At 50.7% G+C, this 56,480-nt stretch carries 55 protein-coding genes (1 of these 55 running past the window's edge); 28 read left to right on the forward strand and 27 right to left on the reverse strand.

Translation table 11 applies throughout. From position 1 onward, the window contains the following. A partial coding sequence (locus ACS5NO_RS30315) for a DNA-methyltransferase (protein WP_439418601.1) occupies positions 1 to 955 on the reverse strand: 955 nt, incomplete at its 3' end. Between the two features lie 728 nt (positions 956 to 1,683). On the opposite strand from ACS5NO_RS30315, the gene ACS5NO_RS30320 reads away from it, so the two are divergent. Further along, positions 1,684 to 2,532, forward strand: coding sequence for a DUF2911 domain-containing protein (locus tag ACS5NO_RS30320; RefSeq protein WP_439418602.1), 849 nt, complete (start codon positions 1,684 to 1,686; stop codon positions 2,530 to 2,532). A 117-nt stretch (positions 2,533 to 2,649) separates the two neighbouring features. On the opposite strand, the gene ACS5NO_RS30325 is transcribed toward ACS5NO_RS30320, so the two are convergent. Together ACS5NO_RS30325 and ACS5NO_RS30330 are read right to left on the reverse strand one after the other, a co-directional pair. Beyond that, the gene (locus tag ACS5NO_RS30325) at positions 2,650 to 4,245 is read right to left on the reverse strand and encodes a M28 family peptidase (protein WP_439418603.1); all 1,596 of its coding nucleotides are present in this window, start codon (positions 4,243 to 4,245) and stop codon (positions 2,650 to 2,652) included. A gap of 130 nt (positions 4,246 to 4,375) precedes the next feature. Further along, positions 4,376 to 5,368, reverse strand: a complete 993-nt coding sequence (locus tag ACS5NO_RS30330) for a lysylphosphatidylglycerol synthase transmembrane domain-containing protein (protein WP_439418604.1) — start codon at positions 5,366 to 5,368, stop codon at positions 4,376 to 4,378. 146 nt (positions 5,369 to 5,514) lie between these two features. Between ACS5NO_RS30330 and ACS5NO_RS30335 the strand changes: the two genes are divergently transcribed. The 3 genes from ACS5NO_RS30335 (at position 5,515) to ACS5NO_RS30345 (ending at position 8,796) form a co-directional block, all read left to right on the forward strand. Next, positions 5,515 to 6,234 (forward strand): glycosyltransferase family 2 protein, encoded by a 720-nt coding sequence (locus ACS5NO_RS30335; RefSeq protein ID WP_114407535.1) that lies wholly within the window; start codon positions 5,515 to 5,517, stop codon positions 6,232 to 6,234. A 9-nt stretch (positions 6,235 to 6,243) separates the two neighbouring features. Beyond that, positions 6,244 to 6,645, forward strand: a complete 402-nt coding sequence (locus ACS5NO_RS30340; RefSeq protein ID WP_150877364.1) for a DUF2304 domain-containing protein — start codon at positions 6,244 to 6,246, stop codon at positions 6,643 to 6,645. 69 nt (positions 6,646 to 6,714) lie between these two features. Next, positions 6,715 to 8,796 (forward strand): DUF7657 domain-containing protein, encoded by a 2,082-nt coding sequence (locus ACS5NO_RS30345; RefSeq protein ID WP_439418605.1) that lies wholly within the window; start codon positions 6,715 to 6,717, stop codon positions 8,794 to 8,796. Between the two features lie 9 nt (positions 8,797 to 8,805). Here ACS5NO_RS30345 and ACS5NO_RS30350 read toward each other — a convergent pair whose 3' ends face one another. Genes ACS5NO_RS30350 through rfbF form a run of 8 tightly spaced genes read right to left on the reverse strand, consistent with a single transcriptional unit; the run spans position 8,806 to position 16,469 of the window. After that, positions 8,806 to 9,960, reverse strand: coding sequence for a glycosyltransferase family 4 protein (locus ACS5NO_RS30350; protein WP_439418606.1), 1,155 nt, complete (start codon positions 9,958 to 9,960; stop codon positions 8,806 to 8,808). 12 nt (positions 9,961 to 9,972) lie between these two features. Beyond that, positions 9,973 to 11,208 carry a glycosyltransferase gene (locus ACS5NO_RS30355; protein ID WP_439418607.1) on the reverse strand — a complete coding sequence of 412 codons (1,236 nt, stop codon included), beginning with the start codon at positions 11,206 to 11,208 and terminating at the stop codon, positions 9,973 to 9,975. Between the two features lie 20 nt (positions 11,209 to 11,228). Next, positions 11,229 to 11,960, reverse strand: coding sequence for a cephalosporin hydroxylase family protein (locus tag ACS5NO_RS30360; RefSeq protein ID WP_439418608.1), 732 nt, complete (start codon positions 11,958 to 11,960; stop codon positions 11,229 to 11,231). Next, positions 11,953 to 12,813 carry an NAD-dependent epimerase/dehydratase family protein gene (locus ACS5NO_RS30365; protein ID WP_439418609.1) on the reverse strand — a complete coding sequence of 287 codons (861 nt, stop codon included), beginning with the start codon at positions 12,811 to 12,813 and terminating at the stop codon, positions 11,953 to 11,955. Before ACS5NO_RS30365 ends, ACS5NO_RS30360 begins: the two co-directional genes overlap by 8 nt. Further along, positions 12,810 to 14,036, reverse strand: a complete 1,227-nt coding sequence (locus ACS5NO_RS30370) for a methyltransferase domain-containing protein (RefSeq protein WP_439418610.1) — start codon at positions 14,034 to 14,036, stop codon at positions 12,810 to 12,812. The genes ACS5NO_RS30365 and ACS5NO_RS30370 overlap by 4 nt, the downstream gene beginning before the upstream one ends. A 3-nt stretch (positions 14,037 to 14,039) precedes the next feature. Further along, positions 14,040 to 14,591 (reverse strand): dTDP-4-dehydrorhamnose 3,5-epimerase, encoded by a 552-nt coding sequence (rfbC, locus tag ACS5NO_RS30375; protein ID WP_439418611.1) that lies wholly within the window; start codon positions 14,589 to 14,591, stop codon positions 14,040 to 14,042. After that, on the reverse strand, positions 14,588 to 15,685 hold the full coding sequence (gene rfbG / locus ACS5NO_RS30380; protein WP_439418612.1) for a CDP-glucose 4,6-dehydratase: 1,098 nt from the start codon (positions 15,683 to 15,685) through the stop codon (positions 14,588 to 14,590). The genes rfbC and rfbG overlap by 4 nt, the downstream gene beginning before the upstream one ends. A 13-nt stretch (positions 15,686 to 15,698) precedes the next feature. Then, entirely contained in the window at positions 15,699 to 16,469 is a 771-nt protein-coding gene (rfbF, locus tag ACS5NO_RS30385; protein WP_439418613.1) for a glucose-1-phosphate cytidylyltransferase, read from the reverse strand. Positions 16,470 to 16,739: 270 nt separating this feature from the next. Between rfbF and gcvP the strand changes: the two genes are divergently transcribed. Both gcvP and drt2 read left to right on the forward strand, forming a co-directional pair. Next, positions 16,740 to 19,628, forward strand: coding sequence for an aminomethyl-transferring glycine dehydrogenase (gcvP, locus tag ACS5NO_RS30390; protein ID WP_439418614.1), 2,889 nt, complete (start codon positions 16,740 to 16,742; stop codon positions 19,626 to 19,628). Positions 19,629 to 20,106: 478 nt separating this feature from the next. Then, entirely contained in the window at positions 20,107 to 21,498 is a 1,392-nt protein-coding gene (gene drt2 / locus ACS5NO_RS30395; protein WP_439418615.1) for an antiviral reverse transcriptase Drt2, read from the forward strand. A gap of 31 nt (positions 21,499 to 21,529) precedes the next feature. Here the strand turns inward: drt2 and ACS5NO_RS30400 are convergent, their stop codons facing one another. From ACS5NO_RS30400 to ACS5NO_RS30410, 3 genes are all read right to left on the reverse strand, one after another. Continuing rightward, entirely contained in the window at positions 21,530 to 21,919 is a 390-nt protein-coding gene (locus ACS5NO_RS30400) for a DUF5618 family protein (RefSeq protein ID WP_439418616.1), read from the reverse strand. Positions 21,920 to 21,931: 12 nt separating this feature from the next. Next, entirely contained in the window at positions 21,932 to 22,591 is a 660-nt protein-coding gene (locus tag ACS5NO_RS30405) for a phosphatidylserine decarboxylase family protein (RefSeq protein WP_138992923.1), read from the reverse strand. A 182-nt stretch (positions 22,592 to 22,773) separates the two neighbouring features. After that, positions 22,774 to 24,048, reverse strand: coding sequence for a Glu/Leu/Phe/Val family dehydrogenase (locus ACS5NO_RS30410; RefSeq protein ID WP_170315702.1), 1,275 nt, complete (start codon positions 24,046 to 24,048; stop codon positions 22,774 to 22,776). A 336-nt stretch (positions 24,049 to 24,384) separates the two neighbouring features. Between ACS5NO_RS30410 and ACS5NO_RS30415 the strand changes: the two genes are divergently transcribed. The 4 genes from ACS5NO_RS30415 (at position 24,385) to ACS5NO_RS30430 (ending at position 26,701) form a co-directional block, all read left to right on the forward strand. Then, the gene (locus tag ACS5NO_RS30415; RefSeq protein WP_114407523.1) at positions 24,385 to 24,768 is read left to right on the forward strand and encodes a TraR/DksA family transcriptional regulator; all 384 of its coding nucleotides are present in this window, start codon (positions 24,385 to 24,387) and stop codon (positions 24,766 to 24,768) included. A gap of 211 nt (positions 24,769 to 24,979) precedes the next feature. Then, positions 24,980 to 25,405: a phage holin family protein gene (locus ACS5NO_RS30420; protein ID WP_138992924.1), complete on the forward strand. Its 426-nt coding sequence runs from the start codon at positions 24,980 to 24,982 to the stop codon at positions 25,403 to 25,405. Positions 25,406 to 25,494: 89 nt separating this feature from the next. Further along, complete coding sequence (locus ACS5NO_RS30425) at positions 25,495 to 25,953, forward strand: hypothetical protein (RefSeq protein WP_114407521.1); 459 nt, start codon at positions 25,495 to 25,497, stop codon at positions 25,951 to 25,953. Continuing rightward, complete coding sequence (locus ACS5NO_RS30430) at positions 25,916 to 26,701, forward strand: phosphoglycerol geranylgeranyltransferase (RefSeq protein WP_439418617.1); 786 nt, start codon at positions 25,916 to 25,918, stop codon at positions 26,699 to 26,701. Before ACS5NO_RS30425 ends, ACS5NO_RS30430 begins: the two co-directional genes overlap by 38 nt. Before the next feature lie 86 nt (positions 26,702 to 26,787). Here ACS5NO_RS30430 and ACS5NO_RS30435 read toward each other — a convergent pair whose 3' ends face one another. The 6 genes from ACS5NO_RS30435 to ACS5NO_RS30460 form a co-directional block, all read right to left on the reverse strand. Next, positions 26,788 to 27,714, reverse strand: coding sequence for an AraC family transcriptional regulator (locus tag ACS5NO_RS30435; protein WP_439418618.1), 927 nt, complete (start codon positions 27,712 to 27,714; stop codon positions 26,788 to 26,790). Between the two features lie 171 nt (positions 27,715 to 27,885). Further along, positions 27,886 to 29,025: an acyl-CoA dehydrogenase gene (locus ACS5NO_RS30440; RefSeq protein ID WP_500684152.1), complete on the reverse strand. Its 1,140-nt coding sequence runs from the start codon at positions 29,023 to 29,025 to the stop codon at positions 27,886 to 27,888. Positions 29,026 to 29,101: 76 nt separating this feature from the next. Continuing rightward, positions 29,102 to 30,076 (reverse strand): NADPH:quinone oxidoreductase family protein, encoded by a 975-nt coding sequence (locus tag ACS5NO_RS30445; protein ID WP_439418620.1) that lies wholly within the window; start codon positions 30,074 to 30,076, stop codon positions 29,102 to 29,104. A 3-nt stretch (positions 30,077 to 30,079) separates the two neighbouring features. Then, positions 30,080 to 31,150 carry a phosphotransferase family protein gene (locus ACS5NO_RS30450; RefSeq protein ID WP_439418621.1) on the reverse strand — a complete coding sequence of 357 codons (1,071 nt, stop codon included), beginning with the start codon at positions 31,148 to 31,150 and terminating at the stop codon, positions 30,080 to 30,082. Continuing rightward, positions 31,143 to 32,363: an acyl-CoA dehydrogenase family protein gene (locus ACS5NO_RS30455; RefSeq protein ID WP_439418622.1), complete on the reverse strand. Its 1,221-nt coding sequence runs from the start codon at positions 32,361 to 32,363 to the stop codon at positions 31,143 to 31,145. The genes ACS5NO_RS30450 and ACS5NO_RS30455 overlap by 8 nt, the downstream gene beginning before the upstream one ends. Positions 32,364 to 32,367: 4 nt before the next feature. Continuing rightward, positions 32,368 to 33,264, reverse strand: coding sequence for an EamA family transporter (locus ACS5NO_RS30460; RefSeq protein WP_439418623.1), 897 nt, complete (start codon positions 33,262 to 33,264; stop codon positions 32,368 to 32,370). Positions 33,265 to 33,292: 28 nt separating this feature from the next. Between ACS5NO_RS30460 and ACS5NO_RS30465 the strand changes: the two genes are divergently transcribed. Further along, positions 33,293 to 34,225, forward strand: coding sequence for a polysaccharide deacetylase family protein (locus ACS5NO_RS30465; protein ID WP_439418624.1), 933 nt, complete (start codon positions 33,293 to 33,295; stop codon positions 34,223 to 34,225). A gap of 8 nt (positions 34,226 to 34,233) precedes the next feature. Here the strand turns inward: ACS5NO_RS30465 and ACS5NO_RS30470 are convergent, their stop codons facing one another. Next, entirely contained in the window at positions 34,234 to 34,995 is a 762-nt protein-coding gene (locus tag ACS5NO_RS30470; RefSeq protein ID WP_439418625.1) for an SDR family NAD(P)-dependent oxidoreductase, read from the reverse strand. Positions 34,996 to 35,177: 182 nt separating this feature from the next. Here ACS5NO_RS30470 and ACS5NO_RS30475 point away from each other — a divergent pair, with 182 nt between their 5' ends. The 3 genes from ACS5NO_RS30475 to ACS5NO_RS30485 all read left to right on the forward strand — a co-directional run bounded on the left by ACS5NO_RS30475 (position 35,178) and on the right by ACS5NO_RS30485 (position 37,043). Further along, positions 35,178 to 36,116: a CPBP family intramembrane glutamic endopeptidase gene (locus ACS5NO_RS30475; protein WP_439418626.1), complete on the forward strand. Its 939-nt coding sequence runs from the start codon at positions 35,178 to 35,180 to the stop codon at positions 36,114 to 36,116. A gap of 45 nt (positions 36,117 to 36,161) precedes the next feature. Continuing rightward, positions 36,162 to 36,731 (forward strand): hypothetical protein, encoded by a 570-nt coding sequence (locus ACS5NO_RS30480; protein WP_439418627.1) that lies wholly within the window; start codon positions 36,162 to 36,164, stop codon positions 36,729 to 36,731. A gap of 117 nt (positions 36,732 to 36,848) precedes the next feature. Beyond that, positions 36,849 to 37,043 carry a hypothetical protein gene (locus ACS5NO_RS30485; protein WP_439418628.1) on the forward strand — a complete coding sequence of 65 codons (195 nt, stop codon included), beginning with the start codon at positions 36,849 to 36,851 and terminating at the stop codon, positions 37,041 to 37,043. Positions 37,044 to 37,318: 275 nt separating this feature from the next. On the opposite strand, the gene ACS5NO_RS30490 is transcribed toward ACS5NO_RS30485, so the two are convergent. Next, positions 37,319 to 38,893, reverse strand: coding sequence for a M81 family metallopeptidase (locus ACS5NO_RS30490; RefSeq protein ID WP_439418629.1), 1,575 nt, complete (start codon positions 38,891 to 38,893; stop codon positions 37,319 to 37,321). Positions 38,894 to 39,047: 154 nt separating this feature from the next. Here ACS5NO_RS30490 and ACS5NO_RS30495 point away from each other — a divergent pair, with 154 nt between their 5' ends. Next, the gene (locus ACS5NO_RS30495) at positions 39,048 to 39,470 is read left to right on the forward strand and encodes a DUF1801 domain-containing protein (RefSeq protein WP_439418630.1); all 423 of its coding nucleotides are present in this window, start codon (positions 39,048 to 39,050) and stop codon (positions 39,468 to 39,470) included. Positions 39,471 to 39,529: 59 nt separating this feature from the next. Here ACS5NO_RS30495 and ACS5NO_RS30500 read toward each other — a convergent pair whose 3' ends face one another. Continuing rightward, positions 39,530 to 41,266 (reverse strand): ArnT family glycosyltransferase, encoded by a 1,737-nt coding sequence (locus tag ACS5NO_RS30500; RefSeq protein WP_439418631.1) that lies wholly within the window; start codon positions 41,264 to 41,266, stop codon positions 39,530 to 39,532. Between the two features lie 92 nt (positions 41,267 to 41,358). Between ACS5NO_RS30500 and mog the strand changes: the two genes are divergently transcribed. Beyond that, the gene (gene mog / locus ACS5NO_RS30505; RefSeq protein ID WP_138992936.1) at positions 41,359 to 41,895 is read left to right on the forward strand and encodes a molybdopterin adenylyltransferase; all 537 of its coding nucleotides are present in this window, start codon (positions 41,359 to 41,361) and stop codon (positions 41,893 to 41,895) included. Here mog and ACS5NO_RS30510 read toward each other — a convergent pair whose 3' ends face one another. Both ACS5NO_RS30510 and ACS5NO_RS30515 read right to left on the reverse strand, forming a co-directional pair. Continuing rightward, positions 41,896 to 43,194 (reverse strand): anthranilate phosphoribosyltransferase, encoded by a 1,299-nt coding sequence (locus tag ACS5NO_RS30510; RefSeq protein ID WP_439418632.1) that lies wholly within the window; start codon positions 43,192 to 43,194, stop codon positions 41,896 to 41,898. It lies immediately after the preceding gene. 296 nt (positions 43,195 to 43,490) lie between these two features. Next, complete coding sequence (locus ACS5NO_RS30515; protein WP_439418633.1) at positions 43,491 to 44,138, reverse strand: phosphatase PAP2 family protein; 648 nt, start codon at positions 44,136 to 44,138, stop codon at positions 43,491 to 43,493. 91 nt (positions 44,139 to 44,229) lie between these two features. On the opposite strand from ACS5NO_RS30515, the gene ACS5NO_RS30520 reads away from it, so the two are divergent. From ACS5NO_RS30520 to ACS5NO_RS30560, 9 genes are all read left to right on the forward strand, one after another. Further along, positions 44,230 to 45,777, forward strand: a complete 1,548-nt coding sequence (locus ACS5NO_RS30520) for a hypothetical protein (protein WP_439418634.1) — start codon at positions 44,230 to 44,232, stop codon at positions 45,775 to 45,777. Between the two features lie 65 nt (positions 45,778 to 45,842). Next, entirely contained in the window at positions 45,843 to 46,388 is a 546-nt protein-coding gene (locus tag ACS5NO_RS30525) for a YceD family protein (protein ID WP_439418635.1), read from the forward strand. 79 nt (positions 46,389 to 46,467) lie between these two features. Continuing rightward, on the forward strand, positions 46,468 to 46,662 hold the full coding sequence (rpmF, locus tag ACS5NO_RS30530) for a 50S ribosomal protein L32 (protein WP_114407505.1): 195 nt from the start codon (positions 46,468 to 46,470) through the stop codon (positions 46,660 to 46,662). 185 nt (positions 46,663 to 46,847) lie between these two features. After that, complete coding sequence (gene plsX / locus ACS5NO_RS30535; protein ID WP_138992941.1) at positions 46,848 to 47,786, forward strand: phosphate acyltransferase PlsX; 939 nt, start codon at positions 46,848 to 46,850, stop codon at positions 47,784 to 47,786. A gap of 116 nt (positions 47,787 to 47,902) precedes the next feature. Beyond that, on the forward strand, positions 47,903 to 48,889 hold the full coding sequence (locus ACS5NO_RS30540; RefSeq protein ID WP_138992942.1) for a beta-ketoacyl-ACP synthase III: 987 nt from the start codon (positions 47,903 to 47,905) through the stop codon (positions 48,887 to 48,889). Positions 48,890 to 49,005: 116 nt separating this feature from the next. Continuing rightward, on the forward strand, positions 49,006 to 49,569 hold the full coding sequence (efp, locus tag ACS5NO_RS30545; RefSeq protein ID WP_114407503.1) for an elongation factor P: 564 nt from the start codon (positions 49,006 to 49,008) through the stop codon (positions 49,567 to 49,569). A gap of 91 nt (positions 49,570 to 49,660) precedes the next feature. Continuing rightward, the gene (gene accB, locus ACS5NO_RS30550; RefSeq protein WP_439418636.1) at positions 49,661 to 50,131 is read left to right on the forward strand and encodes an acetyl-CoA carboxylase biotin carboxyl carrier protein; all 471 of its coding nucleotides are present in this window, start codon (positions 49,661 to 49,663) and stop codon (positions 50,129 to 50,131) included. Positions 50,132 to 50,244: 113 nt separating this feature from the next. Further along, entirely contained in the window at positions 50,245 to 51,588 is a 1,344-nt protein-coding gene (gene accC, locus ACS5NO_RS30555) for an acetyl-CoA carboxylase biotin carboxylase subunit (RefSeq protein ID WP_439418637.1), read from the forward strand. A gap of 248 nt (positions 51,589 to 51,836) precedes the next feature. Next, on the forward strand, positions 51,837 to 52,295 hold the full coding sequence (locus ACS5NO_RS30560) for a nuclear transport factor 2 family protein (protein WP_439418638.1): 459 nt from the start codon (positions 51,837 to 51,839) through the stop codon (positions 52,293 to 52,295). Between the two features lie 101 nt (positions 52,296 to 52,396). Here the strand turns inward: ACS5NO_RS30560 and ACS5NO_RS30565 are convergent, their stop codons facing one another. Continuing rightward, positions 52,397 to 53,218 carry an enoyl-CoA hydratase-related protein gene (locus ACS5NO_RS30565; protein ID WP_439418639.1) on the reverse strand — a complete coding sequence of 274 codons (822 nt, stop codon included), beginning with the start codon at positions 53,216 to 53,218 and terminating at the stop codon, positions 52,397 to 52,399. 122 nt (positions 53,219 to 53,340) lie between these two features. Here ACS5NO_RS30565 and ACS5NO_RS30570 point away from each other — a divergent pair, with 122 nt between their 5' ends. Further along, positions 53,341 to 54,453 carry a T9SS type A sorting domain-containing protein gene (locus ACS5NO_RS30570; RefSeq protein ID WP_439418640.1) on the forward strand — a complete coding sequence of 371 codons (1,113 nt, stop codon included), beginning with the start codon at positions 53,341 to 53,343 and terminating at the stop codon, positions 54,451 to 54,453. 79 nt (positions 54,454 to 54,532) lie between these two features. On the opposite strand, the gene ACS5NO_RS30575 is transcribed toward ACS5NO_RS30570, so the two are convergent. Then, complete coding sequence (locus ACS5NO_RS30575; protein WP_439418641.1) at positions 54,533 to 54,751, reverse strand: hypothetical protein; 219 nt, start codon at positions 54,749 to 54,751, stop codon at positions 54,533 to 54,535. Positions 54,752 to 55,052: 301 nt separating this feature from the next. Here ACS5NO_RS30575 and ACS5NO_RS30580 point away from each other — a divergent pair, with 301 nt between their 5' ends. Beyond that, on the forward strand, positions 55,053 to 55,403 hold the full coding sequence (locus tag ACS5NO_RS30580) for a hypothetical protein (RefSeq protein ID WP_439418642.1): 351 nt from the start codon (positions 55,053 to 55,055) through the stop codon (positions 55,401 to 55,403). A gap of 168 nt (positions 55,404 to 55,571) precedes the next feature. Then, positions 55,572 to 56,480: the 5' portion of a histidine kinase gene (locus ACS5NO_RS30585; RefSeq protein ID WP_439418643.1), read on the forward strand. Its footprint extends 513 nt past the window's final position; the window shows 909 of its 1,422 coding nt (coding positions 1-909); its start codon is at positions 55,572 to 55,574; the stop codon falls past the right edge of the window.

Raw genomic sequence — 56,480 nt, forward strand, 5'->3', positions numbered from 1 at the left:
AATTGCCATTGGGTGTCTGTAAGCTCATTAAATTGAGTAACCATACCTTCATTGTGTTGCAACATAAAGGTAAGCAGACACCCACTTTTTTCAGCCAGTTATAAAATCCCCAACAACTTCTTAGATCTATACCTACTACATTGCGTCCCATTGACAGAGCAACCCTAGCCGTTGTTCCACTTCCGACGAATGGATCAAGAATAGTTCCACCGTTAGGACAACCAATATTAATACAACGCTCAACCAACTCATCGGGATACGGTGCGGTGCCTATCCCCTGTGCCCTAGGGCGTGCCGTAATAGTCCACATGTCCTCCTGCTCGGCCTCTTTTAACGGTATCCTGTTAAAAAAGTATTCTTTTTGTTTTGATAACATGAATACAAACTCATAACTTCTCCGTGGTCTATCTTTGACAGATTCTGGTAAGGCGTGTTTTCTGTACCAAATAATTGAGCTTCGGAGTATCCAGTCTCGAGTAATCATTTCCATTACTACTCGCCAAGGAATGCCTATAAGTGTTTTAGCTTTTAAGCCAAGCCCAAGCCCTCCACTTTTATCTACTGCTCTTAATCCAAATCGACGTTTGCTGCTTTTTTTATCAACTCCTTTTGATTCGCCCTTACCCGAGTAGTAAGTATCGCCAATATTTAAAAAAAGTAACCCAGAAGGTTTTAAGACTCGCTGGATTTCATCCATAATTTCACATAAACGGGATATGAAATCTTCTACTGAATCCTCTAAGCCAATCTGCCCTTTGTATCCGTAGTCTCGAAGCCAAAAGTAGGGGGGAGACGTAATTACACAATCAAAGTGGTTTTTAGGTAGCCTTTTTAGGGCTGCGAGGGCATCTTGATTAAATATTTGCCAAGTATTGCCGTTTTTGCTTGTGCCTTCAAAGTGGGTATTTTCGGCTTTTTCTTCTTTCGTTATTTCGGCTGCGGAGTCGAGTATCATTATTACAAAACTATACAAAAACCAATGTAAAATTAATCTTATTCATAGTTTGCCAACTTAGATAATAACCTCTAGAATGATACTTCTTCATAAATCACTGGAAATGTGAAGGATACAGAACCTTGGATACTATAGAGTATGCTTTCAAGGGGAAAATTTTAAGTGCCGATACCTATTTAGCAGGTATAACGCCACATGGCATTAGAGCTATACCCGTTCATAGGCAAAAGAATCATTTTGATCTCTAACTATGCCTTTTATCTCTCCGAATCCTCCTCGCTCGATTCAAGCTGTACATTAACCTGCCCAAGGCAGGAATCCATGAGCGCATATAACCTTGCATTGGCATTAAAATCTACGGAATTAGTAGAGGTTTCCGGGTCTTGCACCTAGGTGGTAAACCAATTAGTTAGGCAGGTACGCAGGTTATTGGCATACTGGGGTGGCTAAGGGTTTTTGGTACAAATACAAGCGAATAGCCTAGACTCGCTTGGTTAACGGTTTTGTTGAGCAGGATTGTGTTTGTTTTTCGCGTTTTCCCTTATACGGCATCGGGTAGAAAAATTAAAAGCGGTTGCCAGTTATTCATCAGCACGCAGTCAATAGAGCCTCGATAAAAAAATCGGCCAGTTGGACCAAAAACCAATGACCAGAATACCGGGCCAATATTTTGTACCTTTGCGTTTTAAGATAAAAACGTACCCATATTCATTCATCATTCCACTCGCATGAAGTCACTTAAGTTTCTCACAACCGTTCTTGCTATTTTTCTGACGGTAGGCGGAACCGCTCAGGCCCAACTGAAAATACCGGCCGCCAGCCCCGCCCAACTCACTAAACAAAGTTTTGCCCTGGGCGACATTACGCTGGAATACTCCCGACCAGCCATGAAAGGACGGACCATCTTTGGTGATCTGGTTCCCTACGACAAGGTGTGGCGGACCGGTGCCAATGCCACTTCTAAAATTACCTTTTCATCGGATGTCAAACTCGAAGGCAAAGACGTGAAAGCAGGTACGTATGGATTATTCACCATTCCCGGTAAAACCACCTGGCAAGTCATGCTTTCCAAAGACCTAAACCTGGGGGCTAACGTGGGCGACTATAAACAAGAAAACGAAGTACTGCGGGTGTCGGTAAAACCGACTGCATTGACTAACAAAGTAGAAAACTTTACCATCAATATAGCCGATATTTTGCCCAGTTCGGCGGTTTTGGAAATCATTTGGGATAAAACCCGGGTTCCGGTAGCCATTACGGCCGATGTTGACCAGATCATTGTCAAGAACATCGAGACTTCGTTGGCTTCTGATAAGCCGTCCTATTTTGAGGCCGCCAGCTATTATTATGATACCAATCGGGATTTAAAACAGGCGCTTACCTGGGTAACCAAGGCCACTGAACAAAACCCCAAGGCGTTTTGGGTGATGTTACTCAAGGCCCGCATTCAACTGAAATTAAACGAAAAAGCCAATGCCATTGCCAGCGCCGAGAAAACCGTTGCCCTGGCAAGCGAAGCTAAAAACGCGGATTATGTGAAAATGGCCAACGATCTGATTGCTTCCGCTAAGAAGTAATCAGATGCAGGCAAAGTGAATCAGAAACCTAAAAAGTTGGCTACCGGCAGAGATCATCCTGCGATAGCCAACTTTTTTTACGTTATTCCCGATTGGGAAAGTCTCAGTCCAAAACCGTTACGGTTTGTTGCTGTCTACCACCAGTTTATTCTCCCGGTTCACAATTTCCCAGGCGGTATAAAACACCAGCCGGGCGGATTTTTCGGCCAGTGTGAAGTTGATTTTCTCGACGTCGTCGCCGGGGCGGTGGTAGTCGGCGTGGAGGCCGTTGAAGTAAAAAATAATGGGGATTTTGTGCTTGGCAAAATTGTAATGGTCGGAGCGGTAGTAAATTCGTTGCGGATCGCTGGGCTCGTTGTACTTGTAATCCAGCTCCATCATGGTGTACTTCCGGTTGGCATCTTCGCTGATCTGGTGCAATTCAGACGATAATTTGTCGGAACCGATGACATAGATGTAGTTGTCGGATTTGCCTTCGTGCAGATCGTCGACGCGGCCCACCATGTCGATGTTCAGATCGCAGACGGTTTTTTCCAGCGGCAAAACCGGACTCATGTCGGTGTAATATTCTGATCCCAGCAAGCCTTTTTCTTCGCCCGAAACCGTCAGAAACAGCATGCTCCGGCGGGGGCCATGCCCTTCGGCTTTGGCTTTGGCGAAGGCCTGCGCAATTTCAATCACCGAAACTGTTCCCGAACCGTCGTCGTTGGCACCGTTGTTCACTTGCCCGTCCGGATTGACGCCGATGTGGTCGTAATGCGACGAAATCACCACAATTTCGTCTTTTTTGTCGGATCCTTCCAGAAACCCAAGCACGTTGCTGCTTTCCAACTGCACGTCTTTCCGCTCGGCTTTCAGGCTTATTTTTCCTTTCAACGCGCCGGAATTGGTCTTGCCGGTTTTGTTGATTTTGGCCACCGCGCTCTGCAATTTGGCCGTCGTCGTGTTGAGAACAGCCGCGGCCATGTCCTGCGTGATCAGGAACGTTCCAACGGCTCCGATTTTTTCCATAGCCGGGCGGAGGCTCAGGCGATTGAATCGGCCCATGAGCGCACTCCGTTCGGCCACCAACCGGCGGTAGGCTTCCGGCGATTCGGCCGAAACGATGAAGATTTGCTCGGCACCCTTGTCCTTGGCAATCGTGACTTTTTTCCGCAGACTCTCGTCGTTGCTCCAGTCCGAGGCTTTGTCCGAATTGGAAATCACGTAATTTCCGTTGGCCTTTTTGGGTTCACCTTCCAGAATGACGACGGCTTTTCCCTGAATATTGATTTTCGCGTAGTCGTTGTATTTGTCGGTCAGAATGCCGTAGCCCGCAAACACGGTTTCTACCGACGCTTCCTGCATCACGCCAAACAAGCCGTTGACAATGAAATCTTTGGGGTAGGTGTACGTTTTTCCGTCGGCCTTGACGTAGAAATCGCCCCAGGTTTTCTGGTACAGCTTGAACGGTTGAAAATAGCCGGTTTTCCCGTCGTCGGTTTTGACGATCGCTTGCAGCTTTTCAGCCGCAAACTGTTTGGCAATGTAATCGGCGGCTTTCCGCTGTCCTTCGGTACCGGTTTCCCGGCCCTGCATATCGTCGGCAGCCAGTACGCGCAGGTGTTTTTCGAGATCAGCCGCCGAAATGGTGTTGGCATAATCGGTGGCGGTTTGGGCCGTCGCTAAGTGCGTAATCAGCAGCAAACCGGCACTATACTTCAAATATTTCATCGGGTTGTTGTGAAGAAAATGACAAATCAAAAAAGCAGGAATAGACAATCGTCCTCCCTGCTTGTGCAAAGATAAAACGAAATTGTGGGTTAATTATGTTAACGTCGGTTCACCGTTCATATCCGATTCGTCAGGCTCCTTTCAGCCGGTTTTTGGCTAGAATAAACGGAACGATCAGGAAACTCAGGCTGCTCAAAACGAGATTGATTCCAAAGCCCACGGCGTGCAGGAACGTGGCGACAACGGCTCCCTCGGCGGGCGTAAAACCGTAGAGCACCAACACCCGGCTGACCAGAAAATGATAGGTTCCGATGCCGCCCTGCGTGGGCACTGCCAGTCCGCCGAGTGAGCTAACGGCCAGAATCGTTAGGGCTGCGGTGGGCGGTAGAGACCGGGTGCTGTCCAGTGCCATCAGGAGCCAATAGGTACTCAGCCAGGAAAAAAACTGACTTAACACTGTTAGAAGTACAAACAAGTAATGGCTGGGGAGCTGCCGAATGGCATTAAAGCCTTTCCAGAGGCCCTTAACACTGTTAGCTATTTTCAGAACGACCGGATGTTGTTTTATATTGAAAATCAGTAACATACGCCAAATGCCAACGCCTGCCAAAACCAGAAAGACCAAAAGTCCGCCCGCCAGAAACCAGGCGGTTTTGTCTGGTACCCGGAAAGACAGGCCGGACACATAGTTACTAACGCGGTTTATTTCGAGCAGGAAGGTCAACAAAAGCACCAGACCCAGCATGATCAAGTCGATGATTCGCTCGGCCACGACCGAGCCAACGCCCTGTGAAAACGGCACATGGTCGGTCCGTTGTAGCGTGGCGCAGCGGGTTAGTTCGCCGGAGCCCGGCACAATCATACTGGCAATGACACCCGCCAGTGTGGCAACCGTGGCCCGGAAAGCCGTCGGAAAAAACCCGAGGGCGAGTAAAGGCTGCTGCCAGCGTTTTCCCCGCACCAGATAGATCAAAACCGTCAGCAGTGCCACCAGCGCAATCCAGCCATAGTGAGCCTGCTGAAACTGCCGCCCGATGTCGGCGAACGAAATGTCCTTCAGCGCATACGCCAGCAAGGAAATGGCCAGGACAAAGGGAAGGGCGGTTTTGAGAAGTTGCTTCATTCAGTTTGACTAATCGGCTGTAAGATAGGGAAACATCGGATAATTTATGGCACATAATTTGACCCAAATCGTGCGTCCTGCTACCTTTGAAAATCGCGAAGCGGATTCCGGCTTTAACTCGTCCAACGTTCTACCTAAGAAAGAAAATGAAGTCACTTCGGGTGCTGGTGGTGGTTCCGTGCTACAACGAGCAGCGTTCGGTTGCTGCGGTTGTGAATGATATTCACTGGGTAAAAACCCGGTTTGGCCTGTCGCTGGATACGCTGGTGGTCAACGATTGTTCAACCGATAACACGATGGCCGTTGTCCGCACGCTGGACTGCCTGCACCTCGACCTACCCGTGAACCTCGGTATTGGTGGCTGCATGCAGGCTGGTTACAAGTATGCGTACCGCAAGGGGTATGACATTGCGGTTCAGATCGATGGCGACGGGCAGCATCCCGCCGAAGGGCTGATAAAGCTGCTGCGACCGCTGTTCGACGATCAGGCTGACGTCGTCATCGGCTCCCGGTTTCTGGAGCGCCAGGGGTTTCAGTCGTCGTTTGTCCGGCGCATCGGGATTCGGTATTTTCGCTGGCTCAACCAGTTGCTGATCCGTAAAACCGTCCACGACAGTACGTCGGGTTTCCGGGCCTTCAACCGCAAAACGATCGAGATTGTCAACCGCTATTATCCCGACGAATACCCGGAACCGGAAGCCATCGTGCAGTTTGGATTGCATAAACTGCGGCTGCTGGAAGTGCCTGTTTTGATGGAAGAACGGCAGGGGGGAACCTCGTCCATTGGATGGGTTCAATCGGTCTATTATCTGTTCAAAGTGACGTTGGGTACCCTGTTTGTTTACATTCGTTTACGGAAAATATAGTTTTCAATTATGGAATCCTTACCCATCACTATTCAGGTTTTCAGTCTGATTGGCACCTTAATCTTCCTGGCCTTCATCGCCCGGCTTATCGTTAGAGGAAAATTGCGCGAAGAATATTCCTTCATCTGGATTGTTTGCGCAATCATCTTGCTTGTCTTTGCAGCCTGGCGGGATGGGTTGACCCAGATTTCCCGGTTGTTAGGGGTTTTTTATCCACCCTCTCTTATTTTTTTAACGGCTATTTTTGCCATCATCTGTTTCCTGGTACACTTGTCGGTGGTTAACTCCAAACTGCAAAATTCCATCAAAGAATTAACGCAGGAAGTGGCCATTTTAAAAAAAGAAGTAACGGATTTACAAGTCCCGGATAAATTGGTGATGGCGAACGAAAGCCAAACAAATTTGCCGTAATTGTCGAATCGATCCCGAGTTTTTAGATCCATTTGTATTTGCAGCGCTTAAAAAAATAGAACGGCAGTTATGTCAAAAAAGAAAAAAATACCGGCATCAGTACAACCTACCCCACCCAAAAGTATCTCCCAACCGGCAAAGCCCGATTCACCGGTCAGCCGATCGGCGGTTTCGGCCGAAAAACCGTCTCCGGTACGCCCTGAAAAAACCGGTCAGCTCATCGATTTTAACAAGCGGTTAAAATGGTTTATCGGTGTTTGTATCGGTCTCTTTCTGCTGCTGACGCTGGCTAAAATTCATTACTCCTCCTTGCCGTATTGGAATCAGGTTATTCCGGATGGGTCTGATCCCAAACGGGGTTTGATTTCCGGCAAGCCCCGCCCCATTCGCATGGACGAATGGGCGGCCATGGTGCCGTTTACACTCTCGCAGGCTAATCAGAACTATCCGGTTGAGAACATGGCAATCGGGGGCGAAAAACCGGCCCTGGTTTTGTATCTGCCGGTTAAGCATTTTATCATGCTCTTTCGGCCCGACTACTGGGGCTTTTTCATCAGCACGGATTTTGGCCTGTCCTGGCGCTGGAATTTTATGTTGCTGGGGAGCCTGATCGTAACAACTTTGCTTTTCCTGATTCTTACCCGCAATAATTTCTGGGTTTCGGTCTGTGGCGCCATCTGGCTTTTGCTTTCACCGGGCTTTGCCTGGTGGTCGTTCTCTCTGCTAACCAGCATGATATCCGGCGGATTGCTGTTAATTTCGTCGCTTTATCTGTTTTATGCTCAAAAACGAAGTACGCTGCTTTGGGCCGGTTTGCTGTTTGCCTGGTCCTTGGTTGCCTACGCGCTCAATTTGTATCCGCCCTACCAGGTATCGATTGGTTACCTGCTGGTTTTTATTCTCATCGGATTTGTCGCCAGTAATTTTCGCCGGGAGCAACTGTTCTCCCAACTGGGCAGTAAAGCCGTCACGTTTGCCATTGCATTCGCGCTGATTGGCTTCGTTTTGTACCAGTATTATGTGGAAGCGAAAGCCACCATCGACGTGATGTCGCAGACGGTTTATCCCGGGAAAAGGAGCGAAACCGGCGGAACGGGCTTCATTGCCAACTGGTTTTCCGAATATTATGCCGGCTGGCTGCTGGATGATCAGCGGTTTCCGAAGGGCTGGCTGAACATTTGTGAACTTTCCCACTTTGTAACTTTCACACCGGTTATTGCGGTTTGTATGGGTTTCTATTTTGTAACATTCCGCAAAATCGACCCGCTTTTGACGCTGGTTCTGCTCTACGTCGTGTTGCTCTGGCTCTGGATTGAGGTGGGTTATCCGGCAGGACTCGCCAAACTAACGCTGATGGACATGAGCCCGACCCGACGCACGCAAATCCCGTTTGGTATCGGAAATGTAGTGTTGGCGGTGCTGTATCTGGGGTACATTCAAGACAAAAAGATTGCTTTAAAACCGGTAATCAGCGGTTTGCTGGTGGTGGGCGTCGTTGCATTCATGGTGTATGCCGCCTGGCTTAACCTGAACGATTCCGACGGTTTCTACAAAGCACACCAGCTCTTTTTGCCAACGGCCTTCTTTCTGGCCTTAAACTTTCTGATGTTGCCCGTCAGCACCTTCCGGTATAAAGAAGTGGTGATCGGGCTGGTTCTGGTTCTGTTTTCGCTCCCTAATCTGGGCATCAATCCGATTTCCAAAGGAACCGCGCCCCTAACGCAACACGTTCTCTACCAGAAAATTCGGGCCATTCACGAGCAGGACCCTACGGCTCGCTGGGTGGTTTTGGGGAGCCAGCACATCACGTATCTGGTTACCGCAACCGGTGTCAATCAGTTGAGTGGGATTAAATACCTGCCGGATTTTAAAACCATGCGGGTGCTGGACCCGACGGCGAAGCGTGATTCCGCCTATAATCGGTATGCACACACGGTTTACAGCACCTACATCGACGGGCGTGATTCCATTGTGATCCGAAATACCTTTGAAGATGGGTATCAGGTCGCGCTCGATCCGTGTTCACCACGACTTAAGAAGCTGAACACCAAATACTTTGTTTTTGACCGGACGCCACAAGCTGTCGAAACGCGTTGCCTTAAACTCGTCGATAAATTAGGCTCGGTTGAAATTTACCGGATCAATGAGTGAGGAGACGGATTAGCGATTGGTTGGGCCGGTTTCGGTCCGGAGCAAGGCCTCATACCGGTCGATCATCGTTTCGTTTTCAAAATAGCGGGGTGGCGCGTAGTTGCTGCGGTGATGAACCATGTCGGTAATGGCTTCAGCCAGCGCGTTGCTGTCGGCCGGAGGAACCAGCCGGTAATGCCCGCTGATGACTTCCGGAATGGAACCGGCCGTGGTAGACACTACGCTGCGGCTCAGCATGCAAGCTTCCACGGCGGCATACCCAAATCCTTCGGCCAGCGACGGAACCACCACACAGTCGGCGGCCTGGATGTAATGCAGCAAATCGGTCCGTGATTGTTTGTCGAGAATCCGCACCGATTTGCCAGTCTGAAAGCTGTCGAGCCGTTGGACGAGCGAGTCGCGCAGGGAAATAAAATTAGGTGCTGACGGCCAGATGAACAAAAACCGGACGTTGGCTTGTGTCTTCAGCACCTGCGGAACCGCATTGACCAAATAATCGAACCCTTTGGAAATGCCGGGCCGACCGAATCCAACCACCAGAAAATCGTCGGAGCTATAGCCTTTTTCAGCGCGAAAAACCGCCCGTTGCTCGTCACTGAGCCGGTTTTTCTCAAAATCGTCATAATCGACGCCGGGGTAAATCCGGGATACGGGAGCCGACGGAAACAGACGAACGTAATCCCGCAGCGTACTATCCGAAATACAGACCACGCGATTAAACGGAAAGGTCAAAAGCATCCGTTCGAACAGGCGGAACAGGCTGGCTTTCCAGCGCGATTGGCCGCTCAGCGTATACCATTTGGTGTCCCACACTTCGTAAACCGTCAGAATCGCTTTTTTACCGCTTAGTTTACTGGCAATCCAGGCGGGTACAATGGCGTTATACGTTGCCGTCTGGATAATGTCGTGGTGTTTGGCCAGACGAATGGCCCGGAAAATAGCCAGGACCATAAAAAAATAACGCTGCGCGAAGGAAGGCACCTTTTGCCGGATAATCTGAACGCCATTGTGGGTTTCTTGATCCAGATAGTCCGGGTAATTTTTAGGCACCAGAACCGTCACCGTCATGCCCCGCCGGACCAGCCCTTCGGCCAGGCGCTGAAACAACAACTCTGCTCCGCCAATGTGCGGATAATAGTTGTCCAGAATGAACAGTACTTTCATAGGCAGAATCGGTCAGGCTGAGGCATAGCGGTCGGCAAGTTCGCCAAAAACCATCCGGGACATATCTTTCCAGGTGGTACTTTTCAACCAAAACCGGCTCGGATTGTCGGTGATGGTGCGATGAAGCTGGCAGGCATCGAAAATGTTTTCCACGCCGTAGGTGGCGGCATTGATCAGCAAAAACGGATACGAATAGCGTTTCAGATCGTAAGGAATGATATTGTTCAGGCGGCTGGTCGAGCCATGGATGATCTTCTCAACCCGTTCACGGTCAAGGTGATTGGTTTCGGCGATATACCGCGTGACGTTCAGAATGTTGTCGCGCTGGTTATGAAACTTCGTATTGGCTTCCTTGATGGCGGTTTCGATAAAAGGCATCCAGTTAAAAACCGCTTTTTCGTCCGGATTCAGCCCGGCGTCAAAGGATTGCAGAAAACTCTCGGCGATCAGATAGGTGTAGGACGGGCAATAGTGCAGGGCCGGATGAAACGGAATATTGGGTTCGCTGGCAAATTTGTCCATCGCCTTTTTGTTGGCGTCGTAGTTAAACTGTGACATGCCCGTGCTGTGCGACGACGCCCCGGAGATCCGCAACCGTTTTTTCGAATAAACGTACGCACCCACCTGATTGGCCAGGGCGATACCGGAATAAACGTCCGGTATTTGCGACCGGAAAAACGCACCGGTTTTTCGTTGAATCGGCTCGATTGCCGTCATGTTAACGAAGGAACTATAGACAAAAGGCAATGGCAAATAGTCTTCCCGGCATTGGAGAACTTTCCGCAAAACTGCCTTTCCCTCTTTAATTACAAAACCGCTCTGAAAGCTAACTTTCAGCATGTTAGCCTGTTTCTTGTTAAAATAAGAAGGCCAGAAATAGAAATCCGGCGCGGGATTCATGTTGACGGCCTGCAAACCGGTTTCGTTAAAGAGCGCATTGACGTCCTGCACGGCGTCGGGCAGCAGGCCGTCGTCATCCCCCAGAAAGGTGACATACCCTTCCCGAACATGCGACAAGGCAAATTCCCAATTGTGCGACATGCTGAGCCGTTTGCCCGTGTTGACATACTGAATGCGCGGGTCGTTGAACGACCGAACGACTTCTTCCGTCGTATCCTGGCTACAGTTGTCCGAAACCAGAATCGTCAGGTTATCGTAGTTTTGGGTCACGCAGGTTCGCAGCGTGTGCAGTAAGGTATCCGCGCGTTCGCGGGTAGGAACAACGACGGTGTATTTATGTTCTTTCATGAACGGATCGTTTTTAACCGCTACCGAACCCGTTTCAGATACCCTTCCGGTGCCACCGAAATCAGGAGTTTATGGTCGATTTCGTGATTGATTTCAAAATCTGAATGGTGCTTCAAAAACTCCCAAACGGCGGTTTTTGGGTTGTTGCCTTTGTCCCAGGGCCGGTCGTAGGAGTTGGCGGGCAGGTCTTCCACAATCGTATCAAAAACAACCAGATACGACCCGACCGTTACCAGCGGGGCATATAATTCCAGTTCCCGCAAGACGTGATCGTGCGTATGATTCGAATCGAGGCAAACCATCACGGTTTGTTTGTCTTCGGCTTTCCGGGCTACCTCAGCGGCCAGTGTTTCGTCGATGGCCGAGCCTTCCAGCATCGTGATCCGCTTAAACATGGGGTGGTTTTCGATTTCCCGGCGGTTGTGAGCCCGAATGTCGATGTCGATACCCAGCACTTCACCGTTGCCGATGAGTTCGAGGATCGACGCATAAAAAATCAGCGAACCACCGTGGGCGATGCCGGTTTCAATGATCAGATCTGGTTTGAGCTGCCAGATCAATTCCTGCATGGCGATCATATCCTGCGGATACTGAATAATAGGGCGGCCCATCCAGGTGAAATTGTATGAATATTTATCCCGGTTAGAGGTCAGATTAAAAGCCGCAGCGGCAGCCAGTAAGTCAGGTTGGGTGGGATAGGCAGCGATGCGCTCGGTACGTTCTTTTTTAAACTCCTCAATTGGATCAGTCATGATTGGACAGTAGATTTAATAGTTTTCGATGATCGCCCCAGAAAGCCAGCGGCTCGTAGTCGGGATACGGATAATAGCCCAGATTGAGCGTCATGGTATAGCGATTCTCCCGCATAAACCGTTCCACCAGCGCCCGTACGGAAATCGGCTGGCCGCTGCAACAATTGACGATGCCGGTAATGCGCTGCTGGAGAGACGTTTGGATAAGGATCTTGGCGACGTCCGTTACCGGTAAATAGTCACGCAACTGTTCCCCTTTCGACATGTTGAAAACCGGCTCATTCCGCAGCGCGGCTGCTTCAACCTGGGCCAGCAGCGACTTCGGGTTCTGGCCTTTTCCGAACATGTAAAATAACCGAACCCATTTGAACGAAACGGTGCGGTTTTTTATAAACAGTTCGAGGGCTTTTCGCAAATTATCCTTTGCCAAACCGTAGGCTGTCGTGGGCAGGGCTGGCAAGTCTTCCGACAAACAACCGCTTTGCAAACCGTATTCCAGACAGGTTCCGGTTACAGTCAGGTTGGTCAGGCCGTTGCTGAGCAGGTTGGTCAAAAACCGGTAATGTTGCAGCCAGTAAGTGTCGATGTGTGCCAGCGATTTGTAGTCGGGCAAACCGGGCCAGGCGAGGTGGATAACGGCATCCGGTTTTCCGAAATACGTAAAAAGGTCTGTGTCGCCCCAGTCGGCACCGATGTCGAACGGGACAAACTCAACCTTTGAAAGCCCGGCGGTTTTTCCGGCTGGCGGTTCGGTTCGGGCCGTCGCGATCACCCGGATGCTGTCTGTCGCAAGCAGGTGTTCCACAACGTGTTGGCCAACAAAACCAGTGGCGCCGGTGACTAGAATCGTCATAGCGTTGTCAGGGTTGGAATCGGTACAACACACTGCCCCCCCCATTCCCGGATGTAGGATAGTTGCTGGGTAATCTCATCACGCAGATTCCAGGGCAAGATCAGGACAAAATGCGGTTTTCGCTCGCGAAGAGCGGTTTCCTGCACCACCGGAATGTGGCTGGCGGGCAGAAACTTGTTCTGTTTTGCCGGGTTTGCATCGACCACAAACTCGATCAGGTCGTTTTTGACACCGCAATAATTCAGCAGCGTATTGCCTTTCGCGGCTGCTCCGTAGGCCACAACGGTTTTGCCCGCTCGCTTCTGTTGGGTCAGAAAATCAGTGAGTTCCAGTTTGACCCGAAGGGCTTTCTGCTGGAAGTTCTCGTAATAGCGGAGGTTGGTCAGGCCGGTGTCGGTTTCCTTTTGCAGCAGAGCCGTCACGCTGGCCGAAACCGGTTTGCTGGCATCTTCCCGGTGCCGGGCATAAACCCGCAACGAGCCGCCGTGCGTTGGCAACTCCTCCACATCGAACAACACCAGCCCCTGCGATTCGAAAATCTGTTTGACGGTTCCAAACGACAAGTACGAGAAATGCTCGTGGTAAATCGTATCGAACTGGTTGTTTTCGACCAGTTGCAGCAAATGCGGAAACTCCATCGTGATCACGCCCGTCGGTTTCAGAATGATTTTCATACCGGCTACAAAATCCACAATATCGGGAACGTGCGCCAGAACGTTATTGCCGAGCAATAAGTCGGCTTTCGTTCCTTGTGCAATCAACTCACGTGCCAGTTCAGCACCAAAAAAACGGGTGATGGTCGGTATATTTTTTTCGAGGGCAACAGCCGCCGTATTGGTTGTGGGCTCGATACCCAAAACCGGTATCTTTTTTTCGACAAAATACTGGAGCAAATAACCGTCGTTCGAGGCAATTTCGATCACCTGGGAATCGCGGCCCAGCCCGAACCGTTCGGTCATCCGGTCGACATACTGCCGGGCGTGGTTTAGCCAACTGGTTGAAAATGAGGAGAAATAAACGTAGTCGCTATCAAAAATGGCGTCGGATTTTTTGTATTCGTCAATCTGCACCAGAAAACAGGAATGGCACGTAAAAACCTTCAACGGATAAAACGTTTCCGGTTCATTGAGCTGTTCGGCGGTCAGGAACGAATTGGATGCCGGTGAATTCACCAGATCGATAAAGACGTGTTGCAGCGGAGTTTTACAGAAGCGGCACTCCATGAATTAGAAAGTTAAACCGTGAAAAGAAGTGTCTAAAAGGGGATGGGCCGCATCCCGGGCCGACAGGTCGGCGGCTGGCAGCGGCCATTCGATGCCTATCTGCGGATCGTTGTAACGAACTGCCCCTTCGCTGCCGGGCGTGTAATAGTCGCTGTGGCAATAAATCAGTTCGCAATGCTCCGTCAGCGTTTGAAAACCGTGGGCAAACCCTTTCGGAATATACACCATCTGCTGATTTTCGGCGGATAATTCCGTTCCAAACCATCGCCCAAAAGTTGAAGAGCCGGCCCGTAAATCGATGATGACGTCAAAGACCCGACCGGCAATGCAGCGCACGAGCTTGATTTCGGCGTGGGGCGGATTCTGGTAATGCATCCCGCGAATGGCCCCGGTTTGCTGCGTCATCGAGTGGTTCATCTGCACCCAGTCGGCCGCCAGACCGACGGCTTCGAAATCCCGGCGGCAATAGGTGCGGGCAAACCAGCCCCGATTATCCCGAAACGGTTTCAGAGAAATGAGATACGCACCGGTTAATGCCGTTTCTGTAAAAATCATACTGCCCAGATTGAATTTGCCTCTGTTGCCCGTTGTACATAAGCCGCGAGGTCGGAATATGTACTGATCTGTTGGCTTTTTGTATACGTTTTGTACCAGTTTATGGTGTATAGCAGGGCGGTTTCCGTATCCCAAACCGGTCGCCAGGCCAGTTGCTGCGCTGCTTTCGTGCAATCAAGGCTCAGAAAATGCGCTTCGTGCGGATTGGTTTCGGCCGGTAGTTCCTGATACGAAATCGGATCCCATTGTTCTCGCGCCTGACGAACCATCTCCCGAACGGGCAAAACGTCCGACAGCAACGGACCGAAATTCCAGCCTTCAGCCGCTGATGTATTTCCTTCAAGGAGCTGTTGACCGAGAAGCAGATAGCCGGAAAGGGGTTCCAGAACGTGCTGCCAGGGTCGAACAGCTTCCGGGTTTCGAATCACGACTGGTTGCCCGCTTTGGGTCGTTTTGATCAAATCCGGGATCAGACGGTCGTCGGCCCAGTCGCCCCCGCCGATGACGTTACCGGCCCGCGCGCTTGCCACGAGTACCTGATGCGTTTTGCCATACTGACGGACGTTGAAAAAGGAATTCCGGTAACTGGCAGTCACCAGCTCTGCGCAACCTTTCGACATGCTATACGGATCGTAGCCCCCCATGGGACCAGTTTCAACGAGCGGTTTTCCATCTTCCGGATTGTCGTAGCATTTATCGCTGGTGACGACAACGACGGCCCGCACCGAAGCCGTTTGCCGGGCGCATTCCAGCACATGGGCCGTGCCGACGATGTTTGTTTCGATGGTTTCGAGCGGATGCTGATACGAATACCGCACCAATGACTGAGCCGCCAGATGAAACACTACGTCCGGTTGATACAGGTCAAACGTGTGTCGCAGGCTGTCCAGATGCCGGATGTCGCCGGTTTGGTGCGGAACGGGTAGCTCGAGCAAGCCCCAATGATTCGGCGTGGTTGGCGCCGGTAAGGCATAGCCAACCACTTTGGCACCCAATTGGTGCAGCCAGTATGCCAGCCACGAGCCCTTAAAACCGGTGTTTCCGGTAATCAGGACGGTTTTATTCTGATAGATACCCGCAAAAAGTGTTGTCATTATTCTGCTAAAATTACCAGCTTTTCCACTCTGCCTGCCCGGTGTTCCAGGCGGTTTCCAGTTCCAGTTTGTCGCGGAGGGTGTCCATTGGTTTCCAGAAACTATCGTGTTTAAAAGCCATCATTTGTCTTTCGGCCGCCAGGGTTTCCATCGGTTTTCGTTCCCAGACCGTATCGTCGCCCTCAATGTAGTTGAAAACCGCCGGTTCGCAGACAAAAAAACCGCCGTTGATCCACGCGCCATCGCCTTTCGGTTTTTCCAGAAACGATTGGACGGTTTGGTCGTCGCCCACATCCAGCGCCCCAAACCGTGCCGATGGCTGAACCGCCGTCAGGGTGCATAGTTTGCCATGCTGGTGATGAAAGGCGACCAAAGCCGTGATGTCTACATCGCCAACGCCATCGCCGTACGTCATCAGGAAAGGCTCGTTGCCAATGTGTCGCTGGACCCGTTTGATGCGTCCGCCGGTCATACTGTCTTTCCCCGTATCCACCAGCGTGATTTTCCAGGGCTCGGCGGCTGAATCATGCACTTGCAATGAATTGGTAGCCAGATCGATGGTAATATCGGACTGATGAAGAAAATAATTGGCAAAGTATTCCTTAATCAGATACCCTTTATAGCCCAGGCAAATGATAAAGTCGTTATAACCGTGTGAGGAATAAATCTTCATGATGTGCCACAGGATGGGCATACCGCCGATTTCCACCATGGGTTTGGGTTTCACAACGGTTTCTTCACTCAGGCGCGTTCCTAAACCACCCGCCAAAATAACGACTTTCATATAGTTTGGTTTTGTTGACAAACAACTATTGGGTTTCGTTGAAAAAATTGATGGTAATATAAGATTGCTTTGTTTGTTGATCGTAATTTTTTTGTGCCGGAGAATTAAAAATTTACACATTTACCGGATAAAATCAAATCGTGGCCGGATTCGGCGGTGGGAACCAATCGGGTTCATTTATTCTTTGTATTTTTGTATTTATATCATTGCTTTCGGCAACCGCACTTTAACCCGGTTATCTCAATCGCTTTCAATCACACTTCACTGGTAATGAAGCTCGACCTACACTATCAGGAACGTTTCGAAGACCGTCACAACGGCTCGGATGTTTCACAAACGAATGCCATTTTGAAAACCATCGGAGTCGATTCGGTGGATGAACTCATCGACCAGACGGTTCCTGCCCTGATCCGGCTCGAAAAACCGCTCGATCTGCCCGAAGCCAAATCCGAGTACCAGTTTCTGGCCGATTTTAAAAAACTCGCTCAGCTTAACAAACTGAATAAATCCTACATCGGTACGGGCTACTACGATACCATTACGCCGAATGTCATTCTGCGCAATATACTGGAAAATCCGGCCTGGTATACTGCCTACACACCGTATCAGGCCGAAATTGCCCAGGGTCGGCTGGAAGCCCTGCTGAATTTCCAAACCGTCGTCATCGATTTGACCGGCATGGAAATCGCCAATGCGTCGCTGCTCGATGAAGCCACGGCTGCGGCTGAAGCCATGCACGTGCTGTATGCCCAGCGCCCGGCCGCCAAAAAGAATGCCACGACGTTTTTCGTGTCGGAAAGCTGCCATCCGCAGACCATTGACGTCATCAAAACCCGTGCCACGCCCCTGAACATCGCCGTTCAGGTGGGCGATCACCGGAAAGTAAACATCACGTCCGACGATTTATTCGGTATGTTGCTGCAATACCCGGCGTCCGACGGCGAGGTGTTCGATTATACCGATCTCATTACGGCGGCCCACGAACAGAATATCTTTGTGGCCGTTGCCGCTGATCTCCTGAGCCTTACGCTGTTGACTCCTCCAGGCGAAATGGGGGCGGATATCGTGGTGGGTTCTTCACAACGGTTTGGCGTTCCGATGGGTTACGGTGGGCCGCACGCGGCTTTTTTCGCGACCAAAGACGCTTTCAAACGGCAGATTCCGGGTCGGATTATTGGCGTTTCCATCGATGCCGAAGGAAATCCAGCTCTGCGGATGGCCTTGCAAACCCGCGAACAACACATTCGCCGGGAAAAAGCGACGTCCAATATCTGTACGGCACAAGTGCTGCTGGCGGTTATGGCGGGCAGTTACGCGGTTTACCACGGTCCGCAACGGCTTCGGGCCATTGCCGAACGCATCCACGGCATGACCAAGCTTTTTGTGACGGTTTTACGCTGGAACGGGTATAAAATTCAGACGCAGAATTACTTCGATACCGTTACGGTCGAGGTGGATGATGTGGAATCGTTGCGGAAATCGGCGCGGACGGCGGGAATCAACCTGCGGTATCTGGACGACGAACGGGTCTGCGTTTCCTTCGATGAAGTGAAAACCGTCGATGATGTGGTTCAGTTGCTGGATGTCTTCGGGATCTGCGCCGACATGGATGCCGCCATCGAAACCCTGGCCATCAACTGGCCGGAGCGACTGATCCGTCAATCGGCGTATCTGACGCATCCGGTGTTCAACACACACCACACCGAGCACCAAATGCTGCGGTATTTGAAGTCACTGGAAGAAAAAGACCTTTCGCTGGTGCATTCGATGATTTCACTCGGCAGTTGCACGATGAAATTGAACGCAACCGCTGAAATGATTCCGGTCACCTGGCCCGAATTCGGTGGTTTACACCCGTTTGCGCCGAAAGATCAGGTGATGGGCTACCAAAAACTGGTCGATGATCTGAGTAAATGGCTGAGCGAAATAACCGGTTTTGCCGGAATCTCACTGCAACCCAACTCCGGGGCGCAGGGCGAATACGCCGGTTTGATGGTGATTCGGGCGTATCACGAAAGCCGCAACGATGGTCACCGCAATGTGTCGCTGATTCCGTCGTCGGCCCACGGCACCAACCCCGCCAGCGCGGTGATGGCCGGGATGAAAGTCGTGATTGTGAAGTGTGACGAGCGCGGCAACATCGACGTGGCCGATCTGCGGGCGAAAGCCGAGCAGTACAGCAGCGACCTGTCGTGTCTGATGGTGACCTATCCATCGACGCACGGCGTTTTTGAAGAAACGATCAAAGAAATCTGTGATATTATCCACGAACACGGCGGTCAGGTGTACATGGACGGCGCGAACATGAACGCACAGGTGGGCCTGACGAGTCCGGCAACCATTGGCGCCGATGTTTGTCACCTGAACCTACACAAGACGTTCTGCATTCCGCACGGCGGTGGTGGGCCGGGCATGGGGCCAATTGGGGTCGTTGAGCATTTGATGCCATTCCTGCCGGGTCATGCCGTGGTGGAAACGGGCGGCAAGCAAGCGATTCACGCGGTTTCGGCGGCTCCGTACGGTTCGGCCAGCATCCTGACGATTTCGTACGCGTACATTGCGATGATGGGCGCGGAGGGTTTGACGAATGCGACCAAAACCGCTATTTTGAACGCCAACTACCTAAAAGCGAAGCTGGAAGAACATTATCCGATTTTGTATACTGGGAAAAATGGTCGTTGCGCCCACGAAATGATCGTCGATTGCCGGCCGTTCAAAGCTGCGGGTGTCGAGGTGGAAGACATTGCGAAGCGACTGATGGACTACGGTTTTCACGCGCCAACGGTTTCGTTTCCGGTACCGGGTACGATGATGATCGAGCCGACGGAATCCGAATCAAAAGACGAACTCGACCGGTTTTGCGAGGCCCTGATCAGCATTCGGGCCGAAATCCGGGAGGTGGAAGAAGGCAAAGCCGACAAAGCCAACAACGTTCTCAAAAACGCCCCGCATACCGTCAACGTGTTCATCGCCGATGATTGGAACCGCCCGTACAGCCGCGAAAAAGCGGCCTTCCCGTTGCCGTACGTGAAAGCCCGCAAATTCTGGCCGAGTGTCAGCCGGATCGACAACGCGTATGGCGACCGGAATCTGGTCTGTGCGTGTTTGCCGGTGGAGGAATATGCGCAGGAAGCGGTGGAAACAGAAACGGCGTCGTAAGTTTTTAAATTAAAGAAATGAGAAAGCCCTCGTCTGGTGTCAGGCGGGGGCTTTTTGTTTTTTGCTCAGATTTTTGGGTCTTGAAAACTAAGTAATAAATAGAGAGATAAATGATTGAGTATTTTTACTAGAAAAAATACTCAATCATTTTTGGTGAAGTAAATTTAAAAGATACATTTGCATTGCTTCTAGATTTAGGCTGGAAGGGAGAGTGTTTAGAATCGGGACAACCGTTCTGGTGCCGGTAACGTTACCAGCACCCAGAACTATGTTCAGAAGCTCATTCAGTTCGCCGAAACAAAGGCTGAGCCGGACAGAGAACACTAAAGCAGTTACAATTGATTCCCATTTCATTGTAGTTGTGGTTATTAAGTTAAATCTAAGGCGGTCTGAGAAATACTGTGAAGTATTTCTCTAAAATTAGTTGTGCGGGGAGGGCTAATGGTTCCGCCGACCAGGCCCAACCCTTTAACTGTGTATGTTAAATCAAGCTATAAAAATTTGGTCTGAAAAAGCTCAGCAGCTTCGCGTTGATAAGAAACGTGGTTACATCCATTTTGACCAAAAACCTAACTTAGTAAATGTATGTAAAGTAGTAAGTAATCCACAAGAGATTGCGGACCATCACTTTTATCCTTTCATTGAAAAAATAATTCTTACCCCTCGTTATAAAAAGGATAAAGATTCCGGTGAGAGAAAAAAGGATATGAAGGAACGATCAGTAATGTATGCATCACACATGGACGCTCATATTTATTCCTATTACAATATTCTCTTAGAGCTTGCTTATGAGAAAAAAATAAAAGAAGAATTCTACTCAAAATTTATTCTCGCTTATCGTAAATTCAAAGATGAATCTGGAAAAGGTAAATGTAATATCCATTTTGCTCATGAGTTATTTGAAGCAGTTAAAGAAAAAGGTGAGTGCGTAATACTGGCATTTGATATTAGTAATTTTTATACGAATTTAGATCATAAATTATTGTTAAAATCTTGGAAGAATATTTTAGGTGTAGATAATTTGCCGGAAGATCATTATAACGTTTTTAAATCTATTACCCGCTATTCTAAAGTATCAAGAAATATCTTATATGAAGAGTTTAAAATTGAAGATAAGCAAGAAAAAATAAAGAGATTTTGTACGGCTGAGCAATTTAGAGATGTAGTTAGAAAAAAAAGGTTTATAGTACCTAATAAAGAAGGTAAAGGTATACCACAAGGTGCACCAATGAGCGGTCTTCTTTCAAATTTATATATGCTAAATTTTGATAAAATGGCATATCAAGAAATTTGCGAAAAGCAAAATGGTTTGTATAGGCGCTATAGTGATGATATAATAGTTGTCTGTTCAACTCACCAGCAGAGAGAAATTGAAAATTGGATAAAGTGCGAAATTTCTAATCAACTTAAGTTAGAAATTAATACTGATAAAACAGAAGTTACTTATATCAAGCTGTCGGATGATGGCTCTTTAAGGGCATTTAAAGATTTTGAAGGGAATATACGTAGAAACGCTCAATATTTAGGTTTTGAATTCAATGGTAAGAATTGCTTCATTCGATCATCTTCTCTAGCTCGCTATTATCGTAGAATGAAGATGAGGGTTAGAATGGCAAAGAAGAGAGCTGAGAGAACTACAGCGTTAAATAAAATTGTATTTAAAAAGAAGCTTTTAATAAGGAATAGCGATTATATATTTAAAATTCAACAGGGTAGTAATAAGGCTTCAAAGATCAACTATTTAACTGCGAACTTTGTCACATATGCTCAAAAGGCTGCAAAATCTATGAAAGAAGATAAAATAAACAAACAGATTTCCCCTCATTTAAAGAAGCTTCATCAAGAGGTATTAAAAAAAATTATAAAGTGAAAATGTTTTTTTCAAGCTTTAAAAAAGACTATCAAGAGATCTTTAACTCTCCAGCCATCCAGCTTTCAACCCAGTTGATAACGTTTTCAGCCTCTGCTAAACCAGCTTCTGCTATACTAACGCTAGGATTGCCATCATAAGACATAGACAAATTCAACGTATAATAAGCTCCGACGAACGCATTCCGCAGCTTCTTATCGAAAGGAGCGAGTTGCTGGTTGTACCAATCCACATCCTTTCGTCCTTTGCTTTTATTCCCTAGAAAACCGTCCAAAGCGATTAGCACTCCCATGTAAGCGGTATTCCCAGCCATTTTAACGTATTTTGTATCCCAATAATAGCCATCATCTTTGTTGGCTTTCTCCCGCAAGATTTCTCTGGCGTTATCGAGGTATCGTTTGGCTTCCAGTACGGTATTCATTCCAGTTAATTTCTACAAATCCGCCACCACCGTTACCCCGCCTTTCGTCTTCTCGCCAATCTTCACTTTTACCTCCGCATCCAGCGGCAGGAACAAATCGACGCGGGAACCGAACTTGATGAAACCGAGTTCGTGGCCCTGTTCAACCTGCTGCCCTTCTTTGGCATACCAGACAATCCGCCGGGCCAAGGCCCCGGCAATCTGGCGAAGGAGAATTTCGGCCCCGTTTTTCGCCTTGATGACGACGGAAGTCCGCTCGTTTTCGGTGCTCGATTTCGGATGCCAGGCAACTAAATATTTCCCGGGGTAATATTTGACGTATTTGACGGTGCCGGTGACGGGGTGGAAGTTAATATGCACATTCAACGGCGACATGAAGATGGAGACCTGCCGACGCTGTCCTTTAAAGTATTCCGGTTCGTTCACCTCCTCGATCACCACCACCGTGCCGTCGCAGGGTGAAATGACGTGCTTGTCGTTCAGGGGCGTGGTTCGGCGTGGTTTCCGGAAAAATTGCAACACCAGAAAGAACAACACCAGACTCACAATCAGAATCAGTGTGCTGGCGGTTTGGTTGCCGGTAAACAAGTAGAAGATGGATAAAATGTTGACTCCTAACAGAATCAGGGCTGTCCAGAACAAAATTTGATATCCTTCCTTGTGGATGGTCATACGATTGGAAAATCAGTTGCGTCTAAAAAGATGGGCTAGAGCGGTGAAGGTACGAAACAAACCGCATTGGCTCCAATTTGTTGGCGACATTCAATCCATATACCAATACGGTTTTCAGACTACATTTGAGGGGATTGGAGGCCGCCACCAAACGTAATCCGAAAACCGTATCTGCCTGCCAATCAATAGCCGCCCCGGAATTTGTAGGTGCTGGCTACCTTGTCGATGGCGACGATGTAAGCCGCCAGCCGCATCGACACTTTGTACTTCTGCGACGTTTCAAACACGCGGTCGAAGGCGTCTTTCATGTTGCGGTCGGCCCGGCGGTTGATCCGGTCGAGCGTCCATTTGTAGCCGATGCGGTTTTGCACCCACTCAAAATACGAAACCGTAACCCCCCCGGCATTGGCCAGAATATCGGGCACCACCATGATGCCTTTTTCGTTGATGATGTCGTCGGCACTCGCTGAGGTCGGTCCGTTGGCGCCTTCCACGATCATTTTTGCCTGAATCGAATCCGCGTTTTCGGCCGTAATGACGTCTTCCTTGGCCGCCGGCACCAGCACATCGACCGGCAACGCCAGCAGTTCTTCGTTCGTGATGCGTTCGGCGCCGTTGAACCCTTCGAGGGTGCCTTTGTTGGCGTTGCGGTAGGCGAGGGCCGCGCTGATGTCGATGCCCCGGTTGTTGTAATACCCGCCCGTCACATCGCTGATTGCCATCACCGTTACGCCCCGTTCGTGCAGCAACTCAGCCGCAAACGATCCGACGTTGCCAAAACCCTGAATGGCCGCCGAAGACCGGTAGGGGTTCATCCGGAGTTTGTCCATCGCCGACAGCGCGGCTACGGTCACCCCGCGTCCGGTGGCTTCCGTCCGGCCCAGCGAACCGCCCAGGACGAGCGGTTTTCCGGTGACGACAGCATTGACGGTCATACCACGGGATTTCGAATATTCGTCCATGAGCCACGCCATTTCGCGCGGACCGGTTCCCATGTCGGGGGCCGGAATGTCGCGGTCGGGGCCAAAAACGTCGAGCATGGCGACGGTATAGGCGCGAATCAAACGTTCAATTTCACCCGCCGACATTTCGCGCGGGTTGCAGGCAATACCGCCTTTGGCGCCACCGTAGGGAATATCGACCACGGCGCATTTCCAGGTCATCCAGGCGGCCAGGGCGCGCACTTCGTCGAGCGTGACACCCGGATCGAGCCGAATACCGCCTTTCGACGGGCCGAGGATGGTGGAGTGAATGACGCGGTGACCTTCAAATACCTTGATCGATCCGTTGTCCATCGTAATGGGCAAACCCACCATGACCTGACGCGCCGGAACCTTCAGGATGTAGTACATTTCTTCCGTAATACCCAGCATTTGCGCTGCGGCATCGAATCGCGACATCATGGATTCGAGCGGGTTTTCTTTATCTTTTATGGGGGCTGGTTCTATGTAAGCCATATTCCTATTTTTTTAGTTGGCAATTCTGATGTGGTGCCACAGCAAACTTACCAAAAAACATAACGATGCATCTTAAGAACTATTTTTTCGTGATTTAATCTAATTTCTCCTTTCGAAATCATGTATTACGCCACCTGTTTTATACCAAACATCGGCATAAACAAGCCGTTCGATAACCAAATATTACTTGGTGTTTTCGGGTATTTACCGATGACTATTTTTTGAACTTTTTTTTAAACGGTAGGCTCTATTGATTGAAAAAGAATCAATAGAGTTGTAATTTTGTTATTTCATCGACGGAAAAATTTTCACCCACTTAACTAGCTGATCAGTACTATGGTTCAGGAAGACAAGAAAAGGTACTCGGAGGAGGAGCTAAAAGAGTTTGAGGTGCTGATTAGCCAGAAGTTAGAAGCATCCCGAAACGAGCTGAATTACATCAAGGAAACGCTTAGTAAACGCAACGACAGTGGAACGGATAATACATCAGGTACATCCAAATTACTGGAAGATGGTGCCGACACCAGTGAGCGCGAAAACCTGAGCCAACTGGCGGCCCGTCAGCAGAAATTTATTCAGCAACTGGAATCAGCTTTGGTGCGGATCAAAAACGGAACCTATGGCATTTGCATCGATACCGGCCGGCTGATTCCGAAAGAACGGTTGCGCGCCGTTCCACATACCCAACAGACGATCGAAGCAAAACTGAAACGGACGTAGTTCTGCTCAACCTACGTCAGGACAGAATTCCTCATACATCACCCGCTTCACGAATGAAGCGGGATTTTTTTTGTACACTCATGATGACTATTTCGTATTTTTTCGTCCAACAAACAGACACTGCCTAAAAAACCGGTTCTGCTAAAAAAAATTCCAAACAAAATAGGCTATAATTGGTAACTACTAGAGCAGTCATTACTACCAAACCGCCATGTTAGAGAAATTAGAAGAAATCAGGGAAGGCATCTTTAAATACCTAGAAGCGCGGATTGAGTTATTCAAACTGGAAACGCGCAATCAGGTTGAAAACATTGCCCTGAAAGCGGTACACGGAATTGTACTGGGGTTTTTAGCGACTATCACGACCATCTTTCTATTCTCCCTCTTAGCGGCTTATCTCAATGAAGTACTGGATAGTCGCTATCAGGGATTTCTAATTGTGGCCGGTTTTTTTCTGCTGCTGACGCTGATCTGGGCCTTTGCCAAGGGACCGGTAGAGGGGATGCTGCGGAAGATGACCTACAATATGCTTAAAAATGCCCAGGAGAAAAAAGCCGAGGAACGGGCCGAAACCATCCAGGATTTGATGGATCAAACGCGGGAATCGCTCAACGAGAGCGGCCCGATAAAGGAATAAAACGTTTATTTGCCCTCGAATACTAACTAAGTAGTGAGCTTTATCATAAGTCAATCCATTTTTTTACTAATTTTAGAACGCTCTTTTTTATGGATACGAATGTGCCCTTTTCAGATACCTCGGCCCGTCGGGCTGAGTTGATGGAAGCCACCGAGCAGTATAAAAGTTCGATTGAGTCCAACGTCAAGGCACTAAAAGAGGATGCCGCAGAAGTCGGCAAAACCGTGGCGTTGGTGGCTGGAGTTTGTCTGGCCGTCTATGTGGTTGCCAGCATTGTGTTGCCAAAGTCTGATAAACCGGATCTGGAATACGATGACGACGACTACGAGGAGGCCGATGACTATGCCGGTGGCAGCACCCGGGCGCATGTGCGACGGGCCGCTAAAGCCGCAGAGGAAGCTCCTGCCCGATCGGCAATCGGTGGTGCTATTACCGGGATCGTAACGTCTATTCTGACGAATCTCGCCCGGCAGCAGGTTACTGATTTTATTTCGCGTTTACGTCAGAATAATGCAACCACACAACCAGAACCAGGCCAGTACCCGTAACGTATTAAACACCCTGTACAGCCGCAAGGAAACAGGGCAAAAGTCATTTGCTGTCTTGCTCGACCCGGATAAGATCGAGCAAGATTCGTTTAAGGACCTGCTGATTCGGAGTGTTGAAAACCGGGTTGACTTCTTTTTTGTGGGTGGTAGTCTGATTACCAACTTCATTCTGCGCGAAGTCATTGAAACCATTCGTACGTATACCCCTATTCCGGCGATTCTCTTCCCCGGCAATAGCCTTCATATTGAACCCAGCGCCGATGCCATTTTGCTGCTTTCGCTGATCTCGGGCCGAAATCCGGAGTTTTTGATCGGCCAGCACGTCATTGCGGCTCCTCTTTTAAAAAGAAGCGGTTTGGAAATCCTGCCCACGGGCTACATGCTGGTCGATAGCGGGGTGCAAACCACGGTGTCATACATCAGCAACACCACGCCTTTGCCCTACGACAAACCCGGCGTTGCGGCCTGTACGGCGATGGCGGGCGAAATGCTCGGCCTGAAGTTGATTTACATGGACGCGGGCAGTGGCGCCCGTCGCCCGGTTTCGCCAGAAATGATTGCTGCCGTACGCAGTTGTGTCGATACGCCCATTATTGTCGGGGGAGGTATCAACTCCGTAGAACGGGCCCAGGCGGCTCTGCAAGCCGGTGCGGACGTCATTGTGGTAGGCAATGGCATTGAGAAAAATCCGGAACTGTTGCCGGAAATCGCAGCCGCGGTTCAGGATGTAAACCGGCAGTTGGCCTAACAAATACTAAAAAGCGGGGCGCAAAGACCGGAAGGAATTAACTCCTTCAGTCTTTGCGCCCCGCTTTTTAGTATTTCGTCTATTCGTTACACATTCATCAGCGACTCCCGACGGCGCATCTTCCCGGCCGGAATCCCGAACATCATCTTGAACCGGCGGCAGAAATAAGCCGTGTCTTTGTAACCCACTTCGGCGCCGATGGCCCGGATGCTTTTCTTCGACGTCCGGAGCAGCCCGACGGCGGCTTCCATCCGTTGGTATTCGATGTAATCCTGCGGATTGATCCCAGTCAGCATTTTAAAATACTGCCCAACGTAATCTTCCGACACGTTGGCGACGTTGGCCAGCACCTTGTTCGACAAATCACCGCCCAAATTGTCTTTGATGTAGGCGAAGATGTCGATCAGGCGCGGATCTTTGAAATACGTGCTGTTGGTCACCAACTGCTCGACGAACAGGCGGTTTTTCAGAATGTACCGAATGACTTCGATAACAATTTCTTCGGTCTTGATCTTGATGATCCTGCCTTTACCCGCCGTATCCAGCATTTCTTCAGCCAGAATCTGGTTGATGGTCTGAACCAGCGCATCTTCCCGTTTGATGATAAACGGCGGCACATCCAGCGAGTTGAAGAAGTTCACCGAGTCGAATACCTTGGCTTCGAACGACACGTAACCGAACGAGTTCGGCATGTTGGCGATTTTCTGCGGATCGCGGTTGGCTTCAAAATACAGCTCCCGATGAATCATGAATTCTTCGTTGGAGACGGTTTTTGGGTGAGAAGCGTCGCCGTACGTGACGGTAATGTGCTTACCGCCCGGAATAAACAGCATGTCGCCGGTTTCCACCTTCACTTTTTCTTCGCCGAACGATACCTCGCCGTTATACAGAACGGTCAACGTATTTTCGACATCGTAATAGTTTTTGATGGTTATGGGCTGTAAAATGCGGATGTTTCTGGCCTTGATGAACTTCACACCCAGCGATTCGATAATCTTATTATAGTCTTCCATATGGGGAAAGTGATGTATCTACATGATAATAATTGCAAAGTTGCACAAAACTAATAAATTGTACAAATCTAATACAACATTCGTTCTTGCGAAAAGATAAAAAAAATAGCGCGATACCAATAAAGTATCGCGCGTGTTTTTTGAAAAAATTGTGCTAGCGGTAAAAAAGTTCTATTTAAGCAGCTCCCGGGCGATCACTAATTTTTGGATTTCGGACGTACCTTCATAAATCTGGGTGATCTTGGCATCGCGCATCAACCGCTCTACGTGATACTCTTTTACGTAGCCATAGCCGCCATGAATCTGAACGGCTTCGGTGGTGGCCCACATCGCAACATCCGACGCAAACAGTTTGGCCATAGCGGCTGCCTGCACATAATCCTTGTGTTCGTCCTTCAGGCGGGCGGCTTTGTAAACCAGCAAGCGGGCGGCTTCAATTTTCGTCGCCATTTCGGCGAGTTTAAACTGAATGGCCTGATGATCAAAGATTTTCTTTCCAAACGACTGCCGTTCCTGCGCATACGCCAACGCCAGCTCGTAGGCACCGGACGCAATGCCGAGGGCCTGGGCGGCAATGCCGATGCGGCCGCCGTTCAGGGTTGACATGGCAAATTTGAAACCAAAACCGTCGTCGCCAATCCGGTTTTCTTTCGGCACGTGTACATCCGTAAACATGAGCGAGTGCGTGTCCGACGCCCGGATGCCCATTTTGTCTTCTTTTTTCCCGACGACGAAACCGTCCAGCCCTTTTTCGACAATCAGGCAGTTAATACCCCGGTGTTTTTTTTCTACATCAGTTTGTGCCATCACGAGGCAAACTTCCGATGAGCCACCGTTCGTAATCCAGTTTTTTGTACCGTTCAAAACATAATGATCACCGTGGTCGATCGCCGTGGTGTGTTGCGACGTTGCATCCGACCCCGCTTCCGGTTCCGAAAGGCAAAAGGCCCCAATAATTTCGCCCGTAGCCAGTCTCGTCAGGTATTTCTGTTTTTGATCTTCCGTTCCGAAGGCTTCCAGACCCCAGCAAACCAGCGAATTATTGACCGACATGACGACGGAACACGAGGCATCGACTTTGGAAATTTCTTCCATTGCGATCACGTACGAAACCGTATCCATCCCGCCACCGCCGTAGTCTGGCGACACCATCATGCCCAGAAATCCCAGCTCGCCCATGCGCCGAACCTGCTCGGTGGGGAATTTGGCGGACGTATCGCGCTCGATGACGCCGGGCAGCAGTTCGGTTTGCGCAAAATCCCGCGCGGCTTCCTGCACGGCCAGGTGTTCTTCAGTCAGGTTAAAATTCAGTCCGGATAGGTCGAGTGTGGAGGATGGCATGTTGTGAAGTGGTTAAATTGGGAATAGAATACGCAAAAATAGCGGCTCAGGGCATAATGACTAATTTTCCCATCACCTGTCGGTTCATCATTTCAGTGAGGGCCTGCGCAACTTTCTCAAGTGGATATTCCGCCTGAATGTGCGGTTTCATCTGCCCCCTTTCATAAAACGTCAATAACTCCCGAACATTTTTAAAATTGTCTTTCGGTTGTTTTTCGGCAAACGCGCCCCAGAACACGCCAACGACCGAACAGCCTTTTAGCAGGGGCAAATTGAGCGGAATCGCCGGAATCTGACCAGCCGCAAAGCCTACGACCAAATACCGCCCGCGCCAACTGACGGAGCGCAAAGCCGCTTCGGTGAGGCTACCACCAACGGGATCGTACACCACATCGACACCCTGCCCGCCGGTCATTTCCTTCAGTCGTTCGCGCAGGTCTTCGCGGCTGTAATTAATCGTATCACTAGCTCCGGTTTGTCGGCAGAGTTCCAGCTTTTCGTCGGTCGAAGCGGCTGCAATGACTTTCGCGCCCATAATCCGGCCCAGTTCAACGGCGGCCAGGCCAACGCCCCCGGCGGCACCCAACACCAGCAGGGTTTCGCCGGGTTGCAGATGGGCGCGGTCTTTCAACGCGTGGTATGACGTGCCGTAGGTGTACATGAGCGAGGCTGCGGTGACAAAATCCATGCCCGGCGGAATTGGAAAAGTCTTGAAACCGTCGGCCAGCACCTCTTCGGCAAAACCGCCCCAGCCGGTGAGGGCAAAGACGTTATCACCCGGTTTCAGGTGCGGGATGCCTTCGCCCACTTCTTTGACCACACCGGCCACCTCACCACCGGGCGAGAACGGAAACGGCGGTTTGAACTGGTATTTCCCCTGAATCATCAGCGTGTCGGGAAAATTCACCCCGCAGGCTTTCACCTGAATCACCAGCTTGCCCGGGGCTGCTTTCGGCGAAGCGGTTTCTTCCACGGTCAGGGTTTCGGGCGGGCCATACTGATGGCAGAGGACGGCTTTCATGGGTTACATCATTTTTTGGTGTTCAATGGATTGTATGCCTTTTCGGGCCAGCGCCTGAACGCCCGCCAGCAAGCCCGCAAACCGGTGGTCTTGGGTCAAACCCTTTTGGTAGCGGGTGTAAATTTGCTGCATCACCACCGAGTTTTTGAATAACCCAAAGATATAGTAGTACAGAATGCCTGACAAGTCGCGGCCACTGCCTGCGGCATAGCGATCGGCGAATTCCTGACGGGTCAGATTGCCGGGCAACCACGTCAGATTAAACGACTTCTCAAACGGGCCGTCGTTGCTTTCTGCCCAATAGGAGAGGGCGGTTCCGACATCCATGAGCGGGTCGCCCACGGTACACATTTCCCAATCCAAAACCGCCCGAAGGTCGGTCAGGTCATCCGGATTCAGAACGACGTTGTCGTATTTGTAGTCGTTATGCAGTAAGGTCGGCGGATTTTCGGGCGGCAGATGAGCCATCAGCCAACGGGCCAAAGCGTCCATGTCGGGCAAATCATCGGTTTGGGAATTTACGTAGCGACGGTGCCAGCCTTCCACCTGCCGACGAACGTAACCTTCCGGTTTTCCCAACTGAATCAGACCGGTTTTCTGAATATCGAGTGCGTGCAATTGAACCAAGTTGTCGACCAGTGATTCGGACGCGCGACGCCATGTTTCGGCTGGAAGATTCAGTTTCGGCGCGGTATGTGCCCGCAGAATGATGCCGGAAACCCGCTTCATGACGTAAAACGGGCAACCCAAAACCGCTTCAGCGTCGCAGAATACCACCGGTTCCGGAATTTTCGGGTAACCCGCCGACTGGAGTAACGACAAAACCCGAAACTCCCGACCCATATCGTGACCGCCTTTGATCGTTGCGCCAAATGGCGGTCGACGGAGGACATACGCCTGCGGGTCGGTTTTGAGCAGATACGTCAGGTTGGAATACCCGCCGGGGAATTGCTCGCAAGCCGTAATGGTTCCGAAACCGGGAACCGTATCGTTTAAATAAGCCGTCAACGCGGCCAGATCGAGTTCTTCACCGGGCCGTATCGTTGTAGCAGAATCGGGTTTCAGCTCAGCCATTTTTCTTTTTCGTGTCTAAACCGTACTCTTTCAAAATGCTCCGCGCCAGGGCCGATTTATGCACTTCGTCGGCGCCGTCGTAAATCCGCGCCCCGCGTTCGTGCCGGTAATACCACGCCAGCAGAAGGTCATCTGTAATGCCCATGGCACCAAACGTCTGAATGGCTCGGTCGACCACTTTCAGCATGGTATTGGCGACAAAAAATTTGATGGCCGAAATCTCATTGCGCACGCTGGCGGCTCCGAAACGGTCGATGTTGTGGGCCGTTCGTAACACCATCAGCCGGGCGGCATCGATTTCGGCGCGGCTTTCGGCAATGAATCCCTGAATAAACTGCTTTTCGCCCAACCGAACGCCCGGTTCGATTTCGCGCGTGGCGGCCCGGCGGCACATCAGATCGAAACAGCGTTCACTGATGCCGATCCAGCGCATGCAGTGGTGAATCCGGCCCGGCCCCAGCCGTTCCTGCGCCAGCACAAAGCCCAGTCCTTCGCCCCCGATGCGGTTTTCGACCGGTACCCGCACGTTTTCGTAAACCACTTCCGAATGACTGCCCCAGTGGTCGCCCGAATCACCCATGATGGAAATGTTGCGGACGAGCCGAAAACCGGGTGCGTCGGTGGGCACCAGAATCATACTGGCCCGGCGGTGGGGCGCGGCATCGGGCGTTGTGACGGCCATGACGATGGCAAAAGCCGCGCCGTCGGCGGAGGACGTAAACCATTTGTGACCGTTGATGACATACGCGTTGCCGTCCAGGATAGCGGTTGTTCCGAGTTGCGTGGGGTTGGAGCCGGCAAATTCCGGTTCGGTCATCGAAAAACAGGAACGAATCCGGCCTTCCCGGAGCGGTTTCAGAAACCGCTGTTTCAGTTCATCGGACGCGTGTTTGTGCAGCAGTTCCATGTTCCCAATGTCCGGAGCCTGGCAATTGAAGGTATAATGCCCGAACGGACTGGTGGCTAGTACCTCGCTAACTTGCCCGAATTCACACAACGTCAGGCCCAAACCTCCTTCGTCCACACCGTGTTGCAAGCCCCACAAACCGGCTTTTTTGACCAGATCCCGTTTTTGATCCAGAACCGTAGCGACTTTGGAAAAAGGCCCGGTCAGGTGCCCGGCGGTTTCGAGCGGGATGATTTCGGTTTCAATAAAGGCCCGAATGCGGGGCACGAGGTCGCGGGTTCGGTCGGTGGCGAAAAGATCTTCCATGCTTTTAGTTAAAAACGACAATCAAAACCGCGCCGGTTACCATAATAACCGCGCCGATGAGTTTTTGAACAATGTTCTGCTCTTTAAAAAACTGATAGCCGAACAGGACGTTGAGCAGGGCCGAGGTTTGGAACAAGGCGAGTACATAGCCCACCTGCATACCGCCAAAGGCCGTATTGGTCGAAAACTGCATCAATCCCGTTGCTACAAACAGCGCGGCATAGGTCCCTTTGTGGGCAGAAAAGACCCGGATCTGTTCGTTCCAGCGACTGCGCAGCGTCAGCAATACCCAACTGAAGGAGAACAGAAAACCCAGCACGCACCAGAGCACAAAGGTGGTCATGAGCGTGGACAAGAGCATGGCGCGTTTGATGAAAATCGCTTCGATGGCCGAGCAAACCAGCGCGATCAGACGAAACTGAATTTCCGGTTTTTTCAGAATGTCCAGCGAGAAACCGCGCCCGCGCTGGCCGGAACCCAAAACCACGTAACTCCCGGCCACAATCAGCAGGACGCCCACCACACCCATCCAACTGGGTATTTCGTTGAGTAACAGAATGCCCAGCACCAGGCTGACGACGGATTTGTAGGCATTGACCGGGCCGAGAACGGACAATTCGCCGGTTCGGATGGCTTTGATCAGGAGGACATTTCCCAGGACGCCGATCAGGTTGAAAACGAGCACATCCCACCAGAATGCCGGGGGCAGATTGGCCAGGGCCAGGTCAGACCAGAACGGGATTGTTAATATGCATAAAAAGCCATAGGTTGCGGAGGAGACAAACAGGGGCTCGGCAGCGCGTTGGGTAAGTTGTTTCTGGAAAACATTCGATAAAGGGCTCGATACAATGCGAACAAGAATGGCAACGGTGGTTAGGGTTAGGGCAAATAACAACATCATAATCGGGTCTACAAATCAGGCTTTCAGGATGCGCTTCCTGCTTTTTATCGGTTTTTGGTTACTGACTTCCCAACTCTGGGCGCAGAAAAAGATCGTGATCACCGTCGATGATCTGCCGGGTGTTACCAGTTACTACCGAACCCCCGAAGGTCGGCTGATCATGAATCAAAAACTGGTCCGGCATTTTCAGACGCACCGCGTTCCGGCTATCGGATTTGTGGTTTCGCAGTGGTTATACCGTGATGGCGCTCCCGATCCAAATCAGGTCAATGTACTAAAATTGTGGCTCGATGCCGGGCTGGAACTGGGAAATCATACGTTTTCGCACAAAGACTATACGGTTATTACGATCCCGGACTACCTGGACGAAGTAATGGGCGGGGAGAAAATAGTCAAACCCCTGGTGGAACAACGCGGAAAACCGTTCCGGTTTTTCCGGCATCCGTTCCTTCGCAAAGGAGAAACGCCCGCTAAAAAAGATTCCCTGGAGCAGTTTCTCGTGCAACATAAATACCGTGAAGCCCCTGTAACGGTCGATAATTATGATTTTCTGTTTTCCCACGCCTACGACAACGCACTGCTGAAAGGCGATACCGCGTCGGCCGCCGAGGTCGGTCGGCAGTATCTGGACTACATGACAGCCTACGTTCGCTACTACGAAGCGCAGTCGGATTCGCTTTTTGGCCGACCCATTCCGCAGACGCTGTTGACGCACGCCAATACGATCAATGCGGTTTACATGGGCGAGTTGTTAACACGGCTTGCGAAAAGCGGTTACACCTTTATTCCGATGGATGAAGCCCTGAACGACGAAGCCTACCGCTCGAAAGATGGTTACATTGGCAAAGGCGGTATTTCGTGGATGCACCGCTGGGCGCTGACGCAGGGCAAAAAAGGCGCGTTTTTCAAAGGTGAACCCGAGGTCCCGGCGATGGTGGCCAAATGGGCCGAAGAAAAGTAGCGGATTCGTCAACCCGCCGTCAATCCACCATCCATCTGCAGTGCCTGCCCGGTACAAAACGCGTTTTCGTCCGAACAGAGCCACAAAATCGCCTGCGCAATTTCCTCCGGTTGGCCGAAACGACCGAGGGGAATCACCTGGCGCATCCGCTTCTCCATTTCGGGCGACCGGCTGATGAGTTCATCGACCATTGCCGAATGCGTATAAACCGGGCAAACCGCATTGACGCGAATATGCTGCCGGGCGTATTCCAGAGCCGCCGTTTTGGTCAGACCCAGAACACCGTGTTTGGCCGCGCTGTAGGGGCCGCCTTTGATCATGCCCCGAACGCCCGCAATCGATGAGAGGTTGACGATTTTCCCGCCACCCTGCACCAGCATTTGCCGGATTTCAAACTGCATGCAGTAGAAAACGCCACTCAGGTTGACGGACAGCATCCGGTTCCAGTCGTCGAAGGTCTGGTCGGCCAGCCGGGCGTAGGCACCACCGATTCCGGCGTTGTTGATGCCGATGTCCAGTCGCCCGAACTGTTCGACGGTTTGCCGAACAGCCGCTTCGACATCTTCCGGATTTGCCACGTTGCAGGCTATAAACCGGGCTTCCGCGCCTTTGAATTCGGTAATTTCCGCCACGGTTTGTTGTCCACCGGTTTCGTCGATGTCCGCCACCATGACCTGCGCCCCGGCCTGTGCGAACGCCAAGGCCGTCGCCCGCCCGATGCCGGAACCGGCTCCGGTGATGAATGCAACCTGATTCGAAAAGTTGGCCATTGTTCGATCCTATTCCCGGATTGCATCCGGGGTTATCCATGAGTCAGCCCTTCGGGCTTTTTTGGTCAAAAAGCGTTGTGGGACAATTCAATGTCTATAAGTTCCGATTCATCCGGACATACTGCCTTTACCACCAAAACAGCTTTGTTTTGCTGGCGGCTTTCCACCAACTTTGAACCACCATGCGTACCCTGATCCGCTACCTCCGCGAACACCTGAAAGCCGACTTTCGCGCCGACTTATATGCCGCAGCCGCTGTGTTTCTGGCGGTTTGCATCAGCATCAATTATTACCTTGATTTTGAGGATAGTTACATCGACGCTTATCGGGGCGAAAACGTCCGGATTCTGTTCTATTTTCTGCTGTATGCTTTTGCCTATTATTCCGGGATGTGGTTATGGACACGCTTTCACCAGCGGCTGGACATCTGGCGACGGCGGGATTTTTGGGTGTATAGTCTGGCGGGTCTGGCGATCTACAGTTGGTACGCCGGTTTTTACGGATTCAATGACTGGAGTCACGCGGTTTTTGACGGTCAGATTTACCAGTTTGCGTTCTATTGTCTGCGCAACTGGCAGTCGCTGCTGACGGTTTTGCTGCCGTTGCTACTCTTTTACTGGTTTGTCGAAAAAGAATCGAACGGTTTTTACGGCATGCGGCCGAAATGGAAAGGACTGCAAATCTATTTTGTGCTGCTGCTGTGCATGGTGCCGCTGATTACGTACGCGTCTTTCCAGCCGTCTTTTCTGGAGTCGTATCCAACCTACCGCGACACCAACGCCAACGAGTTTTTCAACGTGCCGGAATGGGTAACAGCTTTGGTGTATGAACTGGCCTACGGCTGGGATTTTGTGCCGACGGAGTTGATGTTTCGCGGTTTTCTGGTGATCGGCATGGCGCGGATTCTGGGCCGGGGCACGGTTTTCCCAATGGTTATCACCTATGCTTTCATTCACTTCGGAAAACCGCCCGGCGAAACGATCAGCTCCATTTTTGGCGGCTACATTCTGGGCGTTATTGCGCTCCAAACCCGCAGCATCTGGGGCGGCATTATCATTCACCTGGGCGTGGCCTGGCTCATGGAACTGACGGCTTTTTTGCAGTTGGGGTTGGGGAAATAAGCCCGGTTTCTTGCGATTTGGCCCATTTCCACGAAATTGCGATCCATGAAATTTCTTCTTCTGTTCCTGTTTCTACTCCCGTATCCGCTCTACAGCCAGTCGAATGGGGTCGGATTGGGGCCGTTTCGAATTGGGATCACGACGCCTGACGCTTTGCAGCAGGCCGGTTTTCAGGAACAGGAGCTGGTGGTTGTCAAGGGAACGCTCGCCTTGCCCTGCACGAGTATTCGCGTTTTTAAAGCCGATTCTGTTGAGGTTCAAGGTATTCTGATTGCGCCATTATTCCTGGTCTTTCACGGAAACCGCTTGTATCGGATTACCTGCGAGTTCGCTGAACCGCTCCAAACGGCTTTCGTTGCCCAACATGGCAAAGGCCAAAAGAGACCGACCAAGCACCTTGCCTTGTGCGACCAGAGCGACGCGAAGCGCCTGGTTCTGGAGAGCGAAAGCTGGCAACTGGGTGATTGCGTGGCCCTGGCGATTCGTGCTGTGGGGACCAATGGCCGTTGTGAGCCAGAGCAAACGTCCCGTCTGACCATCGCCCGTCCGTCCGTCGCAGCCATCACGTCGGAATGTGATCTGGATCATCTGGATCCTTATTTTGAGGAGATTTGAATGAAACGGTAGGCAAAGTTTTTCAACACGATTGAAGAAATGGCTGTCGGGGATTTTGCATTAAAAAGGCATTTCAGTCAGTTGTGTAATTTAGGACAACCACTCCGAGACCTCGCTATGGATCGCATTGCCAAATTTGTAAGTATCGAAAGGGACGCAGCTTATCTGATCGGTTTTGACAAAGGAGAAGAAAAGGTGGTTGCCAGCCTTTTAAAGAAACTCGATTACAGTCTTGAACAAATAGCCGACATTGCGAGAGTACCGGTCGAATTTGTAAAAGGTGTTCAGCAGAAGTTTTCTGCCGATAAATAGTCTCTTTTTAACGCAAACTGTGAGATTATTGACCCCGGAGGGGTCAGATGTTAATAGCAAATCGGTATTTCAAGAGCTCCAGGCGTGCCGGAGGTACGCGATATAGGCTTAGTTGCGTACCTCCGGCACGCCTGGAGTTCTTAAAATACCGATTTGCTATTAACATTACGTGCCGCTGGCACTTAAACAACTGTCAGGCATGCGCATCGTCTCATAGTTGGCGTTCTTTTTACTATTTACAAGCTTCCGGGGGTGTTGAATTTCTTCAGTTTCAACTACTTCCCTTCCCCCGACAACGGCACCAGCTTCGCCGACAGATCCGGGGTTTTCATCGCGGCATCGAAGGGAAACATCGGTCGTTTGATCCGTTTGTACGGTAATCGCGCCAAATCCTGATCAACGCCCCCGGGTGTCAGCGCCATGATCCAGTCGGCCTGCATGGCGTACAGTTCCGGCTCAAGATAGCCGATTTTGACGACGACAATGTCCGATTTACGGGGATTCAGGCCCAAGCGGGTGAAGTCGATTTCCTTGTGATACGGTTTTCGTTTTTGGGTGACAATGACATGCACGCTCCCTACTTTCACGACCACCTCAACTTCTGCGTTGATATCGCCCTTTACAATGGCTTCGACGGTGCCCTTCAGCGGAACCGGCGGAGCAAACCGGGCATCGACCCGCGCACCCGCAACGCCTTCCACCTGTCCACCAATGCCCGCAGCCATCGCCTTTTTCACCAGTTCCGGATCGGGAATCGAAGCGTAGATCAAGGACGGGCCATCCGCCCGATGAAATTCCGGACGCGCCAGAATCTGTGTAAGCGTCCAGGTGACGTCACCGGCACCACCCGCCGTCGGGTTGTCGCCGGTATCGCTGATGAAAAAAGGATGCTTCTGGCTGACTAAAGCTTTTGCCAGAACGTCTTCCAGTTTGCCCGTCGGGGCAACGAAATCGAATTCGTTCCGGACCTTCCAGAACGCCTGCGCCAGTTTTTCGGCCGTTTGAATGACTTTGGTTTTATCATCACCGACCGCCATCACCACGGCATGGTTGCGGGGTTCATCCGCCCAGGCGTAACCGATCCAGATGGCCGCATCGACAATGCCAGTCTGGTGGTCGGCCAGGGGAGCCACCTGTTGATACAGACTTTTGCCGGGTTCGATACGCGTACTCGTTTTTTCGCCCGGCAACAGAATCGGGATCGGAATCCAGGCTTTGTAGGCCGGTTTTCCCTTGCCGCTTTTGATGCGCTCCAACAGGTTGACGACGGCCCGTTCTTTGGTTTGCATGGCATCCTCGTGCGGAGCCATCCGGTAGCAAGTCATCAGGTCGGTGTTTTGGGCCAGCCGCCACGACACGTTGCCGTGCAAATCCATGGAGGTGGAAATGAGCGTTTTATAGCCGATTACTTGGCGGATTCGGGTAATGAAATCGCCTTCCGGGTCGTCCAGCCCCTTGACGCTCATGGCTCCGTGAATATCAAAATACAACCCGTCGTAGGGGCCGTATTTTTTGAGCGAATCCAGCGTTTTGCTGACCAGCGATTCGTAGGCTTCCCGCGTCACGGCTCCGCCCGGCAGCGATTTTCCGACGATGGTGGGAACCCAAACCGCTTGTTTGCGCAGGGGCGAAATCGGCATCATAAACGGGTAGGCGTTGTAGATCTCCCCACCGTAGCGGGCGTGAAAAGCTTCTTCGTGCGTAACGGCCGGGGAAAAGGTGCTGGATTCGATGCCTAGTCCGGCGATGGCGATGCGGGGTAACTTCGGCGCACCAGTGCTGTTGGTCGGTTGGGCAAATGTGGCCTGAGCCACCAAAAGCCAAACTGCCACGAAGAAGAGTTGTTTCATAGTTACAAGTTAAATCATTTCGCCCATCTTTAAAATTTCTGGCTGAATCTGTCTTTTAGCTACTATAAATTCAACCTGTCGTTCAATTTTCTGGCACGATATGAGCCGTTTTAACTATTTTTAGAAGGTCGCTGACTGCGATAAACCGACGATCATGGCAAAAAATAAAACAACGGAAACCGAGCATAGCGTATCCGCTTATCTGAATGCAATTGCGAATGAGAAGCGACGCAGCGATTGCACGGAACTGGTTGCCTTATTCACCGCACAAACCGGGCTTGAACCTAAAATGTGGGGCGCGGGGATTGTCGGCTTCGGCAGTTACCATTACAAATACGAGAGCGGACATGAAGGTGACGCTCCGCTGATTGGGCTCGCTTCCCGTGCCAATGCCATTACCCTGTACATGGCTTCCGATTTCGATGAGAAAGAGCTATTGTTACAACAGTTTGGCAAGCACAAAACCGGGAAAGGCTGTATTTACATCCAAAAACTGGAGGACATTGACACGGGTGTCCTGGGCCAAATGGTGCAGAATTCGGTGGAATACCTGAAAGATCGGTATCAAACCACCTGATCGTTTTTCGCTTCGCAGTAATAAACTGACCCGTTGGTAAAACGGAATACAGCCTTCAGTCACTTAAACGCCGGTTTTCTCCGCAGGAAAACAAAACCGGCTTCCTCCCGAATAATTTCCAGATTCGGATGATAGCGGTACTGATCAATGTTGATGTTGCGGGTGACGAAAAAAGCCGGTTTATCGACCGAGCCGTTGATCAGCCAGTCCTCCCGGTAGCTGTTGGGGTTGGTCGGCGGTTGTTTCCGAAAATAAAACAGGTGGGCGTAGCTTTTGTAACCGATGGGTTCAATGTACACATCCTGTCCCTGTTTGGCTTCGTAAAAATCAATGACCGCGCCCTGCGTATACCGTTCAATTTTGGGAACAATCGCCGGTAACACAAACCACAATAAAACCGGGGTCGCTAGGAACAACGTCACCACACTGCCGACGGGCCGTTTTTGCCGGAGTACTAACAAACCCAAAATGATCAGCCCATAAACCGTTCCGATGATCCATTCCCAGCCCTGCCATTCGACGGGGGCGGTCAGGTTGGCGGCCGCAAACCGGTCTTTGATGTACGGGATCAGTTCGGCGGCATTCATTCCGACCAGCGGCAAGGCCGTAATCAGGAGGGCCAATACGCCACCAATGACGGCAATACCGATGGTTAGCCAGCGGTTCCATTTCAAAGCCCCATTCAGATATTGGTACAAAACCGTAGCGGCCAGGTAGGAAACCGGAAACCACGCCATCGACGAATAGTGGACGATTTTGGTTTTAACGATGGAGAATAAAATCATCACGACCCAAAACAGAATGATCATCCAGCGCCGAAATGAAACCGCTCGTTCAGATTTTAACGGTCCGGTGTTTCGGTCTGAACGGTTTTCTGTCGCGGATTTGTAATCCGCAATGGATTCTGGTATTGGAACTGCGGATTGCAAATCCGAACGAGAATCCGCAAAAAAACCGCGAATCGCCAGCAGTGACATTGGAAAACAGCCCAGCAAAACCACCACAAAATGATAGTAAAACGGTTGTTGGTGGCCCGCGTCGGGCGTGGAGAACAGCCGGATCTGGTAGCGGAAAAATTCTTCGAAAAACCAGAAACCGTTCTTGACCAGTTCCAGACCAAACCAGACCGACGCCACGGCCAGCCCGCAACCAAAGAACAACAAACCGTTCAGAAAGCTGAGGATCGGACGAAACCGCTGAATGGCCCAGTAGACCAGAAACGTCAGGCCGACCAGCAAACCGCCTACGGGGCCTTTGGTCAACACCGCCAACCCGACGAACAGCCCCGAAAAAGCCGCCAGCCGAGTGGCTTTGGGCGTGCCGTATGCCGAAACCGCCTGCGCGATGAACCAGACACTTAGGAAGATAAACAGGTTAAACGTCGGGTCGATAATACCGGATTTGAAATACAGATGGGGCGTTAAGGAACCGAAATAGGCCAGCGCCCACAGCAGACCAAACCGCTCATCGACACTCTTTTTTCCCACGAAATACAGAACCAGCAGCGTGACAATGCCCATGACGGCATTGGGAAACCGGGCGGCAAACTCGTTGATTCCGAATGCCTTCATGGCCAGCACCTGCAGCCAGAAAAACAGGGGCGGTTTTTCCCAAAACGGCTGAAAGTTGATCTGAACCCGGGTGTAGTTGCCCGTCACGATCATTTCCCGCGCCGACTCGGCAAAATTGATCTCATCCCAGTCGAAGAGGTGAACGCGGCCCAGAAACGGGAAATAGAACAACGCTCCGGCCAGAACCAGCAATACGGGAATAAAACGGGACGGAATTCGGGGCATAGCGTTGGGATTGATTTCGCAAAAGTACAGAAACTAGCCGTTCCGTCGCGCGCTTGCGTGTATCTTTGCGCCATCATTCTAAAAGGCTTTCCATGGCAACTCCAATTCGTATCGGTGTAATCAATGTGTCTGACCGGGCCAGCGCGGGCATTTACGAAGACATTCCCGGCAAAGCCGTGGTGAGTCTGTTGACAAAATACCTGAGTTGTGACTGGGAGCCGGTGTATCGGGTCATTCCCGATGAGCAACCCCAACTGGAAGCCACGATGATCGAACTCGCCGATGTGGAAGGCTGCTGTCTGGTGGTGACGACGGGCGGCACCGGCCCGGCGTTGCGCGACGTAACACCGGAAGCAACCGAAGCGGTTTGTCAGAAAATGATGCCGGGATTTGGTGAGCTGATGCGGCAGGAAAGTCTGAAATACGTGCCGACGGCCATTCTGTCGCGCCAGACCGCCGGGATTCGCAACCAGACGCTGATGCTGAACTTGCCCGGAAAACCGACGGCCATCGAGCAATGTCTGTCGGTGGTTTTTCCGGCCATTCCGTATTGCATCGACCTGATTGGCGGCCCGTTTCTGACGACCAACCCGGACGTTATGAAGGTGTTTCGGCCCAAATCGGCCTGATTAGCTCAATCGAACGTCTTTCATGGTCCGCCCATCCAGTTGCCCTTCGATCCAGTCCATGCCCCGGCTTAGCAAGGCCTGGGTAAAGCGGACGCGGTTGTCGAAGTCGTCGTTGGCGCTTTCGCCTTCGTTCATGAAATCGCGGATGAGCCGGGCGTTGTCGTTGACCTGCAGGTTCATCACGATTTCGTCACTGGCCGTGCGGTATTCGGCAAAGGCGGGCAAGTCGGCGTCGAAATGCTGGTAGAACAGGTGACCGCGGGCGGTTCGGACGGCACACAGAATGCCGCTGCTCCGGCTGGTCGACGGCGAAAGACTGCCTTCCAAACCACGTTTCATCACAATGACGGCATCAAAACCGGCCATGAGTGCCAGTTCCGCCATTTTCATCTGAAAGGGAACCTGAAAAACCGGTGTTACCAGAATCCGGGCGCTGCACGGGTTCATGATTTTTTCGAGCGTCGCTAAAAACGGTCGTTTGAGCATAAGCCGACGGCGGTCGACCCAGCGGTTCAAGGCAGGCGAGAGGGCTTTCTGATCGAGCACCCAGCCAAACGGTTCTGGTGGTGTGTTGATTTCGTGGTTGCTTTGCAACATCTGACACCCCAGGTAGAGATACAGATCGAGGGCATTGAGGGTATATTTCGGCCCCGGTGTTCGGCCAACGACCGACAACGCGCCGTAGCCGCGCTGTTCGAAAAAATGGGCCAGCAGCGGAGTAATCAGGTACGTATGCTCCACGCCATCGAACGGTTCGGCCAGTTGAACCAGCGGACGGTCGACACAGCTCAGTTGCCGAAAACCGGGCGTGATGGTTTCCATGGCGGCATTATAGAAGCCCTTGTATTCGTCGTTGGATTCGATGCGGATGCGCAAAATGTTGATAGCCATGCCTTTGAACGTTTCACAATCGTCGTTCAAAAACAGAAAGTTTCCCAACTGATGGGCTTCGCTGGCGCGGAGAATATGGCCTTTCAGAAGTTTGGTGGCAATGGGAAAGAGGTTTGTGGGCAAATCAGGACATACTTTATTGATAAAAAAGGTCGGATTCAAAAAAGCCCCTTTCCCGAAAATCTGCTCCAGTGAGCGCTCTTCCGGCATCGGGCCTTTCGCCAGCAGAGCCCCCAGAAAAGCACCCTTTTGCAATGGATCGGCGTGGCCCGACACCAACTCCTGTCGGCATTCTTCCATTAAAGCAGGGGGGAGGGGTCGGCGGCCCAACTTGCCGAAACCAATGTGCTGAATACCCCGACCTAAGGCTGTAGTGGTTGGATCAGCAATGGATGGCGTTTGAAGCATAATAATGGAGAACCTTGGATTTCAAGCTGAAATTACGAAAAGAGATACGTTTTGTCGATAACTGAGATTATTTTTAAACTGAAATTTTGATAAATGCCAAATAATTATTGATATAAACCCATTTAGGCAACCTATTTTTTGGGAAATAGGTTGTTTTGCCAAATCGGAAACCTGGATGTGCAGAGCATTTCAGAAATCTGGATAGGCAGGTATATACGTAAAAGAAAAACAATCGAACTATTTACCGATTTGATGTGATTATTTCGAGACTATTTTTGTATGTGCAATTTTTTTGATTAAAGCCGCAACCGCCGATCGTGCCAGCTTTGTGGATTTCGGTCCCAGTGGCGGCTCAGGAGCCAGAAAACGAAAATGGAGGAAACCGTGCCGATCAGCGAGCCAACGTAGACATCTTCCACAAAATGTTGAAAGAGGTATACCCGAGAATAGGCGGTGATGACCGCTAGCACGGCAAAAAACCAGCCCCGGCTTTTGCGATCGTCGAGCAGGGCTAACAGACAAAAAACCGCAAAAGCGGTGGTCGAGTGGCCCGACGGAAAACTGTTGTAACTGTGAATGTCGAGGCCGTCGATGATCCGGTATTGCCAGGGCGAATGTTCGAAATATTTCAACGGGCGCAACGAATCCGAGAAAACGAGCTGCTTCAGTGCGCGGGTAATCAGGGTCGACAGCAGAAACGAGACCGCCCCCATCAGGGCAAACCGGAACGACCGGAACAGGAGAATGATGATGACCAGAACGGAGAAGGCGCCATCGCCCAGGTACGTGACATTCTGAAAAAAAAGATCGGCCAGGGGCGCGTGGTGCCCATTCACCCATTGCATAAGCTCAGTCTTGTTGTAGAGCAGCATCAACACACTGACCGTTGCCAGGCAAAGGAGGTAGACGATGAAAAAAGAACGATTTCTGGATACAATTTCCATAAATAGCAGTATTAACGGGCAGAAATAAGGGAATGGTGTGAAAAAAGATGAATTAGAAAGTATCTTGATGCGGTTTTACACTCGGCGTTATATGAGTCCTGTTTCATTGCCTGGTTTTGTTTCCATACTGCCCACGACAGGCACCTATCGCCGGATTGGCTGGCTTTTTACGGTTGCCTGGGGGGCTTTTATTGTTTTTCGCCGTTTGCTGCGCGAAGGCATGTGGGCCGATGGCCTCACCTACGCGGCCCTTTCCCGCAATATGGCCATCGGAAAAGGGTCATTCTGGTCACCGGTTTTTGCCAGTTCGTTCTGGCTGCCGTTCAACCGGACCGAAACGTTTTACGAACATCCTCCCCTGTTGTTTTACATCCAGTCCTGGTTTTTCAAGCTCCTTGACGATACCTACGTTACCGAACGGGTCTATTGTTTCGTCGTGCTTCTTCTGATCCTTCTTCTGATGGTTCAGTTGTGGCGGCAACTCGTTCCGACCGACCATCCCTTGTACCGCTGGGAATGGTTACCGGTTTTTCTGCTGTTCACGTTTCCGCTTACAGAGTGGACCTATGCGCAAAATTACCTGGACGTAACGATGAGCCTGTTCTGCCTCCTGACCGTCAAATATACGATTGAGGGCTGGCAAAATCCCAAAAAATGGTTTCTAATGGCCTTGCTGGCGGTTTTGGCCTTGCTGGCGGCTTTTCTGACCAAAGGCCCGGTAAGTCTGCACGTGCTGGCGATTCCGGGGCTATACGGCCTGTTTGGCTGCCCAACCCCGCAGCTTGCGAAGGCGACCCGCTGGACATTTTTGCTGATCGGTGGTTTTGCGCTGCTGCTGTCGCTCCTGTTGCTGTATGAACCGGCCCGGATTTTCCTGCATACCTACTTTAACCAGCAGGTGTGGGCGGCCCTGAACGGAAAACGCGAGGTCTACGGTGATACTTCAGGCTCGCTGGGCCGAACATTCATTGTGAAGGTGTTGCTGACCAACCTGGCTCCTGCGCTGGTGCTTCTGGCGATTTTGTGGCTTTTGAACCGGTTCTGGTTGAAATCAAGGGACGCGATTCGTCCGCTTTCGGGAATGATTCGGTTTTATATGGCCCTGGGGCTGGCTTCTACGCTACCCATTATGGCTACCACCAAACAGATCGAATATTACATCGTTCCCGCGCTTCCATATATGGCCCTGGGATTGGGGGCCTGGATAGGGCCACAACTGGTAAAACTCACGTTTCGGTTGCCGAAAACCAGTTTGCGGATCTTCCTGGGGCTGGGATGGATGGCGTGCCTCGGCTCCGGACTCTACGGCATCAGCATTGCCGGAACGCCCTACCACAGCCACCGGGCCATTCTGGCCGATGTTCACACCATCGGATCGGTCGTTCCGTCGAACACTAGGCTGGGGGTTTGCCCGGAAATGATGGCCAGTGTCTTGCTCCATTCATATCTGCAACGCTACCACCGCCTTGAAATGACGACGCTGGCGAAAAAACCGGCCTATTTCCTGGCTGATGCGACGTGCCGTGACGCCCAGCAGCAGCAATTGACCGCTGCCGGCTACCAGCCCGTTGCGGTTTCGATGAAAAGTTACGTCCTCTACCACCGGCCGGCCCCACCCCTCTCAACAAAGAGACTGTAAATTGATAGTTAGTCTTTTAGGATTCAGAAATAGTTCGTAACTTTGCGGACTATTTTGAGACGATAGTGAAGGAGTTACAAAAATACACCATCCCCATTAACAGTCTTGAAGACAAATCGTACGAGTTTGACTTTGAATCCGGCGATGCGTTTTTCGAGGCCATGGATCAGGAACTGATTCAGAGCGGGTCATTCAAGACGCATTTGGTTCTGACCAAGTCGTCGTCGATGATTCATTTGAATTTCCATATCCAGGGAACGGTGGGTCTTATCTGTGACCGCAGCCTGGATCCGTTCGACGAGCCGATTGCTATTGAGGAACAATTGTTTCTGAAGTTTTCGGATCGCGTGGAGGAACTGACCGACGAAATCGAACTGATTCTTTGGGAGACGCAGCAAATTAACATTGCGCGTTACCTTTTCGATTTTATCGTGCTGTCGTTGCCGATGAAAAAACTGCATCCCCGGTTCCGGCAGGAAGAAAACGACGAGGATGAGGAGCAGGAAGGCAAGGTGGTGTACCGGTCTGACGCTCCGGGGCCCGATGACGAAACCCCTGAACCGCCCGTCGACCCCCGTTGGGAAGCATTGCGAAAACTGAATAATAATTAATACAATTTGTTATCACTCCAGCAACCGTTCCGGCGGTGGGAGAATGGCAAGACTTACTGACAATTGACAAGATACAATTATGGCACATCCCAAACGCAGACATTCAACCACCCGGCGGGACAAGCGCAGAACGCACGATAAACTGACCCCGAAGGCGCTATCTTTCGATGCGACGACGGGCGAGATTCACATTCGTCACAAAGCGCATGTATTCGAAGGCAACCTGTATTACAAAGGCAAGGTGATGATTGAGAATTACGCACCAACCGCCTGACATTCTAGCCCCCAACCCCACGCAGGGGCTTTTTTCAGCGTATCGAAAACCTCTTTTGCGGGGTTGGGGGTAAAAAGTATTTCACAGGAATCTGCACCGGATGAACGTGAAATACTTTTTTATTGCCGGGCAACTACTATTTTTACACGTTCGTTTACCAATTCAGCGCACCCAAACCTGGTTCAATGAGAATCGCAGTCGACGCTATGGGTGGCGATTTCGCTCCGGACGCAATTGTGGAAGGAGTCGTGATGGCCGCTAAAGAATTACCGAGTGACGTTACCATCGTATTGGTGGGCAAGCAACGGGTAATTGAAGACCTTCTTCAAAAATATAATTACGCAGGTTCCAGCGTGGAAATTGTCCATGCAGAAGATGTGGTTGAAATGGGAGAGCACCCCACCAAGGCACTCTCGCAAAAACCCAATTCCAGCATCGGAGTTGGGTTTAAACTTTTACGTGACAAGTTGGTCGACGCCTTTTGCAGTGCGGGCAATACCGGTGCCATGCACGTGGGAGCCCTGTTCAGCATCAAAGCGATCGAAGGGGTTATGCGCCCCGCCATTGCCGGTTTTGTTCCCCAGCTTAGTGGCGGTTTTGCCGTTATTGTCGATATTGGTGCCAACGCCGACTGCAAACCGGAAATGCTGCTGCAATTTGGCGAAATTGGCTCCATCTACGCCCAGTACACGTTCGGGATCGATAAACCCCGCGTGGCATTGATGAACATCGGTGAGGAAGAGCAAAAAGGATCGCTGATTGCCCAGGCCGCCTATCAGTTGCTGAAAGACAGCCGGAAAATCAATTTTGTCGGTAATATGGAAGGGGGCGATTTTTTCCGCGATAAAGCGGACGTGATCGTAACGGACGGTTTTACGGGCAACATCCTGTTCAAAATGGGCGAGTCGATTTATGAAATGACCAAAGAACTGGGCCTGAGCCACGAGTTTACGGACAAAACCAACTATGAATCGGTGGGTGGTAGTCCGATTGTGGGTGTTAATGGAAATGTCATTATTGCCCACGGGATCTCGTCGCCGTTGGCCATTAAAAATATGCTTAGTCTGGCAAAAAAGCAGGTAGAATCCAACGCTTATACGAAAATCGCACAGGCTTTAAGTTGAAATAAGACCGAAGAGTAAAGCCATGAGACAAAAGACATCAGCAACCTTGCGACCGATCGACTCTCTTGTTCCCTGTCTCTATTCTCTAGTCTGTAAAATTGATTGCACCCCCGAGTATGAACAGTAAAGCGGCAATTACGGGCGTATACGGCTATGTACCGGACTACATCCTGACCAACGCGGAGTTGGAGAAAATGGTGGATACCAGTGACGAATGGATCACCAGCCGCACCGGTATCAAAGAACGGCATATCTTGAAAGGTGAAGGCCTGGGCACGTCGCACATGGCGGCCAAAGCTGTGGAAGGCCTGCTGGCCAAAACCGGTACAGAACCGGCAGACATTGAACTGCTGATCTGTGCCACCACTACACCGGATTACGTTTTTCCGTCGACGGCCAACCTCATTTGTGATATGACTGGCATCCGGGCCGTCGGGAGCTTCGACATTCAGGCCGCCTGTTCGGGTTTTCTGTATGCGCTAACGATTGGTTCTCAGTTCATTGAAACCGGAAAATACAAGAAAGTGATCGTGGTGGGTGCCGATAAAATGTCGGCCATCGTCGACTATACCGACCGAACCACCTGCGTGTTGTTTGGCGACGGTGCTGGTGCGGTTTTGCTGGAACCCACAACGGAAGACAACGGCATCATCGACTCCATCATTCGCTCCGACGGTTCCGGCCAGAATCATCTGGTTCAGAAAGCCGGTGGAAGCCGTTACCCGCCTACGCACGAGACGATCGACAAACGCTGGCACTACGTCTACCAGGACGGTCCGTCGGTGTTTAAGTTTGCGGTCAAGAATATGGCCGACGTCTCTGCCGAAATTATGGAGCGCAACCACCTGAAAGGCAGCGATGTCGCCTGGCTCGTACCACATCAGGCTAACAAACGCATCATTGAAGCCACCGCAAACCGCATGGGCCTGGGTATGGATCGGGTCATGCTCAATATTCATAAATACGGCAATACCACCGCAGCAACCATCCCGCTCTGCCTGTTCGACTACGAGTCGCAGTTGAAAAAAGGCGATAACCTGATTCTGGCCGCTTTTGGTGGCGGGTTTACCTGGGGAGCGATATATCTAAAGTGGGCACTCTGATTGTCTGAACCCGGATTACACTGATTAACTCTGATTTAAAAATCGCGTAATCATTAAAATTAGCATAGTCCGGTTCAGGTTAATCAGGTTAATCAGTATAATCATAGTTCAAAACCATGGCAACGACCGCAGACATTCGGAACGGACTCGTTATTCAATTTAACCACGATCTGTTTCAGATTACTGAATTTCAACATGTTAAGCCCGGTAAAGGCGGGGCTTTCGTCCGTACAAAACTGAAAAGTTTAACATCGGGTAAAGTTCTCGACAATACGTTCAACGCCGGCGTAACGATTTATCCGGTGCGGGTAGAACGCCGGAAATTTCAGTTCCTGTACAAAGACGAAGCTGGATACAATTTCATGGACAATGAAACGTTCGATCAGATCAATCTGACGGATAAAATTGTAGAAGGAGCTGATTTGATGAAAGAAGGGCAGGAAGTTGAAATTTTGATCAACGCCGAAACCGATACGCCGTTGACGTGCGAATTACCGCCTTTTGTGGAATTGGAAGTGACGTATTCTGAACCGGGAATCCGGGGCGATACGGCCAACAGCGCCAAAAAGAAAGTAGACGTCTCGACTGGTGCTACCATCATGGTACCGCTGTTTATCGAACAGGGTGATAAAATCCGGGTCGATACCCGTACCCGCGATTACGTAGAACGAGTTAAATAAAAAGAATGATGAATGATGAACGATGAACGATGAATGGTTTCCAGTCTTTTCATTCATCGCTCATCGTTCACCATTCATCATTTAGAAAAACATGGACACGAAAGACATTCAGAACCTTATTGATTTCATCGCCCAGTCGGGACTGGATGAAGTTAGTATTGAAACCAACGAACTGAAGCTGAACGTAAAACGCTACGGTCAGACACCGGTTTCTTCGGTACCGCCGGTTGCACAACCGGCTCCGCAACAACCGGCCCCGGCCGCTCCATCGGCGGTTTCGACTCCTGCGCCCGCGCCGGCTCCCAAAGCAGAAACGAGCAACTACCTGACCATCAAATCGCCCATGATCGGCACCTTCTACCGGTCGGCGGGGCCTGAGGCTGCATCGTTTGTAGAAATAGGCGACGAGGTGAAACCGGGAAAAACGGTTTGCATCATCGAAGCCATGAAGCTCTTCAACGAAATCGAGTCCGAAGTAGCGGGCCGGATTGTCAAAGTCCTGGTCGAAAACGCTACGCCGGTCGAATACGATCAACCGTTGTTCCTAGTCGAACCTATTTAATCAATGAGTGAATGAGCGAATGAGTGAATGAGTGAATAGCTTCGCAGAATGCAGGTAATTGGCGAAGCTATTCACTCATTCACTCATTCGCTCATTCACTCATTCAAAAATATATGTTCAAGAAAATCCTAATCGCCAATCGGGGCGAAATTGCGTTGCGGATCATCCGGACGTGCCGCGAGATGGGCATCAAGACGGTGGCGGTTTATTCGACCGCCGACCGCGACAGCCTGCATGTGCGGTTTGCCGACGAGGCCGTTTGCATCGGTCCTCCACCGAGCCGCCAATCCTATCTGAATATTCCCAGTATTATTTCTGCCGCTGAAGTGACCAGTGCCGATGCCATTCATCCGGGCTACGGTTTTCTGTCTGAAAATGCGGAATTTTCGCAAATCTGCGCCGATTACGGTATCAAGTTCATTGGAGCAACGGCCGAACAAATCAACGCAATGGGCGATAAGGCGACAGCCAAAGCCACGATGAGAGCCGCCGGTGTCCCGGTTATTCCGGGTTCGGAAGGGCTGCTGGAATCGGTGGAAGAAGGCAAACTGCTGGCGGCCGGAATCGGCTATCCGGTCATTGTGAAGGCAACGGCCGGGGGCGGTGGCCGCGGGATGCGGATTATCAAAAGCGAGCTGGAATTCGAAAAAGCCTGGCTCGACGCCAAGATGGAATCCGGTGCGGCCTTTGGCAACGACGGTCTGTATCTGGAGAAATTCGTGGAAGAACCCCGCCACATTGAAATCCAGATTGTTGGGGATCAATATGGCAAAGTCTGCCACCTCTCGGAGCGCGATTGTTCCATTCAGCGCCGGCACCAGAAGCTGGTCGAAGAAACGCCTTCGCCGGTGGTCAGTTCCGAACTGCGGGAGCGGATGGGGGAAGCCGCCATCAAAGGCGCATCGGCCATCGGTTATGAAGGCGCCGGAACCGTTGAGTTTCTGGTCGACAAGCACGGCGATTTCTACTTTATGGAGATGAACACCCGGATTCAGGTGGAACACCCCATAACGGAAGAAGTGACTGATTTTGACCTGATCAAGGAGCAAATTAAAGTCGCTGCCGGCACGCCGATTTCCGGGAAAAACTATACGCCGAAAATTTACGCGATGGAATGTCGCATCAACGCGGAAGATCCCGCCAACGGTTTTCGGCCTTCACCGGGCAAGATCACGAACCTGCACTTTCCGGGTGGACACGGGATTCGGATCGACAGCCACGTCTACAGCGGATACACCATTCCGCCAAACTACGACTCGATGATTGCCAAGCTGATCGTGTCAGGCCAATCGCGCGAGGAGGTCATCACCCGCATGAAACGGGCGTTGCAGGAAGTGGTGATCGAAGGTATCAAAACCACCATTCCGTTCCACATCAAGCTGATGGACGACCCCAAGTTCCAGTCGGGTCAGTTTACGACTTCGTTCTTGGAAGGATTTGATTTTAGTACGTTATAATTATCTTCGGACTCAAATCCGTGGGTGTATAGGCCGGAAGTTGGAGACAACTTCCGGCTTTTTTATGATCCGTTACCTCATTCCCCAGAGGCTATTTTGCCGAATAATACCTGTCAGTTCCTGGCATCTCTTTCGAAAAGCGGACTTTGAACCGGATTTGTTTCACAACAGCGGTGAGCGGATTCGCGTGTGTTGTATGAAATGATTCGGAATCAGTATATTTAGGTTAAATGCAGCTACTTTATCCGATGAGAAAAGCACTACTGATTGTATGCAGCCTGGTTTCATTATCCGCTTTGGCGCAGTCCGACGACGAAAAAGCCGTCCGTGCCGCCATCTCCCAGCTATTCGACGGAATGCGGAAGGCCGACACGACCCTCTTCAAAGCGGTTTTTGCGCCCACAGCATCGCTTCAAAGTATTGCTAAAAACAAAGAGGGGGCGGTCAGTGTGCGGAGTGAATCGATTCCCAACTTTATTGCGTCGGTTGGCAAACAGAAACCGGGGGCACTCGACGAGCGGCTTTCGGCCTATGACGTCAGGATCGACGCCGACCTGGCCATCGCCTGGACGCCGTATGTTTTCTACTTCAACGGCCAGAAAAGCCACTGTGGCGTCAATGTTTTTACGCTGGTAAAACTGAACGGCGGCTGGAAGATTCAGGCCATTACCGATACCCGACGACGGGAAGGCTGTCCGGATTTGTAAAAAGGCAATGTCAAATGATAAATGATAAATATTAAATGTAAAAGTATTTCAAAAGTGCTTGGCAACTTTTACATTTTTCATTACTCATTTTTCATTTGAAATTACTTTTCTTTCCCCCACTTTGGCAATCGCTTCTCCAAAAAAGCCGCCATGCCTTCTTTCGCATCGGCTGTTTGCTGAATTTGCTGAAATTGCTCGTGCAGAAATGCCTGCTGCTGATCTTGAGGGATATTTTTTAGCTGTTGATAAGCCCGTAAACCAAACTGCATCGCTGTTGGGGAACACTGTTTCAATTCGTTTACTACTTTTTGAACGGTTTCGTCCAGTTGTGCCATCGAAACCACTTCCGTTATCAAACCCACTGCCCGGGCTTCGGCTGCCGACAACGTTCGGGCGCGCAGACACAGATCCAGAGCCGTTCGGACGGGCATGATGTCGAGCAGAACCGCCATGACCTGAAACGGAAACAGACCGCGTTTTACTTCCGGTAAGCTGAACGCAGCGGTATCGACGGCCACAACGTGCGTACTGCCGCCCACCAGCAGAAAACCGCCGGCATACACCGCTCCCTGCACCCTGGCAATACACGGTTTATGCAGACCCGCCAGCAACTCACCCAGCCGCACCGGGCCGGAGGGCAGAGGAACGGTTTGCGCGTTTGGCTCGCTGGACGACAGGCTTTTCAGATCCATGCCCGCGCAGAAAACATCGCCCGTAGCCGCCAGCACCACCAGCCAAACGTCTTTTTCGTAGTGAGCATAAGCCAGTGCAAATGCTAGCTCGTTCAGCAGCGTGGGGTTCAGCGCATTTTTCTTTTCAGCGCGATTGAGCGTCAGGGTCAGCACATGATCGTCCAGATTCGTCAGCAAATGCTGAAACGAATGGGCTGAAAAACCGGCGGTTTGCTCGGGGGTGTAAAGCATTGTATATCAATCGTAAAAGATCGTGAATAGTTGCCGGTTGTAATACTACAAAATTGCCTTCTCCGTTTCAAAATAAATGATCAACTGCTGGTATCATCCTATCCTTCCTTTTCCCTGCCCGTATGAAAAAGATCACTACGCTTTTGCTGATTTTGAGTGCATTACCCGTATTCGGTACCCACCTGATCGGGGGTTATATTCAGGTTAAACGGGTTTCGGCTTCGCTCACCTTCGAGTTTTCGGTTCAGGTGTATATGGATGAGGTATATGGCAAAACGGCTGTTGATCAAAGTAATCCGATTTCGTTTTGTACCGGCGACGGTTCCGGCGATTTGGAAATTCCGCGGTATTCCAGAACAATACTCGAGAACGGGATTAGTTTAAATGTCTATAAAGTTACGCATACGTACAGTGGAACTGGCTCGGGAACGTATACGGTTTCCACGCAACTTCGCAATCGTTCTGAACTCAGCAATCTGCCCAATGCGCTTACTGTACCACTCTATCTGGAAACTACGTTTTCGGCAGCGGTCGTCAATACGCTTCCGGTTTTTCAGGGACCCGCCCTCAGTAGTCTGACGGTTCCGGTTAACCAAAAGGCCGTATACAATTTTCAGGCAAAAGACGCTGATGGCGACAGTATTGCGCATTATTTGGTTCGGGTTCGAAACGGTGATTGTGGCAAAAGCAGTCAGGCGCTTCCCGACTACAGCTTTCCCAACGATATAACCCGAAAAGGAACCTTTAAAGTTGATGTGAAAGCCGGACAGGTAACCTGGGATTCGCCCACGCAGGTTGGGACTTACGATTTTGCCATTGTGGCCGAAGAGTGGCGTAACGGCCAGCGGATCAGTACCACACTCTTCGATTTGGTGACCCGGGTCATCGACCAAACCGGCGGCAATCCCGGCATTATTCCGCCCTACGAACCGGTTTTGGAACGCGGTTTACTGACGTCTTTGGAAGACCGCATCGACGACCGGAATCTATCCATTACGGTTTACCCAAGCCCCTCACAAAACCGTTTTCAGATCGTCCTGAAAAGTCATAAACCGACCACGGCAACGTTTCAGTTGCTGGACAGTCAGGGAAGAATCATTCAGGAAATTGCTGAAAATAAGGCGGTTTTGGAACACCGGCAGGCCATTGGCAACGAGCAACTCGCCCCGGGGTTGTATTTGATCCGAACATCGGCTCGCGGACGGGTTTATACCAGCAAGGTGATCAAGCGATAACCGCCTTGTCCGGGATGCTGCCTGCCCCTTCTTTCTCCACTCATATAAGGTCGGAATTTTAAGGAACTGACCAATAAACCTACACACTCGGTGCCTGCTCGGGAATGGCAATTCGCAGTTCCCGGAATACCTGATCCCGAACATCGGCATCGGCCAGCAGTGCGGCAACCGGCCAGGATACGTTAAGTTTCTGACAAAATAGTAAAGCTTCGTTGCCTTTCATGGCAGAATTGGCTACCACGGTGTAGGTATGGCCGGGAATCATAGCGGCCAGGTGTTTGCCAGAGATGATAAGCATAGGAAAACGAATGTATGGCAGAACAAAATACCCCGGCTCCATCGAAACCGGGGTGATTCAACTCTGTTAACTTAGATTGTGTTCTCAAAGGTAACATTATTTTTACTGACATCATACCATTGTATTATTTTTATAATATATTTGTGTTATAATAATTGGCGATAAGGCTTAATCTGTATTGCAACTGCAATACAGGCGTCTTTTTAAGAAGTGGGTCGGTGACTTGATCGGCTAACCATGTTTATCCGGCGGGGAACACCTTTTAAAAACCTTGGGATTCATTCTGTAAACGGTGCAAATCATGTATTTCTTCATTGAAAATCTTCCTCATCTCAACAATCGCTACCAGTTCCATTTGATGAAAAATAGCCGGGAATCCATCCTGAGCAGCGAATTGTTCGACACAAAAGTTGATTGCCAGCGGGCAGTGATTGCCGCCCGGTGCGCCGGTATTGAAATGGCCAATTATCCCTTGTGGGATTTGGTAGGTAACATCCGTTTCAACCTGTTTTACGGCAACGATAACCTTCTAATTGGAACAATTAGGTACAAATCAGTCGAAGAGCGCAATCAAGCGTTACAGGAAGTCGTAGACAGGATTGCACAAGTCCAGGTCCGTGATCAGGCTCCGGCGATGTCTTTGGCAGCCTGATTTTCTATATACTTGCAATAAGGTGATTGTGGGTTCTTTTTTTACCGGGATAGGCGTTGTCCGGCAAAGAGTTTGTCCAGCAACCGCAGGAAAATTGCACTTTTGAGTAGGTAGGCTATATATTACACTTTATTTCGATCCGTAGCTTTACCAACTTATTTTCACTTCATGCATTTCACTACCTGGAACCTGCTGTTTACGGGTATGGTCAGTTCGATACTCCTGCTAAACCTGGTGCAGTGGAATATCTACCGGGAGCGTATCTACGGTTTTTATGCCTTATACATGCTGGCCTGGCTGGTTTACTTCAGCCTGCGGGTAGATGGCTTAAGTGCATCCCTTTCGACGAATGCCCAAAATTTTGTTCGTGCCACGGTCCCTATGCTGGCGTATGTGGTGTACTTCAGTTTTATTGATTCTCTGCTTCAACTCCGCCGTACTATTCCACGCTTGTTGTGGCTGTTTGACTGGACCCGATTCCTCATTCTGGGCTACGTTGTGCTGATTGGTATGGTGTGTTTTGCGTATTGGAACGAACCGCTCTATACCCTGGCTCATGTCCTGATACGTCTGATTATCATCGGGTTAGCAGCATACGCCATTCCACAAATCAGTCGGTTGAAGGGCGTTGTACCGCGCTACCTGGCTTTGGGTTCCGGTCTGTTGCTGGCGGGTGCCGTTGCCTCCATGATCATGTCAACGGGACAGGTTTATAAAATAAATCCCAACTCGTTTTTGTTCGCTCCGCTCACCTATCTGGAGTTTGGGATTATTGGGGAGTTAACCTGTTTTACCTTATTGTTGGGATATAGCCAGCGACAGGGAGCCATCAAGAGTGCCATTGTCGAACAGGAACTTGCCCGCGAACGCGAGCGGCACCAACGTGAACAGATCGAAGCTGAGTTGGTGGCCGAAAAATTACAGCAGCAGATTTCGGCTGTTCAGATAAAGGCGTTGCGGTCACAAATGAACCCGCATTTTTTTTATAACTCACTGAACGCTATCCGGTTATTTGTTCTCCAGAATGACAGCGACAACGCCGATAAGTTTTTGGTGAAGTTCTCCCGGCTCATGCGG

It is taken from the genome of Larkinella fluvii (assembly GCF_051857545.1).
Classification (GTDB): Bacteria; Bacteroidota; Bacteroidia; order Cytophagales; family Spirosomataceae; genus Larkinella.

Bases quoted from the DNA above. Each gene is read 5' to 3' on its own strand.
- ACS5NO_RS30320 (WP_439418602.1), top strand. From the start codon at position 1,684: ATGAAGTCACTTAAGTTTCTCACAACCGTTCTTGCTATTTTTCTGACG.
- ACS5NO_RS30325 (WP_439418603.1), bottom strand. From the start codon at position 4,245: ATGAAATATTTGAAGTATAGTGCCGGTTTGCTGCTGATTACGCACTTA.
- ACS5NO_RS30330 (WP_439418604.1), bottom strand. From the start codon at position 5,368: ATGAAGCAACTTCTCAAAACCGCCCTTCCCTTTGTCCTGGCCATTTCC.
- ACS5NO_RS30335 (WP_114407535.1), top strand. From the start codon at position 5,515: ATGAAGTCACTTCGGGTGCTGGTGGTGGTTCCGTGCTACAACGAGCAG.
- ACS5NO_RS30340 (WP_150877364.1), top strand. From the start codon at position 6,244: ATGGAATCCTTACCCATCACTATTCAGGTTTTCAGTCTGATTGGCACC.
- ACS5NO_RS30345 (WP_439418605.1), top strand. From the start codon at position 6,715: ATGTCAAAAAAGAAAAAAATACCGGCATCAGTACAACCTACCCCACCC.
- ACS5NO_RS30350 (WP_439418606.1), bottom strand. From the start codon at position 9,960: ATGAAAGTACTGTTCATTCTGGACAACTATTATCCGCACATTGGCGGA.
- ACS5NO_RS30355 (WP_439418607.1), bottom strand. From the start codon at position 11,208: ATGAAAGAACATAAATACACCGTCGTTGTTCCTACCCGCGAACGCGCG.
- ACS5NO_RS30360 (WP_439418608.1), bottom strand. From the start codon at position 11,960: ATGACTGATCCAATTGAGGAGTTTAAAAAAGAACGTACCGAGCGCATC.
- ACS5NO_RS30365 (WP_439418609.1), bottom strand. From the start codon at position 12,813: ATGACGATTCTAGTCACCGGCGCCACTGGTTTTGTTGGCCAACACGTT.
- ACS5NO_RS30370 (WP_439418610.1), bottom strand. From the start codon at position 14,036: ATGGAGTGCCGCTTCTGTAAAACTCCGCTGCAACACGTCTTTATCGAT.
- rfbC (WP_439418611.1), bottom strand. From the start codon at position 14,591: ATGATTTTTACAGAAACGGCATTAACCGGTGCGTATCTCATTTCTCTG.
- rfbG (WP_439418612.1), bottom strand. From the start codon at position 15,685: ATGACAACACTTTTTGCGGGTATCTATCAGAATAAAACCGTCCTGATT.
- rfbF (WP_439418613.1), bottom strand. From the start codon at position 16,469: ATGAAAGTCGTTATTTTGGCGGGTGGTTTAGGAACGCGCCTGAGTGAA.
- gcvP (WP_439418614.1), top strand. From the start codon at position 16,740: ATGAAGCTCGACCTACACTATCAGGAACGTTTCGAAGACCGTCACAAC.
- drt2 (WP_439418615.1), top strand. From the start codon at position 20,107: ATGTTAAATCAAGCTATAAAAATTTGGTCTGAAAAAGCTCAGCAGCTT.
- ACS5NO_RS30400 (WP_439418616.1), bottom strand. From the start codon at position 21,919: ATGAATACCGTACTGGAAGCCAAACGATACCTCGATAACGCCAGAGAA.
- ACS5NO_RS30405 (WP_138992923.1), bottom strand. From the start codon at position 22,591: ATGACCATCCACAAGGAAGGATATCAAATTTTGTTCTGGACAGCCCTG.
- ACS5NO_RS30410 (WP_170315702.1), bottom strand. From the start codon at position 24,048: ATGGCTTACATAGAACCAGCCCCCATAAAAGATAAAGAAAACCCGCTC.
- ACS5NO_RS30415 (WP_114407523.1), top strand. From the start codon at position 24,385: ATGGTTCAGGAAGACAAGAAAAGGTACTCGGAGGAGGAGCTAAAAGAG.
- ACS5NO_RS30420 (WP_138992924.1), top strand. From the start codon at position 24,980: ATGTTAGAGAAATTAGAAGAAATCAGGGAAGGCATCTTTAAATACCTA.
- ACS5NO_RS30425 (WP_114407521.1), top strand. From the start codon at position 25,495: ATGGATACGAATGTGCCCTTTTCAGATACCTCGGCCCGTCGGGCTGAG.
- ACS5NO_RS30430 (WP_439418617.1), top strand. From the start codon at position 25,916: ATGCAACCACACAACCAGAACCAGGCCAGTACCCGTAACGTATTAAAC.
- ACS5NO_RS30435 (WP_439418618.1), bottom strand. From the start codon at position 27,714: ATGGAAGACTATAATAAGATTATCGAATCGCTGGGTGTGAAGTTCATC.
- ACS5NO_RS30445 (WP_439418620.1), bottom strand. From the start codon at position 30,076: ATGAAAGCCGTCCTCTGCCATCAGTATGGCCCGCCCGAAACCCTGACC.
- ACS5NO_RS30450 (WP_439418621.1), bottom strand. From the start codon at position 31,150: ATGGCTGAGCTGAAACCCGATTCTGCTACAACGATACGGCCCGGTGAA.
- ACS5NO_RS30455 (WP_439418622.1), bottom strand. From the start codon at position 32,363: ATGGAAGATCTTTTCGCCACCGACCGAACCCGCGACCTCGTGCCCCGC.
- ACS5NO_RS30460 (WP_439418623.1), bottom strand. From the start codon at position 33,264: ATGATGTTGTTATTTGCCCTAACCCTAACCACCGTTGCCATTCTTGTT.
- ACS5NO_RS30465 (WP_439418624.1), top strand. From the start codon at position 33,293: ATGCGCTTCCTGCTTTTTATCGGTTTTTGGTTACTGACTTCCCAACTC.
- ACS5NO_RS30470 (WP_439418625.1), bottom strand. From the start codon at position 34,995: ATGGCCAACTTTTCGAATCAGGTTGCATTCATCACCGGAGCCGGTTCC.
- ACS5NO_RS30475 (WP_439418626.1), top strand. From the start codon at position 35,178: ATGCGTACCCTGATCCGCTACCTCCGCGAACACCTGAAAGCCGACTTT.
- ACS5NO_RS30480 (WP_439418627.1), top strand. From the start codon at position 36,162: ATGAAATTTCTTCTTCTGTTCCTGTTTCTACTCCCGTATCCGCTCTAC.
- ACS5NO_RS30485 (WP_439418628.1), top strand. From the start codon at position 36,849: ATGGATCGCATTGCCAAATTTGTAAGTATCGAAAGGGACGCAGCTTAT.
- ACS5NO_RS30490 (WP_439418629.1), bottom strand. From the start codon at position 38,893: ATGAAACAACTCTTCTTCGTGGCAGTTTGGCTTTTGGTGGCTCAGGCC.
- ACS5NO_RS30495 (WP_439418630.1), top strand. From the start codon at position 39,048: ATGGCAAAAAATAAAACAACGGAAACCGAGCATAGCGTATCCGCTTAT.
- ACS5NO_RS30500 (WP_439418631.1), bottom strand. From the start codon at position 41,266: ATGCCCCGAATTCCGTCCCGTTTTATTCCCGTATTGCTGGTTCTGGCC.
- mog (WP_138992936.1), top strand. From the start codon at position 41,359: ATGGCAACTCCAATTCGTATCGGTGTAATCAATGTGTCTGACCGGGCC.
- ACS5NO_RS30510 (WP_439418632.1), bottom strand. From the start codon at position 43,194: ATGCTTCAAACGCCATCCATTGCTGATCCAACCACTACAGCCTTAGGT.
- ACS5NO_RS30515 (WP_439418633.1), bottom strand. From the start codon at position 44,138: ATGGAAATTGTATCCAGAAATCGTTCTTTTTTCATCGTCTACCTCCTT.
- ACS5NO_RS30520 (WP_439418634.1), top strand. From the start codon at position 44,230: ATGAGTCCTGTTTCATTGCCTGGTTTTGTTTCCATACTGCCCACGACA.
- rpmF (WP_114407505.1), top strand. From the start codon at position 46,468: ATGGCACATCCCAAACGCAGACATTCAACCACCCGGCGGGACAAGCGC.
- plsX (WP_138992941.1), top strand. From the start codon at position 46,848: ATGAGAATCGCAGTCGACGCTATGGGTGGCGATTTCGCTCCGGACGCA.
- ACS5NO_RS30540 (WP_138992942.1), top strand. From the start codon at position 47,903: ATGAACAGTAAAGCGGCAATTACGGGCGTATACGGCTATGTACCGGAC.
- efp (WP_114407503.1), top strand. From the start codon at position 49,006: ATGGCAACGACCGCAGACATTCGGAACGGACTCGTTATTCAATTTAAC.
- accB (WP_439418636.1), top strand. From the start codon at position 49,661: ATGGACACGAAAGACATTCAGAACCTTATTGATTTCATCGCCCAGTCG.
- accC (WP_439418637.1), top strand. From the start codon at position 50,245: ATGTTCAAGAAAATCCTAATCGCCAATCGGGGCGAAATTGCGTTGCGG.
- ACS5NO_RS30560 (WP_439418638.1), top strand. From the start codon at position 51,837: ATGAGAAAAGCACTACTGATTGTATGCAGCCTGGTTTCATTATCCGCT.
- ACS5NO_RS30565 (WP_439418639.1), bottom strand. From the start codon at position 53,218: ATGCTTTACACCCCCGAGCAAACCGCCGGTTTTTCAGCCCATTCGTTT.
- ACS5NO_RS30570 (WP_439418640.1), top strand. From the start codon at position 53,341: ATGAAAAAGATCACTACGCTTTTGCTGATTTTGAGTGCATTACCCGTA.
- ACS5NO_RS30575 (WP_439418641.1), bottom strand. From the start codon at position 54,751: ATGCTTATCATCTCTGGCAAACACCTGGCCGCTATGATTCCCGGCCAT.
- ACS5NO_RS30580 (WP_439418642.1), top strand. From the start codon at position 55,053: ATGTATTTCTTCATTGAAAATCTTCCTCATCTCAACAATCGCTACCAG.